General features: G+C 44.9%; 51 protein-coding genes (1 of these 51 only partly in view). 33 read left to right on the forward strand and 18 right to left on the reverse strand.

Annotation, left to right across the window (positions count from 1 at the left end; genetic code table 11):
* The first annotated feature begins 96 nt into the window (after nt 1-96).
* Nucleotides 97-1,371: an ABC transporter substrate-binding protein gene (locus MKX46_RS24835; RefSeq protein ID WP_341071962.1), complete on the forward strand. Its 1,275-nt coding sequence runs from the start codon at nt 97-99 to the stop codon at nt 1,369-1,371.
* A 33-nt stretch (nt 1,372-1,404) separates the two neighbouring features.
* Entirely contained in the window at nt 1,405-3,108 is a 1,704-nt protein-coding gene (locus MKX46_RS24840) for a methyl-accepting chemotaxis protein (RefSeq protein WP_341071963.1), read from the forward strand.
* Nucleotides 3,109-3,202: 94 nt separating this feature from the next.
* On the opposite strand, the gene MKX46_RS24845 is transcribed toward MKX46_RS24840, so the two are convergent.
* Nucleotides 3,203-4,477, reverse strand: a complete 1,275-nt coding sequence (locus tag MKX46_RS24845) for an oligosaccharide MFS transporter (protein WP_341071964.1) — start codon at nt 4,475-4,477, stop codon at nt 3,203-3,205.
* A gap of 517 nt (nt 4,478-4,994) precedes the next feature.
* Here MKX46_RS24845 and brnQ point away from each other — a divergent pair.
* Complete coding sequence (brnQ, locus tag MKX46_RS24850) at nt 4,995-6,353, forward strand: branched-chain amino acid transport system II carrier protein (RefSeq protein WP_069011368.1); 1,359 nt, start codon at nt 4,995-4,997, stop codon at nt 6,351-6,353.
* Between the two features lie 15 nt (nt 6,354-6,368).
* Here the strand turns inward: brnQ and MKX46_RS24855 are convergent, their stop codons facing one another.
* Nucleotides 6,369-7,289: an AraC family transcriptional regulator gene (locus MKX46_RS24855; protein ID WP_340955142.1), complete on the reverse strand. Its 921-nt coding sequence runs from the start codon at nt 7,287-7,289 to the stop codon at nt 6,369-6,371.
* Between the two features lie 180 nt (nt 7,290-7,469).
* On the opposite strand from MKX46_RS24855, the gene yicI reads away from it, so the two are divergent.
* Nucleotides 7,470-9,794 carry an alpha-xylosidase gene (gene yicI, locus MKX46_RS24860; protein WP_341071965.1) on the forward strand — a complete coding sequence of 775 codons (2,325 nt, stop codon included), beginning with the start codon at nt 7,470-7,472 and terminating at the stop codon, nt 9,792-9,794.
* 144 nt (nt 9,795-9,938) lie between these two features.
* On the opposite strand, the gene MKX46_RS24865 is transcribed toward yicI, so the two are convergent.
* Nucleotides 9,939-10,892, reverse strand: a complete 954-nt coding sequence (locus MKX46_RS24865) for a serine hydrolase domain-containing protein (RefSeq protein WP_340885053.1) — start codon at nt 10,890-10,892, stop codon at nt 9,939-9,941.
* A 272-nt stretch (nt 10,893-11,164) separates the two neighbouring features.
* Between MKX46_RS24865 and MKX46_RS24870 the strand changes: the two genes are divergently transcribed.
* Complete coding sequence (locus MKX46_RS24870; RefSeq protein ID WP_029516784.1) at nt 11,165-12,883, forward strand: methyl-accepting chemotaxis protein; 1,719 nt, start codon at nt 11,165-11,167, stop codon at nt 12,881-12,883.
* A 90-nt stretch (nt 12,884-12,973) separates the two neighbouring features.
* Nucleotides 12,974-14,284, forward strand: a complete 1,311-nt coding sequence (locus MKX46_RS24875; RefSeq protein ID WP_029516785.1) for an MFS transporter — start codon at nt 12,974-12,976, stop codon at nt 14,282-14,284.
* A gap of 92 nt (nt 14,285-14,376) precedes the next feature.
* Here the strand turns inward: MKX46_RS24875 and MKX46_RS24880 are convergent, their stop codons facing one another.
* The 3 genes from MKX46_RS24880 to fsa form a co-directional block, all read right to left on the reverse strand.
* Nucleotides 14,377-15,576 carry an MFS transporter gene (locus tag MKX46_RS24880; protein WP_029516786.1) on the reverse strand — a complete coding sequence of 400 codons (1,200 nt, stop codon included), beginning with the start codon at nt 15,574-15,576 and terminating at the stop codon, nt 14,377-14,379.
* A 1-nt stretch (nt 15,577) separates the two neighbouring features.
* Nucleotides 15,578-16,033: a MarR family winged helix-turn-helix transcriptional regulator gene (locus MKX46_RS24885; protein ID WP_029516787.1), complete on the reverse strand. Its 456-nt coding sequence runs from the start codon at nt 16,031-16,033 to the stop codon at nt 15,578-15,580.
* A 197-nt stretch (nt 16,034-16,230) separates the two neighbouring features.
* Complete coding sequence (gene fsa, locus MKX46_RS24890; RefSeq protein ID WP_013309811.1) at nt 16,231-16,878, reverse strand: fructose-6-phosphate aldolase; 648 nt, start codon at nt 16,876-16,878, stop codon at nt 16,231-16,233.
* 177 nt (nt 16,879-17,055) lie between these two features.
* Here fsa and MKX46_RS24895 point away from each other — a divergent pair, with 177 nt between their 5' ends.
* Both MKX46_RS24895 and MKX46_RS24900 read left to right on the forward strand, forming a co-directional pair.
* The gene (locus MKX46_RS24895) at nt 17,056-17,775 is read left to right on the forward strand and encodes a CBS domain-containing protein (protein WP_238437778.1); all 720 of its coding nucleotides are present in this window, start codon (nt 17,056-17,058) and stop codon (nt 17,773-17,775) included.
* Nucleotides 17,776-17,797: 22 nt separating this feature from the next.
* Nucleotides 17,798-18,418: a TraX family protein gene (locus tag MKX46_RS24900; protein ID WP_029514773.1), complete on the forward strand. Its 621-nt coding sequence runs from the start codon at nt 17,798-17,800 to the stop codon at nt 18,416-18,418.
* 91 nt (nt 18,419-18,509) lie between these two features.
* On the opposite strand, the gene MKX46_RS24905 is transcribed toward MKX46_RS24900, so the two are convergent.
* From MKX46_RS24905 to MKX46_RS24915, 3 genes are all read right to left on the reverse strand, one after another.
* Nucleotides 18,510-19,508 (reverse strand): polysaccharide deacetylase family protein, encoded by a 999-nt coding sequence (locus MKX46_RS24905; protein WP_165147683.1) that lies wholly within the window; start codon nt 19,506-19,508, stop codon nt 18,510-18,512.
* A 119-nt stretch (nt 19,509-19,627) separates the two neighbouring features.
* A complete protein-coding gene (locus MKX46_RS24910) occupies nt 19,628-23,323 on the reverse strand; it encodes a non-ribosomal peptide synthetase family protein (protein WP_341071966.1) in 3,696 nt (1,231 codons plus the stop codon).
* A 147-nt stretch (nt 23,324-23,470) separates the two neighbouring features.
* Nucleotides 23,471-25,240 carry a methyl-accepting chemotaxis protein gene (locus tag MKX46_RS24915; RefSeq protein WP_029514770.1) on the reverse strand — a complete coding sequence of 590 codons (1,770 nt, stop codon included), beginning with the start codon at nt 25,238-25,240 and terminating at the stop codon, nt 23,471-23,473.
* A gap of 466 nt (nt 25,241-25,706) precedes the next feature.
* Between MKX46_RS24915 and MKX46_RS24920 the strand changes: the two genes are divergently transcribed.
* From MKX46_RS24920 to MKX46_RS24965, 10 genes are all read left to right on the forward strand, one after another.
* On the forward strand, nt 25,707-26,177 hold the full coding sequence (locus tag MKX46_RS24920; protein ID WP_029514769.1) for a GNAT family N-acetyltransferase: 471 nt from the start codon (nt 25,707-25,709) through the stop codon (nt 26,175-26,177).
* 60 nt (nt 26,178-26,237) lie between these two features.
* Nucleotides 26,238-26,906 carry a ribose-5-phosphate isomerase RpiA gene (gene rpiA, locus MKX46_RS24925; RefSeq protein ID WP_209948004.1) on the forward strand — a complete coding sequence of 223 codons (669 nt, stop codon included), beginning with the start codon at nt 26,238-26,240 and terminating at the stop codon, nt 26,904-26,906.
* On the forward strand, nt 26,906-27,355 hold the full coding sequence (locus tag MKX46_RS24930; protein WP_341071967.1) for a VanZ family protein: 450 nt from the start codon (nt 26,906-26,908) through the stop codon (nt 27,353-27,355). Before rpiA ends, MKX46_RS24930 begins: the two co-directional genes overlap by 1 nt.
* 199 nt (nt 27,356-27,554) lie before the next feature.
* On the forward strand, nt 27,555-28,016 hold the full coding sequence (locus MKX46_RS24935; protein ID WP_029514766.1) for a MarR family winged helix-turn-helix transcriptional regulator: 462 nt from the start codon (nt 27,555-27,557) through the stop codon (nt 28,014-28,016).
* A gap of 192 nt (nt 28,017-28,208) precedes the next feature.
* Nucleotides 28,209-29,273 carry a cobalamin B12-binding domain-containing protein gene (locus MKX46_RS24940; RefSeq protein ID WP_341071968.1) on the forward strand — a complete coding sequence of 355 codons (1,065 nt, stop codon included), beginning with the start codon at nt 28,209-28,211 and terminating at the stop codon, nt 29,271-29,273.
* Nucleotides 29,274-29,322: 49 nt separating this feature from the next.
* Nucleotides 29,323-31,038: an ATP-binding protein gene (locus MKX46_RS24945; RefSeq protein WP_341071969.1), complete on the forward strand. Its 1,716-nt coding sequence runs from the start codon at nt 29,323-29,325 to the stop codon at nt 31,036-31,038.
* A gap of 56 nt (nt 31,039-31,094) precedes the next feature.
* Nucleotides 31,095-32,348 (forward strand): MDR family MFS transporter, encoded by a 1,254-nt coding sequence (locus MKX46_RS24950; RefSeq protein ID WP_029514763.1) that lies wholly within the window; start codon nt 31,095-31,097, stop codon nt 32,346-32,348.
* Nucleotides 32,349-32,367: 19 nt separating this feature from the next.
* Entirely contained in the window at nt 32,368-32,922 is a 555-nt protein-coding gene (locus MKX46_RS24955) for a nucleotidyltransferase family protein (RefSeq protein WP_341071970.1), read from the forward strand.
* Nucleotides 32,923-32,965: 43 nt separating this feature from the next.
* Nucleotides 32,966-33,388 (forward strand): GNAT family N-acetyltransferase, encoded by a 423-nt coding sequence (locus tag MKX46_RS24960; protein WP_029514761.1) that lies wholly within the window; start codon nt 32,966-32,968, stop codon nt 33,386-33,388.
* Between the two features lie 71 nt (nt 33,389-33,459).
* Nucleotides 33,460-34,104: a GDSL-type esterase/lipase family protein gene (locus tag MKX46_RS24965; RefSeq protein ID WP_039274815.1), complete on the forward strand. Its 645-nt coding sequence runs from the start codon at nt 33,460-33,462 to the stop codon at nt 34,102-34,104.
* 102 nt (nt 34,105-34,206) lie between these two features.
* Here MKX46_RS24965 and MKX46_RS24970 read toward each other — a convergent pair whose 3' ends face one another.
* The 4 genes from MKX46_RS24970 to MKX46_RS24985 form a co-directional block, all read right to left on the reverse strand.
* A complete protein-coding gene (locus tag MKX46_RS24970; RefSeq protein ID WP_029514758.1) occupies nt 34,207-34,884 on the reverse strand; it encodes a tetratricopeptide repeat protein in 678 nt (225 codons plus the stop codon).
* Between the two features lie 172 nt (nt 34,885-35,056).
* Nucleotides 35,057-35,428, reverse strand: coding sequence for an iron chaperone (locus tag MKX46_RS24975; RefSeq protein ID WP_029514757.1), 372 nt, complete (start codon nt 35,426-35,428; stop codon nt 35,057-35,059).
* Nucleotides 35,429-35,631: 203 nt separating this feature from the next.
* Entirely contained in the window at nt 35,632-36,162 is a 531-nt protein-coding gene (locus tag MKX46_RS24980; protein ID WP_318626689.1) for a GNAT family N-acetyltransferase, read from the reverse strand.
* A gap of 270 nt (nt 36,163-36,432) precedes the next feature.
* Nucleotides 36,433-37,467 carry a C40 family peptidase gene (locus tag MKX46_RS24985; protein WP_318626687.1) on the reverse strand — a complete coding sequence of 345 codons (1,035 nt, stop codon included), beginning with the start codon at nt 37,465-37,467 and terminating at the stop codon, nt 36,433-36,435.
* 254 nt (nt 37,468-37,721) lie between these two features.
* Here MKX46_RS24985 and MKX46_RS24990 point away from each other — a divergent pair, with 254 nt between their 5' ends.
* Nucleotides 37,722-38,873 carry an iron-containing alcohol dehydrogenase gene (locus MKX46_RS24990; RefSeq protein WP_069011380.1) on the forward strand — a complete coding sequence of 384 codons (1,152 nt, stop codon included), beginning with the start codon at nt 37,722-37,724 and terminating at the stop codon, nt 38,871-38,873.
* Between the two features lie 95 nt (nt 38,874-38,968).
* Here MKX46_RS24990 and MKX46_RS24995 read toward each other — a convergent pair whose 3' ends face one another.
* Nucleotides 38,969-39,565, reverse strand: coding sequence for a TetR/AcrR family transcriptional regulator C-terminal domain-containing protein (locus tag MKX46_RS24995; protein ID WP_029514753.1), 597 nt, complete (start codon nt 39,563-39,565; stop codon nt 38,969-38,971).
* Nucleotides 39,566-39,810: 245 nt separating this feature from the next.
* Between MKX46_RS24995 and MKX46_RS25000 the strand changes: the two genes are divergently transcribed.
* The 5 genes from MKX46_RS25000 (at nt 39,811) to MKX46_RS25020 (ending at nt 43,921) form a co-directional block, all read left to right on the forward strand.
* Entirely contained in the window at nt 39,811-40,932 is a 1,122-nt protein-coding gene (locus MKX46_RS25000) for an NADH:flavin oxidoreductase (RefSeq protein ID WP_029514752.1), read from the forward strand.
* Nucleotides 40,933-41,144: 212 nt separating this feature from the next.
* Nucleotides 41,145-41,567: a MarR family winged helix-turn-helix transcriptional regulator gene (locus MKX46_RS25005; RefSeq protein ID WP_029514751.1), complete on the forward strand. Its 423-nt coding sequence runs from the start codon at nt 41,145-41,147 to the stop codon at nt 41,565-41,567.
* Nucleotides 41,568-41,639: 72 nt separating this feature from the next.
* Entirely contained in the window at nt 41,640-42,221 is a 582-nt protein-coding gene (locus MKX46_RS25010; protein ID WP_013309835.1) for an NAD(P)H-dependent oxidoreductase, read from the forward strand.
* 410 nt (nt 42,222-42,631) lie between these two features.
* Complete coding sequence (locus tag MKX46_RS25015; protein WP_029514750.1) at nt 42,632-43,069, forward strand: MarR family winged helix-turn-helix transcriptional regulator; 438 nt, start codon at nt 42,632-42,634, stop codon at nt 43,067-43,069.
* 21 nt (nt 43,070-43,090) lie between these two features.
* Nucleotides 43,091-43,921, forward strand: a complete 831-nt coding sequence (locus MKX46_RS25020) for a DegV family protein (protein ID WP_029514749.1) — start codon at nt 43,091-43,093, stop codon at nt 43,919-43,921.
* 74 nt (nt 43,922-43,995) lie between these two features.
* On the opposite strand, the gene MKX46_RS25025 is transcribed toward MKX46_RS25020, so the two are convergent.
* The 3 genes from MKX46_RS25025 to MKX46_RS25035 form a co-directional block, all read right to left on the reverse strand.
* Nucleotides 43,996-44,631, reverse strand: a complete 636-nt coding sequence (locus MKX46_RS25025) for a hypothetical protein (protein WP_029514748.1) — start codon at nt 44,629-44,631, stop codon at nt 43,996-43,998.
* Nucleotides 44,632-44,842: 211 nt separating this feature from the next.
* On the reverse strand, nt 44,843-46,069 hold the full coding sequence (locus tag MKX46_RS25030; RefSeq protein ID WP_029514747.1) for an MFS transporter: 1,227 nt from the start codon (nt 46,067-46,069) through the stop codon (nt 44,843-44,845).
* A gap of 69 nt (nt 46,070-46,138) precedes the next feature.
* Complete coding sequence (locus MKX46_RS25035) at nt 46,139-48,166, reverse strand: beta-galactosidase (RefSeq protein ID WP_029514746.1); 2,028 nt, start codon at nt 48,164-48,166, stop codon at nt 46,139-46,141.
* A 138-nt stretch (nt 48,167-48,304) separates the two neighbouring features.
* On the opposite strand from MKX46_RS25035, the gene MKX46_RS25040 reads away from it, so the two are divergent.
* From MKX46_RS25040 to coaD, 8 genes are all read left to right on the forward strand, one after another.
* Nucleotides 48,305-49,141: an AraC family transcriptional regulator gene (locus tag MKX46_RS25040; RefSeq protein ID WP_029514745.1), complete on the forward strand. Its 837-nt coding sequence runs from the start codon at nt 48,305-48,307 to the stop codon at nt 49,139-49,141.
* Nucleotides 49,142-49,334: 193 nt separating this feature from the next.
* Entirely contained in the window at nt 49,335-51,152 is a 1,818-nt protein-coding gene (locus MKX46_RS25045; protein WP_029514744.1) for an APC family permease, read from the forward strand.
* 138 nt (nt 51,153-51,290) lie between these two features.
* Nucleotides 51,291-52,409, forward strand: coding sequence for an acyltransferase family protein (locus tag MKX46_RS25050; RefSeq protein WP_209948013.1), 1,119 nt, complete (start codon nt 51,291-51,293; stop codon nt 52,407-52,409).
* 171 nt (nt 52,410-52,580) lie between these two features.
* Entirely contained in the window at nt 52,581-53,213 is a 633-nt protein-coding gene (locus MKX46_RS25055) for a hypothetical protein (protein ID WP_029514742.1), read from the forward strand.
* Nucleotides 53,206-53,721: an accessory gene regulator ArgB-like protein gene (locus MKX46_RS25060; protein WP_029514741.1), complete on the forward strand. Its 516-nt coding sequence runs from the start codon at nt 53,206-53,208 to the stop codon at nt 53,719-53,721. The genes MKX46_RS25055 and MKX46_RS25060 overlap by 8 nt, the downstream gene beginning before the upstream one ends.
* 5 nt (nt 53,722-53,726) lie before the next feature.
* A complete protein-coding gene (locus MKX46_RS25065) occupies nt 53,727-53,849 on the forward strand; it encodes a cyclic lactone autoinducer peptide (protein ID WP_023988155.1) in 123 nt (40 codons plus the stop codon).
* Between the two features lie 313 nt (nt 53,850-54,162).
* Nucleotides 54,163-54,804 (forward strand): 16S rRNA (guanine(966)-N(2))-methyltransferase RsmD, encoded by a 642-nt coding sequence (rsmD, locus tag MKX46_RS25070; RefSeq protein ID WP_029514740.1) that lies wholly within the window; start codon nt 54,163-54,165, stop codon nt 54,802-54,804.
* Complete coding sequence (gene coaD, locus MKX46_RS25075) at nt 54,797-55,318, forward strand: pantetheine-phosphate adenylyltransferase (RefSeq protein ID WP_029514739.1); 522 nt, start codon at nt 54,797-54,799, stop codon at nt 55,316-55,318. Before rsmD ends, coaD begins: the two co-directional genes overlap by 8 nt.
* On the opposite strand, the gene MKX46_RS25080 is transcribed toward coaD, so the two are convergent.
* On the reverse strand, nt 55,281-56,564 hold the full coding sequence (locus MKX46_RS25080; protein ID WP_341071971.1) for a nucleoside recognition domain-containing protein: 1,284 nt from the start codon (nt 56,562-56,564) through the stop codon (nt 55,281-55,283). The genes coaD and MKX46_RS25080 overlap by 38 nt on opposite strands.
* 197 nt (nt 56,565-56,761) lie before the next feature.
* Here MKX46_RS25080 and MKX46_RS25085 point away from each other — a divergent pair, with 197 nt between their 5' ends.
* On the forward strand, nt 56,762-57,671 hold the 5' portion of the coding sequence (locus tag MKX46_RS25085) for a YlbL family protein (protein WP_165147634.1). It continues 122 nt past the right edge of the window; 910 of the gene's 1,032 nt are visible here — the first part of the coding sequence; the start codon lies at nt 56,762-56,764; its stop codon lies beyond the right edge, outside the window.

Consider the following 57,671-nt stretch of genomic DNA (forward strand, 5'->3'; position numbering starts at 1 on the left):
CAACGAAAAACTTCTAACCTTCGCGAAGGATTATGTCGATAACATTGAATATTGTTCATAAATTTTATGAAAGCAAATCCTTAGGGGGGGAAGTTAATGAGAAAACAGCTAAAAGTTGCGATTTCTCTAGCATGTTTAATTATGTTTATAGGTTGTTCAGCTTCACCATTATCACAGCAGACGACCAAGATTACACTTTTGAATTCTAAATCTGAAATAAAAACCCAGTTAGAGGAAGTAGCAAAACAATACAATCAAGAGCACCCTGAAGTATCTTTAGAGATTATAACCGCTCCTGAGGGGACGTCTGCATATCAAAAGCTGATGTCGATGTATGGCTCAGGGAGTCCAGCTACCATGTCGATGCTTGATCCAGGCGACACGCAGACATTCTTGGATAAAGCTATTGATTTAAGTAAAGAGAAGTGGGTAGCCGATACGATAGAAAATGGACTTGACACCGTCAAGAAAAATGATGCTGTGCTGGGGTTTCCATTTGCAGTAGAAGGCTACGGATTAATTTACAATAAGAAAGTACTGGACAAAGCAACAGGGGGGGCTTTTGATGTTTCCTCGGTAAAAAGTAGAAGTAGCCTGAATTCATTAATGGCTAAAATTCAGAAGTCGGGAGTAGCACCGGACATGCTTTCACCAATGGACTGGTCTCTCGGCTCTCATCTTTTAGCTCTGTCTTATTCTGTTCAACCTGGGGGCTTTCCGGAGTTTGTTAAAGGTATGCAGAATAACTCCATTGATATGTCCCAGAACAATGTAATGTCTGGATGGGTACAAACTTTAGATCTGCTCAAGGATAACAACATTAATAAGCACTTGCCTTTGGACAGTACGTATGAAGATGGAGCCAAAGCTTTGGGAGAGGGCAAGGTAGGGCTTTGGTTTATGGGCAACTGGGCTTGGAATGGAATAAAGAGCAATGATACGGCAAATGAGGAATACGGTTTCTTGCCTCTTCCGCTAAACGATAATACGGATGATCCTAACAATACTAAGATCACTGTCGGTGTGACAAAGTATATATTCATCGACTCCACAACTACCACACCTCAGCAGCAAGAGGAAGCAAAGAAGTTTTTGAACTGGCTGGTATATGAAAAATCCGGACAAGAACTTTTGGTTAACAAGGCCAATGTTATACCGGCGTTCAAGAATATTGACATGGTGCCTTCAGATCCTTTGAGTAAATCGATCAAGTCATATATGTCGAGCGGAAAGACGCTGCCGTTCATGGCAACCCTTCCACCTGATCATGGGGGCATCACAGGAGCATCTATCCAAAGCTACATCAGTGGAAAGATAGATAAGGCAGAGCTGTTGCGCCAAATACGTATATATTGGAAAGCTCAGCAGTGATGATACGAGACCAGTCACGGGAGGAAGATAAGGGTGTTTAAATTAACGTTAAAGAAAAAGATAATTAGTGCAGCGCTCATACTGGTGATCGTGCTGTCCCTTTCAAGTGTTATAGGCGTTATTAAGATGTCGGAAATGGGGGAGGCTTCTGATAAGGTAAATAACAGGTCTTTACCTGCAGTCATTCTTCTTCAAGGTATGGATAAGCAGATTACAGAAATCGATAGGCTCACCGTTCGAATGATACTCGAAGAGGATGCAGCCGTCCGCAGCACTTATCAAGAAGAACTAACCAAAGCTACAGCGTCAATGGATAAGAGTGTAAATAAATATCAGAGTTTAGCCTCCACGGCAGAGGAAAAAGAACTATTCACCGACTTTTATGGTCAGTGGGCAATGTATCTCCGCCATCTAAAGGTGGTTTCCGCGGCCATGGAAGAAAACGACAAGGTGATGGCCTACATGATCATCCATGGGAATTCTTCTATTTATAAGGCAGCCTTAGACGATGTGAATAAACTGAAGCTGCTTAATGAGCAGTACGCTACTGATGCCGCTAATCAATCGAGTCAATCTTACCATTCAGGTAGACTTTTGATGATTTCTCTGACTATCATATGTACGATCCTTGGCATTATCGGTTCTTTTTTACTGGCTCAATCGTTCACTAAGCCCATATTAAAGATAGCGGAACAGATAAAGCTGGTAACGAGAGGGGACCTGCGAGTGGAACCCCTTAGTATCCGATCCAAAGATGAGGTCGGGGAGCTGGCATCCGATTTTAATGAAATGTGCGATTCACTTCGCAATCTTTTAAAGGAAGTTGTGGATAATTCCTTACTGGTTGCCTCTACGGCTGAACAGTTAACGGCCAGTGCGGAACAGACAAGCATTGCTACCGAGCAGATAGCTATAAGTGCCACTCAGGTTGCGGAGGGATCTCAGACACAGCTTGTAGACATAGCTGATACGCTGAATTACACGGTAGACGTTTCTAAAAGTGTAGAGAACATAACCAATCGCTTTGTGAATGTGGCAAATCTCACAACCCAAGCACAAGAAAAAGCTAACAACGGAAAAACCCAAATGTCTTCGACTGTTTCTCAAATAAGAGATGTGCATACTAAGGTAACTCAATCCGCTGAAGTAGTAAATATTCTAGGAGAAAAGTCTGCGGAGATCAGACAGATCACAGCTATGATCCGTGATATAGCAGCTCGAACCAATTTGCTTTCACTAAATGCGAGTATAGAAGCTGCGAGGGCGGGAGAGCAGGGAAAAGGGTTTGCGGTTGTTGCTTTTGAAGTACGCAATCTGTCGGCACAAGCAAGTGAAGCAACAGGCAAGATCTCTTCTCTGGTTAACGAAATTGCCTTAAGAACAGATGAAGTTGTGATTTCAATGAATGAAGGTGTTCAATCTCTGAATGAAGGCATGATGCTTGTCGAAGGCGTAGGTAACGTTTTTTCTGAGATTGTAGGTGCCGTTGAAGAAGTGAGCGGTGAGGTGGACACTGCGGCTGTAGAAGCAAGATCCGTAAATGAAGGGACCGTTTCTATGGTGGAATCGATGAAGAAAATTGCTGAAATCTCCGAACGTGCAGCAGATTCTACTCAAACAGTCGCAAGCGTAGTCGAGGAAACTACTGCATCCATGCAGGAAGTGTCTGCGGGTGCTAACATGCTTGCCAAGAGGGCGGAAGAGATGAATCAGACGGTGTCGGTATTCAAGATTTAAAATAAGCTTCAAATCAACTGGAGTTAAGAGCGGCAGCCTTGGACGAGAAAAAAGTCCTAGACTGCCGCTGTTTTGTTAAGCTTAAACCATTAGATTACGAATGAACTGCTTCAGCTTTTTTGGTTGCTCTTTTCAGATCCTGTTTACGGCGTTCTTCCAGATACCGCTCTACATTCTTCTTGTCTGCTGTCAGTGTAAAACAGGATAGGATGGTGAATAGACCTGCAATGGAACCCAGAATTACATAAGTAATCGGGAAATTTAATACTTCATACATATGCCCGACAATGGGTGAGAAAATGGAAACCACCAGGGAGCCCATAAACAAATACAGCAGGTACATGGTGGAGGACAAGCGCTGGTCAAAGTTAACGGTAATGTACTTGAAGATGGCTACCAGAATAAGTGGTTTCTCCAGGGAGTGAATCATCTTCATCGCAGCCACCCATATAGAACCGAATGGCAGCGAAGAGCCGATAATACGCAAAGACATAATCGACCCGGCAATAATTAATGCCCATTTGGCGGTCGTTTTGTTCACAAACCAAGGGGTAACGAAAAGGAACACAAATTCCAGAAAAACCTGCACAGCGCTCAAATCGCCAAGGAATTGATTTCCTTCCGCTTTGGAACTGAACTGCGATACGAAGTATGTGGCAAACTGTTGGTCATATACCTCATAAATTTGGGTCACGCCAACCATGAATAGCATAAGAAACCAGAACTTTGTGGTACGTACGAGATGCAGCACATCAATGAGCTTCAACGATTCTGTTTTCTGCTGCTCCTGTCCAGAAATTTCGACTTTGGTCAGGAAGATGCAGATCATGGCAACAATGGCAGATACGGAGGCAATCCAGAAGGTCAGATTTACATTGATATTGATGACCCGTCCCGCAACAAAAGTAGCCGCCGCCCACCCGAGTGAACCCCACATACGAACCCGTCCGTATTCAAAGCCATATTTACGCGAAACTTTGTCCATATACGAATCGACGACACCGTTACCTGCATTAAATACCAGGCCGATAAATAGCGCACCAACAATGGCACCAATGACGAACTGCGTTTGAAGCAATGGACCGTATACATAGATAAAAAAGGGCCCGACGAGCAAAAGGATTGTAAAGAGTATGTACAGCAGGTGTTTTCTCAAGCCCAGCTTGTCAGATAAGTAACCGAACAAAGGCTGCATGATCAAGGCGACGATTGAATTAGCCGCGTATAAAAATCCCGTGTAGGTTTCTGAAATTTCCAGGCTTTGTCCCAGCCAAATGACAAAAAAAGACATGGCGGCAGACCATGTAAATAGATAAGCGAAGTTAAAAATACTCAGAGACCAATAGTTGCGTTTTGCCAAATTCGTCATGTTTAAGCACCCCTTCAATTGTAGCCGCTCAAATTGTATTCAACGTTAATATGCATTGTTGTACTATTAATTGTAAGGATTATTCGCTTGCTTCCATAGGGCATTTTCCCAAGATTTCCTGTGCTTATTACAATCAGTTGATGATTCGATTAAACCGCAGATTATGTAGTAATTTAAAACTTTTACGAGACCTACCGGGTGTGTGTAACTACATCTATGTCTTGTAAGAAATAAGTCCTACGTGTAAAATTCTCTTATAGTTCATTAAGCTCACTAAGTAGGAGGAGAAATATAGGGTAGCCTCATAAGTGCAAAAGCAAGGGGATGAAATGATTCATTTTTGCAAGTACAAAGTTACTTGAAACGATGATCGTATATAGAGTAACATACTCTAGGCAATCAGATGCCGTTCTTTGAATGCAACAATTGGCTACGTTCCTATTAACATACAGTATACAAAATTAAAAGAAAACGAATAAAAACAAAATGTTGTGAGTTCGTGGTTGGAGGATTTATTATGTCTAAAAGTGTTTCTACGTCCTTTATTATCATTATAGGATCAATGCTATTTGCCTTATTTTTTGGTGCAGGGAATCTAATCTTTCCACCTATGCTTGGGCAAATGGCCGGAAAGAATGTATGGATAGCCAATGCGGGTTTCTTGGTTACCGGTGTCGGCTTACCATTACTAGCCGTCACAGCCTTTGTTTTTTCGGGCAAAAGCAATTTGCAAACTTTAGCGAGTCGTGTACATCCTGTATTCGGTCTTGTCTTTACAACAATCCTTTATCTAGCCATCGGGCCTTTGTATGCAATTCCTAGAACCGGTAGTGTGTCATTTGAAATTGGAGTAAAGCCTTTTTTTTCAGACAATGCAGATCATCCTGTCGCACTTTTTGTATTTACTATCCTTTTTTTTGCAGTTGCATGTTTGTTGTCACTTAATCCTACAAAAATTATTGATGTCATCGGAAAGTTCCTAACACCCATTAAATTGACATTCATTGGATTACTTGTGATTGTAGCTATTATTCACCCAATAGGAAAATTCCAAGAACCTGCGGAGGGTTATACATCCAATGTCTTTTTTAAAGGCTTTCAAGAGGGTTATTTAACATTGGACGCTCTTGTAGCCTTTATTTTTGGAATTATCATTGTGAATGCGATTAAGGATAGAGGGGTTAATACAAAAAAAGAGCTGATGATCATTTGTGGCAAAGCGATAGCAATTGCGGTTATACTCTTAGCTTTTATCTATACGTCTCTTTCATACATGGGAGCTTCTAGTGTTGAAAAACTGGGCATTTTAGGAAATGGTGCTGAGGTGTTAGCTAAGGTTTCCTCCTATTATTTTGGATCTTATGGATCTATTCTATTAGGCTTAATGATTACAGTAGCGTGTTTAACGACAAGTGTGGGGCTTATCACTTCCTGCTCTTCCTTTTTTCATGGATTATTTCCAAAAGTCTCTTACAAAAGAGTCGCTCTCATGTTATCTATATTTAGTATCCTTGTAGCCAACATAGGTTTAACACAGCTCATTAAGGTTTCAACGCCAGTATTAATGGCAATATATCCTATTGCTATTTCTCTAATATTTTTAACTTTTTTACATCCCGTATTTAAAGGAAAGTCAGAAGTATATCAAGGCAGTTTGATATTAACCTTTATCATTAGTTTATTTGATGGCTTGAATGCTGCTGGAATAAAAATTAATGTAATTAATGATTTTTTCACCCATTTTCTCCCATTATATAATGTAGGGTTAGGGTGGTTAATTCCATCTGTTTTAGGAGGTGTAGCTGGCTATATATTTACTAAATTAAGAGGAAGAAAAATAATTTTAGTACTTATGAAGCCCAAAAAAAACAAATAATTTATCCTATGCATATCAGTCTGTTATATAAGGGACAGCAAGCGCCTGATCTGCTTCGTGCTGCTTACGGTACTGCGAAGGGGTCAGGCCTTTCCATTTTTTAAAGGTCGCAATAAAGTAGCTTAGATTGTCAAATCCAACATCCAGCGCAATATCAACCACTTTTCGATCACTTTGCTCCAACAACCTGCAAGCCTTTTGAATCCGATGATAGTTGATATATTCTACCGGGCTTTTCTGAACCATCTGCTTAAAAAAACGGCAAAAATGTCCCTCGCTCATTCCAATCTCATCTGCGATTTCCCGTAAACGTATAGGCTCATGAGCATGACTGTTGATATACGCCAACGCTTTTTTGATCCGTTCAACTTTGTTGCGTTGACCCGCCATAATCACATCCTCTCCGTTAGCGGGGGTCATGTGTGGGTACAGGCAGGCGATCATGCTATAGAGCTGTGCCTTGGTCGCCAGTTCACGGGCAGGCGCATTCTGTTCATGGCTGGTGATAATGTATCGCAATGCAGCCAGCACCTCTTGCTCCCAGAGCTGCACGCCGCGAATGTGGGGGGGAGGGACAAGCTTTTTACTGATAAATGGGTCAATAAACTGCGTCTGCACCGTATCCTGCGTGCGGCTGTGCAGTATGTCGGGGTGAAACACCACCGCAGAAAATACACAGCGAGGACTTTTTTGTAAATAACCGGCGTGAAGCTCGCCACTGTTTACAAAAAGGGCTTCACCTTCGCTAACCTCCGTATAGACCATATCCGTCTGAAATACAGCGGTCCCTTGTTCCACTACGATAAACTCCATTTCCTCATGCCAATGGGACTCCAATATACTATTTCCGTTCAATTGCTCTACGCTCGGATATACGCTGACCGGATACATGGGATTGCCGTGAATGCGGTTTTCTCGTAACATTTCCCTTTGCATTTCAATGATTCCTTTCGGCAAACTGATTTATATAGAAAACATCAAAATATTGATATAATACGTCAAAATAAAAGAAGTAAACCCTTACATAAATCAATATTATTATAGTAAGGATTTCGAAAAAATCCAACAAGCGATTTGGAATCAAGAATATAAAGATTGAGACGGAGGAAGGAATAGATGAAATTTACTGATGGCTATTGGTTGGTTCGCAAGGGCTATGAAATACAAAATCCTGCTGAAATCCGTGATATCGTGACGGACGATGCTTCCATGACGGTATATGCAGCAACCCACCGGATCGAGCATAAAGGAGATACACTGAACGGAGCGTTGCTGAAAGCGACCTACAGCTCGCCTATGCCGAATGTCATTCGGGTACGTCTAAACCACCATAAGGGACGGGTGCATCAGGGACCGGATTTTGAAATTCACACCTTGCCAACAGAGGTAGGCATTACGGTGGATGAGGACGCAGCGGTACTGAAAAGCGGCGATCTGAGTGTGCGAGTCGGTCGTGGAAAGAGCTGGGACGTAGGCTTTTATGTCGAGGATCGCAGAGTCACAGGTAGCGGACATCGGGGACCAGGCTATATTACAGACCCGCAGGATCAGCCTTTTTTTCGGGAACAGCTGGAGCTGGGCATCGGTGAGTACGTATACGGACTCGGAGAGCGTTTCACTCCGTTCGTAAAAAATGGCCAAGTGGTCGATATCTGGAATGAAGATGGCGGGACCAGCAGTGAGCAGGCATATAAAAACATTCCATTTTATCTATCTAATAAAGGGTATGGTGTGTTCGTCAACCATCCGGAAAAGGTATCCTATGAGATTGCATCGGAAAATGTATCAAAGGTTCAGTTTAGCGTCTCCGGCGAATCGTTAGAGTATTTCATTATTGGTGGAGCTAACCCTAAAGAGGTACTGGACAATTACACCAAGCTGACGGGTAAGCCTGCATTACCACCAGCCTGGACTTTTGGTTTGTGGCTGACCACTTCGTTCACAACAGATTACGATGAAGCCACAGTGAATCATTTTGTGGACGGGATGGCTGAGCGAGATCTGCCGCTCTCGGTATTCCATTTTGACTGCTTCTGGATGAAGGAATACCAATGGTGCGATTTCCAGTGGGATCAAGACATGTTCCCAGACCCGGAAGGCATGCTGCAAAGATTGAAGGCAAAGGGTCTCAAAATTTGTGCATGGATCAATCCGTACATTGCTGAAAAATCCATTTTGTTTGATGAAGGCATGGAGAATGGTTATCTGGTCAAAACCGCCGATGGTGGCGTGTGGCAATGGGATATGTGGCAGGCGGGGATGGGGCTGGTTGACTTCACGAATCCGGCTGCAGTCGCCTGGTACCAGGATAAGCTGAAGGTGTTGGTAGAACAGGGGGTAGATTGCTTCAAAACTGATTTTGGCGAGCGCATCCCTACCCATGTGGTATATCATGACGGATCTGATCCGATGAAAATGCATAACTATTATACGCATTTGTACAATAAGGCTGTATTTGATGTGCTGGAGGAAAAGCTGGGTAAAAATGAAGCCGCGTTATTTGCACGTTCCGCTACAGCCGGGGGGCAACAGTTCCCGGTTCACTGGGGAGGAGACTGCTCGTCGACGTATGAGTCGATGGCGGAATCCTTACGAGGCGGTTTGTCGCTTGGTTTGAGCGGCTTCGGCTTCTGGAGCCATGATATTAGCGGCTTTGAGTTAACGGCTGCGCCGGACGTATACAAACGGTGGGTACAATTTGGACTTCTGTCCTCCCATAGCCGTCTGCACGGAAACGAATCCTATCGCGTGCCTTGGCTATTTGACGAAGAATCAGTGGATGTGGTGCGTAGCTTTACAAAACTCAAATGCTCGCTAATGCCATACCTGTATCCTTCTGCTGTGGAATCCTCGGTAAAGGGACTGCCGATGATGCGGGCTATGGTATTGGAATTCCCGCAGGACCCAACCTGTGCAACACTGGATCTGCAATACATGCTGGGGGATTCCATTTTGGTAGCCCCAATCTTTAATAAAGAAGGCAATGTACAGTATTATGTACCAGAAGGTCAGTGGACAAATTTACTTACGAATGAGAGCGTGTCAGGTGGTCGTTGGGTCAACGAGCATCATGATTTTACAACTTTGCCTGTGCTCGTGAAGCCGAACACACTGTTGGCAATCGGTCATGAGGACAGTCGTCCGGATTATGATTATGCTGATCAAGTGGCGCTTCATTTGTTTGAGCTTGGTGAGGGGCAACAGGCTCGAACGGTTATCGTGAATACGTCAGGTGAAGAAGAGTTAACGGTTATTGCCAGCCGCAAGGATTCTGTCATTACAGTGAAGGCAGAAGGTGCTGTTAAACCATGGTCGATCGTCCTGCGCGGTATCCACGAGGTTGTTCAAGTGGAGCAAGGCAGCAGCCAGTCGGGAGAACAGGGTGTAATTATTACACCAGCTTCCAGTGGACAGCAAGAGCTTACGATTCACTTGGGCTAGGTAAGGCGCTAGAAAGTGGATGAAGTATGTCACAATGTAGCGATTATATGTAAAGAAAGGGCTTGCTTGATCCAACAGGCAAGCCCTTTTTGATGCAGATTTTTGATAGAATCAGTTGCAACTTTTAGCATTGGTTATCTACTCCTATCCATTCTGCTGGAGTAGTAGCGGTACAATATACTGCCGGAAAATATCCACAGGAGTCCGTTTCTTTTTGAATTTATCGGCGGTAACGACAACAACCATGTCATACGACGGGACGACAACAATATATTGCCCACCAAAGCCGAGAGCGTAAAAATAGTCCGTTTCACTTCCTGTATTTGTTCCATCTGAAAAGGAAGAAGTCCACCAGTGCCATCCGTAAAATGCTTTTTGTGGTTTGGCAGCAGGGAGAAACGGACGGGTTGAATATCGAACCGTCTCTGCTTGGATGATCTGCCGTCCTTCCCAGCCTCCTTCATTCAGGTAAAGCTGCCCGAATTTGAGCATGTCCATTGGCCTGAGATGCAGTCCGAAGCCTCCCGTATGAGTGCCCTGAGGATCGGTTTCCCAATGGTAGCTTTCGATACCGAGCGGTTGGAATAATTGCTGTTCGGCAAATTCAGCAACTGTTTGTCCAGAAACATGACGTAGTATGGTGGCCAAAAGTTGAGAACAGCCAGAACTGTACTCCATTCGCGTGCCTGGCACATCCGATAATGGCTGTGAAAGTACAAATTGCACCCAGTCTGACGTTTTGCTCATGGTAGGAAAAGAGTTTTGTCCGCCAAACTCCGTCCAGTTAAAGCCTGCGGACATCGTCAGCAGATGTTCAATCGTAATATCATGTTTTCGAGAATCACTATCTGTGGCCAACTGGGGAAAGAATTCGAGGATCGGCGTCTCCGGTTTCGGTCCCTGTTGCTGGTTCATAGCGATACTAACTAATGCAGAAATCACGCTTTTGGTGCAGGAATTTATTTTATAGAGTTCGTTAGCAATTTGAGGTTCACGATAGTAATTCAAGATCATGTTACCCTGCTGCTCAATAAGGCAGCTGCGGGTTTCCAACTCGTTAAGCACGTGAATAAGCGGTTTGAGCTCCAGACTGTTCATGCAGATCCTCCTTGAGGCTTATGCTATACCAATACATAGTATATCATTTAAATAGTCTGAAATTCGAAGAGTACAAACTGAAAACAGTTCATTTACCTAATTTTGAATTTTTTTGTTTTTTGATATTAAAAAAGATATATATGTTCACTGAATAGACATAAATATATTTAAAAATCTATACACTATTTTCTATTTCATTCAAAAAAACAATCGAATAAAACGATATATAGTAAGTTGGACATTTTATTCAGAAATAACTGGGGGACCGATTCATGAATTTAACGATTAAGGCCAAAATGATTCTTAGCGCGATACTGATCCCGAGTGTGATTGCAGCAATGCTGCTGACCAATTACATTTTAAGCGTACATAGTGAGAATGAGTACAAGGATATTATGAATCGTGAAGAGGCTATTGCGTATAACTCGAAGTCTCTTCAATTTTTGTTAAACGGCATATCTAATGATGAGCGGGCATATTTGCTAACTCGTGACGAACAGTATGGGAAAGAGATCGGAAACAAGCAAAGTGAAGTTGCAAAGTTGCTACAGGAGACAGAAGCTCTGCTTAGTACAGGCAATGAGGATTCTAGTAAAAAGATGACTGATCTCAAGACGGGGATTAATACCTATATGAATCAAGTTCATCGTTTACTGACTACAGCGGGGTATCAGAGTACAAGAGATGACGCTTTCCCGCCATTTTCTGATTTGCTCGATGATTTTGAAAACGAACGGGTGTTGCGCAAGCAACTTGATACCAAGGTAGTAGCCTTCGTCAAAGCTCAAGAGGATATGGTGACGGTGAAAGTACAGCAAGCGCACCAAACGATGACGAATACATCCTTGATTACGAGTATTGTAGGGCTTCTGGTTATCATTTACAGTATTTTTCAATCCATCGTTCTGATTCGTTCAATTCGTCCATTACACCATATGAATGAGCAACTGTTGGAAATGTCTGAAGGTGGGGGAGATTTGCGTAGCCGACTGGATATTACGTCCAAAGACGAAATCGGTATGATTGCAAGCTCCTACAACAAGCTTATTGAGGGATTCCGCAGTATTATAGTGGATGCTCAGGATACGGCGCGTACATTAACCGTAACCGCAGAACGGGTTAGCGTAAGTACAGAGGAAATGAATCAGGCCAATCGTCATACTTCCGGTGTAATGGAAGAATTAGCGGCTGGTATGGAGCATCAGGTCGACGATATTACACAAACTACAGATACTGTGAAAGAGCTTGCCCACGAACTGGAGCATATTGCAGCTACGAGCCAGCAGGTATATGAGTTGTCTGATACAGCCGCTAAAGATGCAGAAGCAGGGGAACAATCTATAGGTCAGGCTATGCGTCAGATGGAGAAGGTAAGCGAAAGTGTAGACAGCTCTGCACGTGCTGTACGTTCACTTAGTGAACAGGCCGAACAGATTGGCATGATTGGAGCTGTTATTACTGGAATTGCTAAACAGACAGGAATGCTGGCGCTCAACGCGTCGATTGAAGCGGCAAGAGCCGGAGAGCAGGGCAAAGGATTTGCAGTTGTAGCCTCTGAGGTAAGAAGATTGGCCGAGCAGGTATCGGTTTCAGCAGCAGAAATCACACAATTTGTGCAAAATATTCAGGAGCATGTTGGAAATGTCGCTTCCAGTATGCAGACAGGGACGGTTGAAGTGCAGTCTGGCGTAAAGGTCATGCAATCCGCAGAAACCGCATTTCGTCAGATTGGAAGTTCCATTCAACAGGTCAGCGAACAGATTCACAGTGTAAACCGGTCCGTAGAACAAATGTCCGGCGGATCAGAGCGAATGGTGGAAGCAGTAGAACGTATTCGTGAAGTAGCAGAGCAGTCGGCAGGGGGAACCCAGAGCGTCAGTGCGGCGGCAGAAGAGCAACTGGCTTCCATGGAGGAAATTGCATCATCTATTCATACACTGGCGGATATGTCGCAGCTACTAAATGCAAGGGTCGGTGGATTTAAAGTGTAGCCGTATAAATCCCCACCAATGTAAACACAATAACATCTGTAGAACAAATCTGAACAGCTGTGTTATTACTTTTGCAAAGGTGGTAACGGGATGCAACAAAATAAGGGGAATCTGCTTGCGTTAGGTTCCATCCCGCTGATGATGACGCTGGGTAATTCCATGCTGATTCCTGTGTTACCGGAAATCGGACGTAAGCTACATGTAAGCTCTTTTCGGATTAGCATGTTGATTACAGTATATGCGGTGGTGGCCATTTTACTGATACCGATTGCGGGCTATCTCTCCGACCGATTTGGCCGTAAGGCGGTGATTGTTCCCTGTCTGATTCTGACGGTGATTGGTGGGGGGATTTCTGCAGCGGGAGCATGGCTGCTTCACGATTCGGCAGCATACTGGACCATTATTGCAGGCCGTCTACTTCAGGGTGCGGGAGCGGCAGGGGCTTTTCCTATAGTCATTCCGCTTGTGGGTGATCTGTACGAGAATGAGGATGAGGCCAGTAAGAACCTGGGGGTCGTCGAGACTTACAACACATTTGGCAAAGTGCTAAGTCCGATACTCGGTGCCGCATTGGGAGCTGTTCTATGGTTTTTGCCACTGGCCGTAATTCCAGGCCTCTGTCTGATTTCGCTCATTTTGGTGCTTTGGCTGATCCATGTGCCTAAGCGTAAGAACCAACCGATTATGTTTCGGGAGTTTGTGGGAAATGTGAAGCGGGTGCTTGCCGAAAAAGGACGTTGGCTCTATGCTATTTTCGCTATGGGCGGCATTTGTATGTTTGTCATTTTTGGCGTCTTGTTCTACTTATCCGACATCTTGGAAAGTCGTTACAACCTCCATGGAGTGTGGAAAGGTTTTGTGTTAGCCATTCCGCTGATTTCCCTCTGTCTGTGTTCTTATGTAGGAGGCAAGATCATCGGCAAGCACAAAAAGCGTATGAAGTGGATCGGTTTCAGTGGTTTGGCCATATTGACGATCAGCTTTGCCATTCTCGGATTTATCCAAAATATTTATGCGGTGATCGGACTGTTTACGTTAGGGGGCGGCGGAATTGGGCTTGCGCTGCCTTGTTTGGATTCTCTCATTACAAAGGGAATTGAAAAAGAGGAACGCGGAACCATTACTGCCCTGTATAGCAGCATGCGCTTTGTCGGGGTGTCACTAGGCCCTCCGGTTGTATCCTTGCTGCTGGGCAGCAGTGGACATGGTCTGCTCTTTGGCGTGATGGCCGCAGTGGGAGGCATTGCAGCTCTGCTGATGCTGTTTGCGGTCAGACCCAAGCAGGATGAACCCACAGATGACAAATCCACGGACCGTATGAGTGTAAATGAGGAGCAAACAAGCGTGTCCCGGGAAAAGCCTCGTTCTCCCAAGCTAAGACGCAAAACTCCTGCGAAATAAATGAAAAAGCACCCATTGTCCATGAAACCATGGCAACGGGTGTTTTTGATAACTAAGCAAGTAAGAGCTAATGTTCATTTGTAAAATATAGTCTACCCTTCTAGAGGGAGATGCGTCTTAGGCTTGCGGCTCACAACGATTTGTATGACATAGATTAGTAAGAACAGTACAACAAACAGCGAGGAAAGACGGTACATCCACGCATAATCACTTGCTTTGGCGATAATGCCAAGTATAAGCGCTCCGGCTGCAACCCCGAAATCGAGGGAATTGAGAAACATACCGTTTGCCATGCCCCTCTGTTTAGGAGACACGACCTGAATCATCCAGGTTTGGAGGGTCGGCTGCATGACACCAAACCCGATACCGTAGCAAAGAGCAGACATATACATGAAGACATCACTGTGTGCGTAGGAAAGCAGGATCAGACCGCCAATTAAAAACAGGGAGCCAGGGATGAGCAGTGCTTTTGCCCCTTTTTTGTCATAAATACGGCCCGAGAAGGGACGCACGATCAGCACGGATACCGCATTAAACAGGAAAAAGTAGGCCGGATGTGCCAGATTTGCTTCATCCCCGTAAAGCGCCATAAAGCCGAGTAATCCACCATATGTGATAGACATCAGCATGTTCAACAAGGCGGGAACCCACAATTTACGGTTAAATGCCGGTTTTCGCCCTTCTTCCAAAGGAACCATAGGTGGTTCGATGTGCCCTTTGGGTAGTGTACGAATCAGCCAGTAAGCCAACGGGAATATCACAACAATTACAGCTGCTGTCGTATAGGCAAGCAGGTTGAAACTCCCGTATTGAAGCATCGAAATGCCGATGGTCGGCCCAATCGACATCGCTAGACTAGTGGACAGACTAAAGAAGCCCATTCCTTCACCGAGACGTTTGGGCGGGATGACGTCAGAGGCCATCGTTGGAAAGGCCGTGCTACTCATACCGAAGCCAATCCCAAATAACATCCGCATGAGCAGAAGCACTGTAATCGTTGGCGAAACACTGTACCCCAGCGTTCCTGCCAATGCAAACAGCAGTCCCACGAAGATCAGGGTACTGCGATGTCCCTTTTCCAGCATACGGGCTGAAAAGAGTCGTGCTGCAATCGCACTTAAAGCGAATAAGGTGGTAACGAGACTCACCTGAACGGAACTAGCGTGGAATGTATTTTTCACATAAGAAGGAATGGAAGATAGGATCATCTGTAATTCCAGAAACAAAAATAAATTGGAAACCGTAAGAACGATAAATTCCTTGGTCCAAAGAGGTTGCTTGCCTTGTTGCATATTAATCGTTCTCTCCTTGTTTTTCTGATTCGGTCATGTTGGCGTGAATTTGTAAAAGAGTCCGGCGGAATTGCTTCAGATCGGCCGAGGAAATTCCTTTTACAAAATCGTGATTGGTATCAAGTTCGACAGGAAGAGTCTTCTCCACAAGCTGTCGGCCTGTTTCAGTCAGATGAAGCAAATAGGCCCGACGATCCTGTGGGCTATTTACACGCCGTACCCAGCCCTTCTTGTCCAACAAATCAATAATTCGAGTCGTGGTAGGCTGGTCCTTCACGGCCTTAGCTGCAATTTCTTTCTGATTTAAACCCTCAGCCTGATAGATTTGGAACAGAACCGACCATTGCTCTGGGGAAATATCATAAGGTTTGAGGCGCTGCAAGAGCTGCTGACTCATTTTGCGGTGAGTAATCCCGAGCAACATCCCAATGGAACAATCGGGAGGCAAGTTATTCATAGGTACTCCTTTCTGTTTCCCGTACATAAATTACTTTGAAATTAATTAGTTGTTATAACAATTATATGAACAACAAGTTATTTTGTCAAAAAAAGTTGTTCAGCGTTTTGGGTTCTGCTATCACTACAGCAAAAAAAACAGCCCGTAAAATACGGGCTGTTTGGGTTGATATAATATCGTTTGCCATGACTGGCGAATTAAGCTTTAGGTACGGTTTCCCAGTCCTTCAGGAAGCGTTCGATACCACTGTCTGTCAGTGGGTGTTTCCACAGAGAAGGGAGCAAGGAACCTGGAATGGTGGCAATATGTGCACCAGACAGAGCAGCATCTTCTACATGCTTAATATTGCGGATGGATGCGGCGATGATTTCGGATTTCAGACCATGAATGTCCAAAATTTGTCTCAGTTCACGAATCAGCTTCATACCGTCAACAGCGATATCATCCAGACGTCCTACGAACGGGCTGATAAAAGTAGCGCCAGCTTTGGCTGCCATCAAACCTTGAGCCGCGGAGAAAATCAGTGTTACATTCGTTTTGATTCCGTTCTTGGTCAGCTCGTTACAAGCATACAAGCCATCTTCAGTCATAGGAAGCTTGATAACCACGTTCGGTGCCCACTTGGCGATATCATAAGCTTCTTTGAGCATATCTTCAGCCTTCAGACCAATAACCTCAGCACTTACGGGACCTTCAACGATACTGCAAATCTCCTGAATGACTTCCTTGAACACTCGACCTTCCTTAGCGATCAGTGAAGGGTTCGTTGTTACACCATCAACCAGACCCAAACGTTCAATACGTTTGATTTCTTCAATGTTACCAGTATCCAAGAAAAATTTCATTTGATTTCCTCCTCAGGTTTATATAATACATAATACATATCACATGCGATGTACAATAGTTCATTGATAAATGTAGCATATTGCACACGTTAAACTTATAATTAGTATGTATTACATTCTTAATTGTGACACATTTTAAATTTGAAAACAAGCGGTGTATGATTAAAATTTGATGAATTGTCGGAAGATGCTGAAATTTACCGATCTACGCTCTTTATAATGTATTCTACCCCACTCCATAAGGAGGTAATCATTATTCAACTGTCTGAAAGACAGCGGGAAATTGTTGATATTGTCCAGCGTCTGGCACCTGTTACGGGGGATAAAATTGCTGAAACACTGGGATTGACGCGTCCGACTCTCCGTTCTGACCTTGCTCTGCTCGTTATGCTCGGACTGGTGGATGCCAAGCCGAAGGTAGGCTACCTGCCAGGGCGTCATCCTAAATATGATAGTCATATCGGCAACATGCTCAAAAAGCTGACGGTGGCGGATATACTTAGTGATCCGATTTTGATTTCCGGTGACACTACCGCCTATGATGCGGTGCTGATGCTGTTTCAGCAAAATACAGGTACCCTGATGGTCACAGGAGAGGAGCAGGAGCTCATTGGAATTGTTACCCGCAAGGATTTGCTGAAGGTCATGCTGGGGCATACCGATCTTCACACCGTCCCGGTGACCATGGCAATGACGCGCCGGGCCCAAATGACGACGCTTGCTCCAGAAGACACTTTACTGGAAGCGATATCGAAACTGATTCGGCATCAGGTCAATTGTCTTCCAGTTTTGGACGAGCAATGTAGCTCCTCAACTCCAATTCGGGAGTTGGTAGGACGGGTTACGAAAACGGACATCATGAACGCCATTCTGAGCTTGACAGAAGATAAAACGTAAAACATAAATAAGGGGGCCTTGTATGTACTGGTTGGCCATGCTGACGATGCTGATTGACCATGTCGGACTTGTGTTTTTTCCGACGGATCCGGCTTGGAGAATTGCCGGCAGGCTTGCTTTTCCAATCTACGCGTACGCGCTGTATGCGGGATATACTCATACCCGAGACATGCAGAGCTATATGCTCCGTCTACTCGGACTGGCTCTGATTTCTCAGGTGCCCTATATGCTGGCGTTTGATGTGCTTAGACCGAACGTAATCTGGACGCTATTGACCTCGTTGCTTGCGTTGGCTGCTGCATCCCGCTTGAAGCATTGGACGGCTGTAACGTGCCTGTACGTCGTCTCAGCTCTGGTTATGGAGCTCAGCCAGATGGATTACGGAGCCTATGGACTGCTGTTGGTTCTGATTTATCGATACACCCGTTCATATATGATGATTGCAGCCCATTTTGTTTTGAACGTAGTGTATGACATGGTGCATCACGCGAATCTTCAGCACTTTAGTCTGCTGTCCAGTATTCTGATCGTATGTTTTGCAACTGGAGAAAGCGGATTTTATAGTCGGGTACCGCGTTGGTTGTGGCGTAGCTTTTACCCGGTACATCTGGCTGTTATCGCGGCAATTCGCATCTGGCCCTAATCTACATCTCATACATTAAAAGAACCTTTAAAACCACGACATAAAATGGTTTTAAAGGTTCTTTTTTATCCTTCAATAAGCTAGCCAACGTTTAGGATACCTTGTTGGGACCTTGAGCAAAAGGAAGTGGGCGAAGGGGAGCACCTTCCTTCATGTATTGCACCAATACTTCGGGAATATTGTGTATTCCACCTGCATTGACGCGATAGCCGTTCGTTTGCCCTGGCGAGTTAATCCCGCGTTTCACCGTAAACGTAACGTCAATACCCAAGGAACGGCAAATTTCCATCGTCTCCTTGGTATACCCACCATAAGGGAAGGCAAGTACATTCTGATCATTGTGTAGATGCTTGAACAGCTTCTTGTCAGCCATGTCCAAATCGGTAGAAACTCGCTGTTTGAACTCATTCTCGGTTTCCATTCGCCCCAGCTTTTTCGAATACACTGGAGCCATCAGAAGCGGCTTTTGTTGGGTGCGCGCTGTGTTGGAGTATCCGTAAGCATGCTGGTCATTGGTATGATTGTAGAAATCAATGCCTTCAGCATGCATCTGATGAATTTGATCCCATGTCAGCTTTGGAATACCAATATGTTTGGGATTGCTGATCGTGGACGTGATGAGAAAATTGGTTGCCGGTACCTGGTACTTTTTCAACACAGGAAAAGTGTCCGTATAAAAGGACTCGTAGCCATCGTCGAATGTCATAAGTACCGCATTATCAGGAACCTTGGCTTTATGTAAAATAAAATCCGTATACTCTTTCATCGTGATCCAGTGGAAGCCGTTAGCTTTCATTTCGTCCAACTGCCTCGTTAAATTACTAAGCTTGAGAGCACCGGGATCAGGTGGAGTCTTGGTCACCTCATGATACATCAGGACAATTACTTTGTTTTGGTAATATACTTTATCTGGTGTAGGCGTCATTGAAAATAAATGGCGTACCAGTCGATCTGCATTAGCTGTGCGTGTACGATGAGCCCCTTTAACTGTAGGTGTGTGGTATATGCTACGTGCTTCATACACCAAAATTCCTAAAATAGCCAACAAACTTATGATTAGCAACGTTCTTTTAAAAAAAGTGTGTTTCATTGAATGACATCCCCCGCATGCAAAAAAATTCTGAAAGTATAGAGGTTTATACTAGATATGAAACTAGCAAAATCTAGTCTATCATACCGAAAACACGCGGGGGAAATATCACAACTTTGTTACCTCTGTGTAGCTTTTACAGATACCGGTGAAGAGGTCGGGAAGTAACCGATCTCGACGGCATGCTGGATCATGTTCCGAATAAAATTCAGGTCGGTTGCCGGGCATTGAACGCCAGCTTGTTCCAGCAGAGCTGTGGTTACAGAGCATCCGTAACGGTAAGCTGAATCCTTGGCTCCGTCACCTTCTAGTTGTCCCATAGCAAGGTGAAGTGCATCCTCCTGAATGCCGGAAGACGGATTTAGCAACCAGGCGCTGTAATCGTCAAAAGGCAGGGTTTCTACTGCGTAACCGAGTTGGTTTACCATAGCGATCAGTTCATCATATGGCAGTGGGTTCGGATTGCAGATATGGAAAATACGGTTTGCGCTTTTTTGATGAACAGACAGCTCTACGATAGCACGGCTGGCGTAATCAATCGGTGTGAAGTCCGTATGCCAATCGGCTTGTGGCGCTTTGCCCAGCAGCAGCATCGCCTTCATCATACGATAATAAGCATTGCTATCAATATTTCGCTGGAAGCGTCCGTTGGCCGAATGGGCTGTCAAATTACCCGCGCGATAGATCGAGACAGGCGTACCCGCTTGAGCTGCTTGGAACAACAGCTTCTCCGCAGCCAGTTTACTATTCGTGTACAGGTTGTCCACATTCAGTTCGTCTGGGAAGGCAGAAAGCTCCAATGCCGACTCCCATTTTCCTTCGTTAGCAAGATCCTCCGGTATTCCCATAGTGGAGACATGATGGAAGGATACTCCTGGCTTGGCTTGAGCGATTTTCAACAGTTCCAGTGTTCCGGTCACATTCGTGCGATCGAAGGCTGCCGAATCACCAAAATGACGTACGTCAGCGGCGCTGTGAATAATGCCGTCGATTTGGTGCTCCAGCATATGGCGGTCGACAGAAGAGAGACCCAGATCAGCTTGCTCCAGATCCCCATAGACAGCCTTCACTCGTCCTTCGATCAAGCTGGAGATATCATGTCCAAAATATCCCGTCAATACGGACTGAATACGCTCGATACCAGATGGACCGTCCTGAGAAGGGCGTACCATCGCGTATATTTTGGCTTCTGTCCGTTGAAGCAGGTCATACAAAATGTGCGAGCCCAGATAGCCTGTAGCTCCAGTCAACAAAATCACGCGCAAGTCGCGGACTTCAGCTAAGTCAGAAGCATCAGACAGCTCAATAGGATGCTCATTCAAATCCATTTTTTCTTGAGGAATCGCGAGTGGCTTGCGTTGCTGCGTTTGTTCCGTACCTAATTGTTCCACGTATTCAGCAAGCTCACGAACGGTTTTGTAGCGGAAAAAATCTCCGATGCGCAGCGCGCCATAACGTGGCTTCAGAATAGCCAGCACATGAATGACACGAAGCGAGTCGCCCCCGATCAGGAAGAAATCATCGGTAGCGCCAATGTTATTTTTACCAAGCACTTGAGTCCATGCTTCGGCAATGAGTGTTTCGGTTCCTTCGCGAAGAGGTTCCCCGCCAAATGAAAGATCAGACGCTTCCGGCAGTGGCCGCAGGGCCAGCTTTTTGCGATCGATCTTGCCAGTTGGTGAAATTGGCATAGCTTCCAAATGAACGACATGGCTCGGTACAAAATAAGAAGGTAGCTTGCCCCCAATATAAGACTGAATAACGTCCTGTGGAATGGATTGTCCATCCGAAGTGGTGAAATAGCCAACTAGCATGTTCTGATCTGTGTGATCTTTGACGGCTACCACAGCAACGTCCTGAACACCTGGATGTTTGGAAAAATGATCTTCAATTTCTCCGATTTCAATCCGATTTCCACGAATTTTGAGCTGCGAATCCTTGCGGCTTACGTATTCAATCGTACCGTCTGGCAGCAGCTTGGCGATATCACCCGAGCGGTACATTTTTTCACCCGGAACAAAAGGATTGTCCACGAACGATTGCGCTGTACGTTCTGGCTGATGGAGATAACCATGGGCCAATGCAGGAGTAGCAATACATACTTCACCCGGAATATTGACTGGGCAGAGCTTGTTATCATCGTTAACGATATACACTTTGTAATTGTAAATCGGCTTGCCGATCGGGATATTGACGACATGCTCAGGCACGGCACCACGGACCCGATGGGTCGTTGTCGCTACGGTGCATTCGGTCGGTCCGTATACGTTTACGATGTCGGTATCTGTACCGAACTTGCTTTGGAACGCTCGAACTTGGGAGCCGTACAGCGCTTCGCCTGCTACAGTAACAATCCGTACCTTAGCGAGTTTGCGATAGCCTTCGTCTGACAAGTACGTAGATAGCTGATTAAAGAATACAGTTGGCAAAATGGTAATAATCGTCGTGCCTGTACGTGCAATGGCTTCAGCGAATTCTTCAACAGATACACGCTCTTCAGAAGACAGCAAGTACAATTTTGCACCGTAAAACAAGGCTCCAATGGTATCCCAAACGGATGCATCAAAGCTGTAGGTTGCAAATTGGGTCAATACATCCTGAGGTGTAATGTCGCAATCGCGTTGCACGACAGCTCCTAGGTTAACAACACCGCGGTGAGCGATCAGGGCACCTTTCGGTTTGCCTGTAGAGCCGGATGTATAGATGACATAAGCTAGATCATCCGGACTTACACGAACGTTCGGATTGCTTGCAGCATAGCCTGCCAGCGGCCCGTTAATAGCTAAAATTTCTTTTACCGTTTCAATAGAACCGCACAGTTCAGTCGCTTGTTCCATAAGTGCGGAAGTTGTTAATACAAAAGGAGAACGCGTGTCTTCGACAATGTAGCTACTCCGGTCAGCGGGGTGGGCGGGATCAACAGGTACATATACGCCTCCGGCTTTTAGGATACCAAGCAGTGAAATAACGGTCTCTAAGCTCCGTTCCATGAAGATGGTCACGAATTCACCTTTGGTAAGACCTTTGGATAACAAGACACGTGCGACTTGGTTAGCGCGTTCGTTCAACTCACGGTACGTGTACTCTCCAGTGTGGGAAGCAATAGCCGGACGATCAGGGTATTGTGAAGCCGCCTCCTCAAACATTCCATGAATAGTTTGATGCTCAGGATATTTCACGACTGTATTATTTAAAGCTTCGTGAGCAGCTCGATCTGCATCCGATAATATATCAATTGAATTCACAGGTGCATGGCTGTTGGTTAGCGCGCCACGCAAAAGGGTTTCAAAGTATTCTGCGTATCGGACAACCGTTGTTTCCAGCAAGAGTGATTGATCATATCGTATCTGTATTTGATAAGCGCCATTGTGTTCACTGACAGCCCAATCCATAATACGGGATTCTACACCGCTGTCCGTAGGCAGATTTGCCGAAAATGAAGTATCGGCTTGTGGTTCCGCAAGGTATGCACTTGGCTCACGGAGCATCTCCTGAAATAAGTCTGCTAGTTCATGAAAAGTCGTTTCTTTTTCGACTGTCAGCGAAGCTGTAAGCAGACCGGTTTGTGGCACAAAAGTAGAAAAAGAAACTTCTTCTTCTGCGGAAAGGCGATATACCCATGCAGTATATGCTGATAAGAGCAACGCTTGTTTGTCTTCCGCAGTTTTTTGCTGATTTAATTGTTCCGAGATGGACGCTTCTAACTCTACTTGATAAGTAGAGGATGTATGCTTGCGTTGTATACGTGCATAATCCAAGGGAACTAGGAATGGGGAAGGGGTTGTCTGTGTACTGTTTTGTAGTAATGAAGCCATTACGCTAACCTCCTGAATGTATGATGTCTTAATTTAAATGGTAAACTCAGTAAATGCCTCCGATCCCTTCAAATGCATGAACAGGAGGGAGGCATTACCGAATGAATGATTTACTTATGAAATTAACTTTAAGTCGATAAATGGTTATTATGATTTGCTACGGTTGGTGTCTGCAATTTTGAAATAAGATGTAATTTCTTGAAGCTCTTCAGACATGGATGTTAATTTATGGGATGAATCAATAATCGAATCCAAAGAAGCTTTTTGTTCCTCCACCGTTTGCACAATGTGAACACTGTTATTGGCTGTTTTGGTTACAGTGGAAGAAAGATCGTCTGCTGTCGCTGTCATTTCCTGTGTACCCGCAGATATTTGCTCAGTAGCGCTGGATACTTCTTGGATTTGCCATGCTACATTTTTAGTTGCTTGAAGAATATCATTGAACAGCACGCCTGCTTGTCCAGCAACGACGATTCCGTTTTGAACTTCAACGTTTCCTTGCTCCATCGACTTCACAGCTTGTCCGATTTCATTTTGAATTTCTTCAATCAGTGATGTAATCTGTTTGGTTGCCTCCGCAGATTGTTCTGCCAGCTTACGTACTTCACTGGCAACGACGGCAAAGCCTTTACCTTCTTCACCAACGCGCGCAGCTTCAATAGAAGCGTTCAGAGCGAGCAGGTTGGTTTGACTGGAGATGCCTGAAATGGTACTGATGATATTGCCAATTTCCTGCGAACGACTGTCCAGCAACTTGATGATACGGGAAGTATTGGTTACTGTATCGGTAATCAAGTGCATTTGGGATGATACCTTACTTACAATCTCGTTGCCTTCGTTAGAGCGTTTCTCTACCGAATTGGCTTCTTCCGCAACATTGGAAGAACTCGTGGCAATATTTTGAATGACCGAAGCCATTTCAGCCATGGCACGTGCACTATCGCCTGTTGCTTTTTCCTGCGAACGGATATTCTCCGTGATTTCACTGATGTTTTGATTGATGATGTTGGAATTGATTCCGTTTTGTTCGCAGATTGCGAGCAATTCTTTGGCAGATTCATTGACTTCATCAGTTGTCTGCTTCACCTTGGTCATAATGCTGTTAATATGACTTACCATATCGTTGAAATTCTGATTTACGAGTCCTAAATCATCATGACCTGCATGAATTTGAACATCCAGATTTCCTCTGCTTACTTCGCTGATACCGTACATCAATTGCTTAATCGGGGACAGCGTACGTTTCACAACCCAATATTGAAGCGCCAGGCAGATCAGTAGGAAAATCACTAAAATGGTAGCGCCGCTAATGAGCAGCTTGGTCAATCCTGCAGGTACGGCACCGGCATCTGCATCGACTGCAAAATATGCAAAGATTTTGCCGCTTGGATCTTTAATCGGAGTCATCAAAGTCGTCCATGTACCAAAAGTATCATCGTAGAAGCTGGTGAATGTTGGTTTGCCACTGTCCAGCATACCGGTTACGCCTACTGCCACGACATTGGGTTGCTCATACATAGAGCCAACGAGCATCTTATCTTTTTCAAATGCTTCTCTGAGATCCGTTGGCATCGCCACAATAGATGTCAGATTGCCATTTTCGAGCTCCGTCCCGAAAATATAGGCATGAGAGATATTTGGATTCGTCGCCATGATGTTATCTAGGTACGCGCGGAGTTTGGTTTGAATGGGTCCATCATAATTTTTCTCTTGAACCGCTTGGGTTACTTCATCGGAATTAATGCCCTGGGCCCACTTCAATGTGATTTTTTCCACTTGCCCATGCAATTGGTCTATCAAAATCGTACGTTGGATCAAATAGCTGGACACAATAAGAACTAGCCCAATCAATACGATGTTGAAGAAGGATAATAATAGGTTTTTGGTGAAGAATGATAAGCTACTCCACTTTTTCAAAATGTTCCACTCCCTGGTTGTATTTTTTGTATATGGTGTTGAACCGCTTATCGAATGAGATAATCAAGTCCCCCTTACAAACAAAATAATCGAGATCATAGACCCTTGAATTTTATGTAATAGGTCTTAAGTCCTTTTACAGACAAGTATGATATCCCTATATATATGTCGTACGAAAAGCCCTTGAAATGAATACCTTACACAATAAAAAATTAATTTTAATAGGTAAACGCTGTCTGTGTTTCAGTATATTCCAATTTATACTTCAACTTGAGATTTGAATTCATTACAGTCCATAAGCAACTATTCAACAGAAACCATCATACTTTATAATAGAGTCAAATGCACTTATCAATTTGGGACATTTTTCATATTTAACGTTGTAAATGCTTGATTTATCGCGGTTTTTGTGAATTGTTTGCAAATGAGTCTTTATATCCATGCAAAGAGAAGAGGGATAAGAAGAATGTCCAAGCTTACGATTTTAAAGGTTGAGAGTAATCACGAGGATCTGCATAAGTTGATTCAAAGGCTGGATGAGGACTTGCTGGAAAGGTATCCTGCCGATGAAATTTACTTGGTTGATTTTTCCAATCCGAAAGTTAAAGAAATGTTTTTCGCTGTTGTGTATGTGGACGAAAAACCGGTGGCTTGTGGAGGGCTTAGGCCTATAGATGCGGAAGAAATGGAACTTAAAAGATTTTATGTCGATTCCTCTTATCGCAGACAAGGGATTGCGGTGAGCCTATTATCTTTTTTGGAAGAGGAAGCCAGCAAACGGGGAGTTGTAAGAATTAAACTGGAGACCGGAGCGGCTCAACCTGAAGCGATTGCTCTCTATACCAAGCGGGGATACGAACCTGTTGAACGATTTGGGGAGTATGAACACGATGAAAACAGCCTTTGTTATGGTAAAAAGCTGTCTCTATTAATATAAAGCGTTCTCTTATAAAATGGATGATGATCAATACTAGCCTATATAGCGGGAGAGATGATAATGAATTTAAAGCAAAAAGCGGCCGAAAAAGCAGTTGAGGCGATTCAGGACGGTATGAAAGTAGGACTTGGTACAGGCTCGACAGCCTTTTGGGCTATTCAAAAAATCGGTGAGCGTGTAGCGCAAGGATTACATATACAGGCTGTAGCTACATCCCAAGCGTCGGAAGATCAGGCCAGGGAGCTGGGAATTCCCATCATTCCGTTTGATCAGATTGGAAGGCTTGACGTTACCATCGACGGTGCAGATGAGGTGAATGAGCAGCTGGTGCTGGTGAAAGGTGGAGGCGGAGCCTTACTGAGAGAGAAAATTGTGGAAAGCAATAGCGACCGATTAATTATTATTGTCGATGAGTCCAAGGATGTGAAGGTGCTGGGTGCATTTCCTTTACCTGTTGAGGTCGTACCCTTTGCCAGTGAATGGACGTTGGAGGCCTTGCGGCAGACGGGCTGTAAAGCGGAGTGGCGTATGAAAGACGCCGAGCGCTACCTTACGGATAACGGTAATTATATTGCCGATTGTCGCTATGGTACGATTGAGAATCCGCAGGAGTTGGAAATCCGCTTGAACCAAATTCCGGGAGTAGTCGATAACGGACTGTTCATTAATATGGCGGACCAGGTGATTATCGCACGGGCCAATGGACAGATCGACGTCCGTAACAAGTAATGTCTAGGACCCGTCTGCTTCATCATGTGGCATTGGTGTTATTGATTTTATATACAGGGCTTCTATTATATTGGATGTTTCTCGGTTTTGGTCGTACATTACGACCGGGACCTCCGTATTCGTATAATATGGTTCCATTTGATACAATCAGGCAATACTGGCGGGCAATGGAGTCGTTTCCTTTTCGGGTATGGGGTGTTAATTTGCTCGGTAATATTGGCGTATTCATTCCCTTCGGTATCCTTGTGCCTATCATTTGGGTGTCCATGCGAAGTATAGGCAGTCTGTTGTTAACGATAGTGATCGCACTAGTCATTCTTGAGGTGTCCCAAATGCTGCTGGGCGCAGGTAAAATGGATGTGGATGACATCATACTGAATGTTCTGGGAGTATTATGCGGCCGTATTGCCTACGTATTTTTACGTAAGAAGTTAGGGATTGCAATATAATCGTCCTGCTCTCTGAATCAGTGTGTTAAGACTGGCTGAGAGCGGACTTTTTTTACATAATGAACTGTAATCTTCACATAATAGACGACAATTCCTCCATTTTTAGGCCGTAGGAGTAGGGGGAGGAACGCTTAAACTTGACAAAAGCGCACAATTAAGATATCTTTGAATAAAGATATGAGTAACGGAGGCTGTTAATATGTCTGTAAAACCAGATGATCAGGACCTAGCACTTAATTTGTTCGTTGTTCTGGCTCGTGCTTATAATTCGGTCACGTCTCGTACGAATCGGGACATTCATAGTCATGGATTAAATACAACAGAATTTGGTGTGCTTGATCTGCTGTATTATCGGGGACCCCAGCCTTTGCAGAAAATTGGAGAAAAGGTACTAATCTCTAGTGGGAATATTACGTACGTGGTAGATAAACTTCAGAAAAAAAACTTGCTTACCCGTCGTGCTTCGCAAGATGATCGGCGTGTGATTTATGCAGAATTGACTGATGAGGGACGTCATTTCTTTGAGCAAATATTCCCGCAGCATCATCGTGTTATTATGGAGACCGTGGATGGCTTATCCGTGGAAGAGAAGGAGCAGGCTATTCATCTGTTAAAAAAGCTTGGACTAACGGCTGAGGGGCAGAAGAGTAACGGATCATAAATTGTGCATGTGCAGGTTAAATCTGCTTTAGATAAAATACCGACTTTTCGGTATTTTATTTTTTTGTCGTATTATGGGGGAGTAGGGTTAATGTAGAGACGCAAATCAGGTATAATTGTCTAATAGTCACGTCCGGAACAAATTCCCAGTACCTGTTTCGAATACAAAACCTTGTCGGGGAAGGAGCTGTACATGAGTATACAGCAATACACCGCAGGTGAATCGCTATTGATGCAAGCAGGAGCTTTGGCTGAATTAGTTACCCATAAGCAATACGAATTACAGCCCGATCTTTTGCAGCGTTTTGGGGATAACGGTAAAATAAAGACAAAACAAGATTCCATATATAGTTTGAACTATTTGGCTGAAAGTGTAATCATGAACAGCCCTATTTTATTTACACAGTATGTTTCCTGGTTAAAAAAGCTTCTGGAGGGTTTCGGCATAACCCAAGAAGATTTGAGCATTAATTTCAGATTAATTCAGGAGACGTTGGTAGAGCACTTCGACCATACGGATAAAACCATGGTGCTGGAGCATCTGGATTTGGGGATACAGCAAATTGGAAAGAAAGAGGAGTATGCCTCTTTTATTACAGGTGATAATCCCTATGCTACTGACGTGGCTCAGTATTTGGAGTATTTACTCTCAGGTAATCGCAGACAGGCTTTGGATTGGATCGTTCGCTTGCTGGATGAGGGTATCTCTATTCAACATACGTATAAATATATTTTTCAAATTTCGCAATATGAAATAGGCCGTCTATGGCATGAAGGCAAAATCACCGTCGGTCAAGAGCATTTTTGCACTGCCGTGACTCAATTTATTATTTCCAGCCTGTACCCTAGATGGATGGGGAGTGGAAGTGAGGAACGCTGCCTAGTGGCGGCGTGTGTAGGCAGCGAGCAGCATGAAATTGGATTGCGTATGCTGGCTGATATATTTGAAATGGATGGTTGGGATACGTATTATTTAGGCGCCAATGTACCTAACCGGAGTCTGCTTCAGGCCATTGTGAGTTACAAGGCGGATGTAGTGGCTATCTCAGCTACCATGGCTTACCATGTCCATCTAGTGAAAGAGTTAATTGCTCTCATTCGGCAAGACCCAACGACTAGCCATGTGAAAATTATGGTCGGAGGCTTGCCTTTTAATCTCGATTCCCTCTTGTGGCAAGAAGTAGGGGCGGACGGATACGCGCCAGGTGCGGAAGAAGCGCTGGAGGTTGCGGGTGACTTACTTTCGCTCAGGAAATAAGGTTAGTTTTGTGAACCTGTAAGTCATTTTGTAAAGGGGGCCTTTTAATATGAAGGAACCGACAGCAGAAATGGCTGTCCTGCAGAAAACGGTCGAACAATTAACGGATGAGATTGTGAAAGGCAAGGCTGAGGAAGAAAAGCTGCTGAATGAATTTTCATCAATGAACAACGAGCTGGTTAATCTGCAGCGTCAGCTTGCCAAAAGCAATGCGGAATTATCACGGACGAAGGAAGAAGCGGTACGGGCTAATGACCTAAAGAGCACTTTTCTGGCTGTGGTTAGTCATGAATTCAGAACGCCAATGAACGGAATACTTGGAATGATCGAAATGTTAGGTTCATCCAAACTTTCCCCGGATCAACGGCAGGCCATCGGTGTGATACGTGAGTCAGCCTCCCTGTTGTTGAACATGATTAATAATCTGCTTGATATATCCAAAGTGGAAGCAGGACAGATGGAACTGGAGATCGGAAACGTTAGAGTTGAGGCGATTATGGGCCATGTTGCTCAGTTGTTGGAGCCGCAAATCTATCAGATGGGTAACCGGTTGAGTATAGAGACCGATACCGGTGTGGCAGAGCATCTGGAGGGAGATTCGGCAAGGATCATGCAGATCTTGCTCAATCTGTTGAACAATGCGAATAAATTTACGAGTGAAGGATTGCTCATCATTCGAACAAAATTAGTGGAGGAAACAAAAGACTCCCAACGTGTTCGGTTTGAGGTGCAGGATTCGGGTATTGGGATTTCACCGGAGGATCAGAATAAGCTGTTTCAGCCTTATGTACAAGCCGGTGAAGGCAGCGCCTCCCAATATGGAGGAACGGGTCTAGGGCTATGGATATGCAGTTCATTTGTGGAACTCATGCAGGGAGAAATTGGGGTCGTCAGTACAGAAGGCCAAGGCTCCACGTTCTGGTTTGAAATACCCCTCATGAAAGGATTGGAGCAGGCAGGCGAAATGGAGAAGCGTGAAAATGGTGATTTAAAGGTATTTAGCGAGTTGCTGCGTGAGCATAGTCATTCTCTAACTATTTTGGTGGCTGAGGATAATCGGGTAAATCGTCAGGTGGTGCAATTACAGCTTAACCATTTGGGATTCCAGCATATTGATTTTGCTGAGGATGGACAAGCTGCTGTAAAAGCGGCCTCCGAACGATCCTACGCTTGTATTCTAATGGATCATTACATGCCTCTGCTAAATGGTCATGATGCGGCAAAAGCGATCCGCCAGCGGGAAGCAGAAAACCAGCAACCACCTGTACCGATCATTTCTTTGACCGGGAATGTGTCTGAGGAGGATCAGGCACGGGGCCGGGAGGTTGGAGTGAACGATTACTTGATAAAGCCAGTAACGATTGAAAAGCTCTCTGAAAAGCTTGTCAAATGGCTTCCAAAGCCGGAAACCGAGCCGATTTTGGATAAGGAAGTTATACGTGAAATTATGCTGCTGGACGAGGATGGCAGCACGGCACTACTGGAGTCATTGGTCGAAATGTATACAAGTGATACACCTGCCAAAATCAATAAGTTAAGAGAACTGGCTGCTGTGGGCGAAGTCACAAAAGTAGTAGAGGCTGCTCATGAGTTGAAATCAGGCAGCGTGAGTCTGGGTGTCGGGCGTTTGTCCTCGTTGCTGTCGGATATTGAACAGCTTGCACGGGAGAACCGACTCGAGAATGCGAAAGCGAAGTTGTCTGCGCTCCAATCTGTCTATCAAGCAACGTGTTTAGAACTGGAACGCTATATTCACCAGTGCTAGACCGTTTTCCCCCCCTTATTAGACTTGCACGCGGAAGGAGAACGTAAGAGGCATATATGAAAGAACAGTTGCGTTCCATTCACCCGCTGGCCTGGACGATTATTGTCGGTACTATTTTCGGGCGGATGGCGACATCCATGAGTATCCCGTTTTTGTCAATTTACCTTACCACCCGTTTAGGAGTGTCCCCCTTTCATACGGGGGTGATCGTGTCGGTAAGCTCGTTGGTCGGCATTTTTGCCAGCTTTTACGGTGGATATATTTCAGATCGAATCGGACGGCGTAAGGTGATGTTAGTGTCCATTGCGAGCTGGGCGCTTGTATTCGTTGCTTTTGCGTTGGCGGAAGCGGCCTGGGCCTTTTTTGTCATTAATGCTCTAAATGGACTGTGCAGGTCCTTGTTCGAGCCAACCTCGCGGGCGCTGTTATCAGATGTAACCCCCAAGGAGAAAAGACTGCTTATCTATAATATGAGATATGCGGCCATTAATGTTGGGGTAGTGGCAGGGCCGTTGCTTGGTTTGATGTTAGGATCTGCATCCAATGGTACGCCGTTCATGGTAGCTGCTGGTGTGTACGCACTATACGGAGTACTGTTGTTGATCCAATTTGCCCGTTATGCATCGGATCTGCATATAGGTACAACGGCGAGAGAGGCTCCACTGCGAATGGCTGAGGCATTCCGTACAGCCAGCCGTGATCCGGTGTTTATGCCGATTTTGCTGGGAACGGTATTTTGTGTGATGGGCTATGCGCATTCCAATTCCACAATGCCTCAATTCTTGTCCTTATCCTTCGCGGAAGGAACTCGATGGTTTACATATATGCTGACGGTCAACGCGGTTTGTGTATTGGCATTTCAATATCCGCTGGTGCGGCTGGCAAGCCGATTTTCCCCGGTGAATTCTCTGATTGCAGGGAATATATGTATTGCGGTCAGCCTGTTGCTGTGCGGTATGCTAAACTCAGGCTGGATGTTTATACTGGATATGGTGCTATTTACGGTTGGTGAAGTGTTATTGTTCACGATGCTGGACGTATTGATTGACCAAATTGCAGATGCTCAATATAAAGGGACCTACTTCGGTACAATCGGATTTAATAATTTGGGAAGCGTGCTGGCTCCTTTATTTGGTGGCTGGTTGCTGGATATCTATGGTCAAACGGCGCCGCTTGTTGTTTTTGTTCCGGTTGCCCTGTCGGTTGTGATTGGTATTCCGTTCCTTCTGGTCGCACGCCGCCGCCTGGTGCAGCGTACAGCACGGATCGCGGCTCAAGGAGGAGAATCGGTGCAGCAACTGTCATCATAAAAAGGGAGTTGAGTGCAGGATGAAGTCGGAAGAAGATGTGCTACGAGTCATACAATATATGAATGATCCGCAGGTACTGGAAGACTTGCGCTATGTGCGAGAGCTGAAGTTGCCGCAAGGATGTATTGCCGCAGGCTATGTACGTAACCGCGTTTGGGATAAGCTCCATGGCTATACAACGGCTACACCTTTAAACGATATAGATGTTATCTATTTTGACCCGAAAAACACGCTAGAGGAACGAGATGAGTATCTAGAGTTGTCCTTGAACCGTAAGCAGGCCGGACGTAACTGGTCTGTCAAAAATCAGGCTCGGATGCATTTTCGCAACGGGGAGGCTCCTTATTCCTCGGTAGAGGATGCGATGAGCCGCTGGCCAGAGACGGCAACGGCGGTGGCGGTTAGATTGAATGACAAGGATCAAATAGAGGTTATTTGTCCGCATGGATTGGAAGATCTGCTGGATATGCGGGTACGGCAAAGCCCTTTGTTTCGTCACACAACGGCTTTTCGGCAGCGTGTATTTGAGAAGCAATGGCTTGATAACTGGCCGTTGCTTATTATGGAGAATTAGAGTGAAATCCTAATTTTAGGATATTAAGGAGAGACGACAAACAATGTTTAAAAATATAAAAATAGATTCAGATCGTGAGGAAGTTCTGGAGCTGTTAACCTACGCCGTGCTGGATCATCCTGAACGCGGAGAAACAGCTTTACGTACCTATCAAGGCTCGGATGACTGGAAGCTGTTCGGTGTAGAAGATGAAGGACTTATTGTAGGTATTGTCGGCTTTGAGGACCAGGAGGATGGAACAACTGTAATTCGCCATCTGGCCGTGTTGCCTGAAAACCGTCATAGAGGATATGCCAGAGGTATGCTACTTACGCTCATTCAGGAGCGTAATCCAAAACGGCTTACTGTGGACACGGATGCGGAGGGGGCAGATTTTTTCCGCAAAGTGGGCTTTGCCGTGTATGGATCAGAGGATTTGCCGGATGGTGGGCAATTCCATTGTGTATATGAAATAGACGAAGAATAAGCGAATCTCCGGGTCCCGCGTCCCTCTTTCTACATAAGATATGTTATGCAGAAAGAGGGAGGTGGGTTTCATTGGCGTACCACTACACAGCGATTGGAGATTCTTTAACAACAGGTGCAGGGACGTTGCTGAGCGGCGGATTTGTACCTATCTATCGGCGAATGGCAGAAAGACATCTGCGTACGCCAGTCAGTTACGAGAATCTGGGAATTAACGGGCTGACATCGCAGGAGTTGCTGTCCATGGTCCGCAACAATCCACTTTTTCGGTCGGCGATCAGCCGGGCTGAACTTATAACGGTAACGATCGGCGGGAATGATCTGCGCCCATACATCAGCGCCCTTGCTGGAGGGTCCGGCTTGTCGGGTTCTTCCATTCCACAAGCGTTGAATCACACAAAAGAACATGTACGCCAAATTGTACATGCCCTGTATCAGATAAAGTCCGGTCAGCGTGAGCCATTTATCATTCGAATGGTGGGATTATATAATCCTTTTCCAGAAGTAAGGGAGGCGGGAGTATATGTGCGTCAGTACAACTCGTTTCTCTATACATTAGGCGGACCGAATTACCGGGTGGCGAATATTTATCCCGCATTTGAGGGCTATGAACGGGCACTACTTTCGTTAGACCGGGTGCATCCGAACAGTCGTGGTTATCGCGTGATTGCGGAAGAGTTGAATCGGCTTGGTTATGCGCCATTAAGGCGAGCGTGAGAGGATGCTTTGGATCAGACAAAGTATATTAAAGAAAGAGGTTCATGATGACAGTAGAAACTGACCATTATGAACCTCTTTGTTTGCGTTAGTAGGCGCTGTTTAGCCGATTGATTTACGAAATAAGCTACGCGCAGCCCACTTGCGCTCACTTCGTTTGCGGTATTTGGGTAGAGAGCGATAGACGGCAATGGACTGGTTAAAGGCTATAGTGGCTTCATCCTTGCGTCCCAGCATACGGTACATCAAGCCTGTCAGATAATAACCCTCGCTGGAAGAAGACTGAATCTCCTGAAATTGCTGCAGATAATGAAGCGACTTATTGACGTCACGTTCCTTGAAAGCAGCGGCTAAATGCAAATAAGGCTCACCGTACTGTACCCGCGGGTTAATATCCAGTGCTTTTAGTAAATGTTGTTCTCCATCCTCCAGATGGTTTGTATGTACTTCAGCCGTTCCCCGTGCGTTCCAATAGTCTGCTGAGTCTTCATAACGGGATTGAATTTCCAATAAGAGCTCCAAAGCCTGCGGATATTTCTTGCTTTCGATCCAGATACGAGCCAAATCGAACCTAGCAGCCACATCGTTGGTGTTTAGCGCAATCTGTTGGCGCAATCGAGCGGCATTGCGTCTTCTTTTCCATGGTTTGCTGATGCTGGGCAATACACCGACAAAGCTACGATCCAATATATAGATCACGATTAAGAGTACGAGCAGTGCCAGAAACGGGTTGCCGAGCAAACTCCATAGTAGAGAGAAAATTAAAAATTTCCCAATCATTTTTCTCCAATCCTCCTGTGCATGTAACAATCCATACTTTCCACATTATAGCATAAAGCCGCTTTAAGGGGCATTAGCCTGATGAGATTTCGAAGGATGGTAGAGGGGGTGAGAAGAAAAACACTTATTTGTGATGCTCGGTGTATAGTTTTACGAGAAAAGGAACCTTTTTTTATTCCCGCCAAAAGGTTGAACAGTCTGCCTTATCCAAAATATTAAACTCGATCATTTTCTCAAGTAATGAGAAATCAACTGGACTATCCCACTGGATACGTACCAACTGCTTGGTGTGATCATAGCCAGCCTGCACAATTAACTCAGAAAAATGATTAATCCCTGCCTTTTCAGGGGCAACGGCCAAATGATGTTTGGCTACGCTAAAGCCAATAATAAATGTGCTGTGATCCGTAAACATAGGCTGATTCCACGCAATTTTTGGCATTAAATTTGGAAATTTCTTGGTTACCCAAGCCAATACTTCTTGCGTTCGAGCCCGATGTTGGGGGTTATCAATATGCGCTAAATATTCTGCAAAAGCTTCCATGTTGTTCCCTCCTTAATTAAAAATTGTATCGTTCAGAGAAGTTCCTCGAACCTATTTGTCGTTAAAACTCCTCACAGAATGGCTCAGACACGTTCTTAACAACACCTATTTCCAACGATATATATTTTCAAACTAGATAGTCAAAATGGTTTAACTATCAATTTATCGCAGCAACATGCTTCCCAAGATGTAAACAATACCTTTTATGTCCTGTTATATTCTTCAGAAAGAATAGAGTACAAATATGAATCGTGAAATTCGCCTTTGTAGTACCAGTGTTCTCGCATTATACCTTCACGTTGCATTCCGATCTGTTGCATAATCTTCTCAGAAGCCTTATTTTCTGGACGACATGTTGCATAAATACGATGGACATCAAGTGTGCTAAATCCAAAGTCTAGCAGGGCTCGTGCCGCTTCTGTTGCATAACCCTTTCCTTGATAATCTGGGTTTAGAATATAGCCCATTTCTGCATTAGTATCTTTGACGTGAATACCAACACCGCCGATCAGGATTCCAGTGTTTTTCAGACATATGGCTAGTTCGTAGTCTTGTCGTGGCTTTTCCTGCTGTGAGGCTAGAACTTGTTCTATATATGCCTTTGTATCTTCTTCTGTATTGGGTCCCCATGCTGTGTGCCTAGTAACTTCAGGCAATGACGTGTAGGTATGTATACTTCCCCAATCGGATGTACAAATATCACGAATGATGAGCCGTTTTGTCTCAAATTGCATAACGATTCCTCCTGTCTATAATTAGCATACATATTCGTGTTTTCTGCACATTCTATTAATCCTATTTAAGCAGATCTGATGGGGAAGATCCAAGATTTTGAGAGAAAGTGCTAGAGAAGAGGATCGAATTACGTGTTGAACAATGGGAACGAATCAATACCTTTTGCCACCTGAACGCAAACCGCAAGGGAGGCGTCCGGCAAAAATGCAAACAGAAAATATTGAATGTGGTACTGGAATAGCCCGCTATTATTAGCCATCCAGTTTGTCTTAAAACAGCCTGCGGGCTGTTACGAAACGATTCTGCCATTTACCATCAAGCGTGTCAAAATGAACGCCACGTTCTTTGGAGAATGTATGCAACAATTTGTTGTTCCCTGCATAGATCGCCACATGGCCGATCTCCAGGTCGCGTGCGCTGAAGAACAGCAGGTCGCCTTTACGTAGCTCGTTTAGCCCGACCTTCTGGCCTTCTTTAGCCTGATCGTAAGAGACACGGGGGAGGTCGATGGAGAGCGTATGTCGGAACACTTCCCCCACAAAAGAAGAACAATCAAAGGTCGATGTCTGGCCGCTTGCTGCGCCGAATTCATAAGGAGTACCAAGGAATTTCTCTCCGTAGGCGATGAGTTCATCTCCCTGCCGTTCCACCAGGGATGAGCTGGTATAATCGCTGTATTTGGGTTTAGCCGATATGTATCCGGTCAGGTTGTCTTTAGTGCGCACTTCCAACCAGAGGGCATTGATCTCACGGATGACATGAACCTTTTCGTTGGCTGGAATAAGCCGCAGGGAAGGGGAAGCTCCCGACGAATCCGGTTTGCTGCGCAGGTTGACTCCCGAAAGAACCGTTGTAAAAAAATCGTTACTGGAGACAATCCGAATCGCTCGGGTCAGGGCATCCCACTTCACTGTGCTCCCAAGTGCCTCGCTCACAAAACGTAGTGGAATCATTGTGTTGCCCTCAACAATTTGTCCAGGAACATTCAGGGACAGCGTTTTGCCGTTTAAGGTGGCAGCAAGTTCCCCCATACGGTAGGTCAGCACCGCTTCATTTTTGGTAGCTGTTACGGTTTTGCTGGATGCGTTCCAGGAAAGCTCGGCTCCTTGTGCCTCAAACAACTGGCGCATCGGGACGAGCGCTGTTCCTTCTAGCAGCAGCGGCTGGGCAGCAAGCTGAAGTGGGCGGTCATCTACATAAACGGTCGTCACCGGAGTCAGCGGTACCGACTTCGCATACGACGGGTTTGCTTGGAGCAGTGATACTGCTAGCAGAGCTAGCAATGCTTTCTTGTTGATTGTCATGCTGTCATCACCTCATTGTGAATATGTTCATCTAAGTTGTACGAGGCTTCCTCCGATTAGTTGTGTACCAAATATTGGACTGATTCGAAAAACGTAAACAAACAAAAATAAAACCAATAAATATCTGTGTTTAATTGTTGACACCAAAATAAAATAAAGATAACATTATACATGTGAAATATTTCACTTTTTGAGAAATACCCTTATATTTAGCGAGGCAACAAGAAGTGAATCCTTTAGGAGGCCGATTTTATATGAGCGCACATGTATTTTTTGTACCATCTATCAATCTTATGGGAACAGGCTGTTTGCAAGAAGTTGGGCCGTATATAAAAGAACTGAATTTAAACAAAGCTCTAGTCGTGACGGATAAATTTTTGATGAAGAGTGGTATTGCAGGCAAGGTTACATCTTTGCTGGATGATATTGGATTGAACTATGCGGTATACGATGAAGTAAAACCAAATCCGACCTGTAAAAATGTACATGATGGTGTTCAGTTTCTGCAAGAAAATGAATGTGACTTTTTAATTTCGATTGGCGGAGGATCACCACAGGATACGGCTAAGGGAATCGGCATTATTGCCACCAATAGGGGACATATAACCGAGTATGAGGGCGTTCATAAATCCAAGCATAAATCGCTTCCTATTGTCGCCATTAATACCACAGCAGGAACATCTGCTGAAATCACGATCAATTATGTCATTACGGACGAAGAGCGCAAGGTCAAGATGGTTATGGTTGATAAGAATAGTGTAGCTACGATTTCAGTAAATGATCCTGAACTGATGGTAGATAAACCCGCCGCATTAACGGCAGCTACAGGGCTAGATGCTTTGACCCATGCCATTGAAGCTTTGGTTACGCCAGGTGCTTATCCTGTAACGGATGCAACTGCCTTGGCAGCAGTAGAAATTATTTTTAAACATTTAGCTCGTACAGTGAGAAACGGTCATGATATAGAAGCGCGTGAGCAAATGGTATACGCTATTTTCTTGGGAGGACTTGCATTTAATAATGCCGGATTGGGTTACGTTCATGCGATGGCGCATCAGCTTGGCGGCGTTTACGATTTGCCTCATGGTGTTTGTAATGCCATGCTGCTGCCAATCGTGGAGGAGGAGAATGCCAAGCATGTACCGGAGAAGTTTCGTGCCATCGCTAAAGCCATCGGTTTTGAAGATAAGGGGAAAACGGATAAGGAATGCGCAGACTATGTAATCCAAAGAATCAAAGACCTGTCGAAGGAAGTAGGGATTCCTTCCAAACTTTCTGAACTAGGTGTAAATGAAGTGGATTTGGATCTGCTTGCCGAGAACTCAATGAAGGATGCTTGCGCTCCGGGCAATCCGTTTATACCTAGCAAAGAACAAGTTATCGAGATGTTTAAGAAAATTCTTTAAATAAAAGAGGCAATTATTTTACTAAATACTATAAGGGCTGTCCCAGGAACTGATCGAAGTATACTGGGAACGGCCCTTTTTATTCGCATTTTCTACTAAGAGATTTGTGAGACTAGAGATAAGACAACCCCATTGAAGATTAAAGGCACAGCTCTCTCGGCTAAATCTGTAGGAGACTCTTTTTTTCCTTCCACATTCCAGCGAAAGGTTACACCATAAATGGACCAGCTTAAAATGGTCGCGGCAAGTTCTAACGTTCTTTGGTCTGTATTATTGGCTTCTCTTGTTATGAGTTGAAGTATGAATTGCTGTAATTGATTCTTAATATGTTCTTCCAGGATCGGTGCCACTGAATTATATTTATGAACGCATTGGTTACTTGAGTCGTGATAGTCACATAACGAAAGAATAAGTTTCTGAATGATCTCCTCCGACAAACGTGCCTCAGCATCAATCCTCTTGATAACATACTCCAAAAATGCATCTGACAAAAGGGTTTCAAGCAGTGCATATTTATCTTGAAAATGTGCATAGAACGTGGCGCGGTTAATGGTGGCTTTTTGGGTAATGTCATTGATCGTAATCGTGTAGAAGTCTTTCTTATTTAATTGGTCAACGAATGCGTCGAGAATTAATCTACGTGTTCGAATGACGCGAGGATCGTTTGGGTTGGGTGAAGTTACACCAGGCATCCTAAAGACACTCCTTTCAGGAAATCAAATGATTCCCCCATTATAAACATGTGTTGTTTTGTCAACAAGTGAATTTAGATATACAACAATTTCATAACCCTTTTGGTTAAGCAACAGAATGAACATTTTGTCGGTTGAATGATAAATTAAACATTGCTAACATTTCACTTGCACCCCGTTTGATGATGCACGAGCCTTATATATAATTCTTTAAAAGAATAAAAGAAAATGAGGAGGTACAATCCTTGAGTAATCAACCGCAAAATGTTCATTCAACAGAAGCTTTATTTCAACCTTATACCATTCATAATCTAACCCTACAGACTCGTATTGTAATGCCGTCAATGGGCCGCGCTTTTTCACCAAATGGTGTGCCAGGACCGGATGTAGCCGCTTATTATCGCCGTCGCGCAGAGAATGATGTAGGTCTTATTATTACTGAAGGCGCAGTGATTGACCATCCGGCTGGAACAAGTGAGCCGAGGATACCTAATTTTTATGGGGAAGCGGCTTTAAACGGTTGGGCTGAAGTGGTCAGACAGGTTCATGAAGCTGGTAGTAAAATTTTCCCACAGCTTTGGCATATGGGGATGGCTCGTCCTTTGGGATCTCAGCCGAATCCCGAAGCGCTATCGATTGGTCCATCGGGGCTGGATCTGGAAGGCAATAAAGTGACCGAGCCGATGACAGAAGAAGAAATTGTCAAGGTCATTCGCGCCTATGTCGATGCAGCTGCGAATGCAAAACGACTGGGTTTTGACGGCGTTGAAATTCACGGAGCACACGGCTATCTGGTTGATCAATTCTTTTGGGAGAGGACGAACCAACGTACGGATCGCTATGGTGGCGATATCATAAAACGTGCTCAATTCGCCATTGAGCTTGTGGAAGCTATTCGTGCTGAGGTTGGCCCTGACTACCCTATTGCCATGCGCCTATCCCAATGGAAAATGAATGATTACAACGCAAAGCCGTTCGATACACCGGATAAACTGGAGCAATTCCTGAATGTATTAGTAGAAGCGGGCGTGGACATCTTCCATTGCTCGACACGTCGCTTTTGGGTACCTGAATTTGAAGGCTCCGATTTGAGCTTTGCCGGATGGGTGAAGAAGCTGACTGGAAAAACTACGATTACGGTTGGCTCTGTAGGTCTGGATGAGGATTTTGTAAGTTATATCGAAGGGAAAGGGGCAGGACACCAAGATATTAATGAACTTCTGGAACGGCTCGACAACAATGAATTTGATCTGGTAGCTGTTGGGCGTGCGCTTCTGGGCGATCCTGCATGGGCTACGAAAATACGTGAAGGCCGAATTCATGATCTTCAAACCTTTACACCTGAGATACTTCAAACGCTCAACTAAAACATATCATACTTTGAACATCTCTTCATTTCATAAATAAATACTGTAAGCCAAAATACTCAAAGTCAGGTAAGGAACTTGGGTATTTTGGCTTTTTTATGCGTCTGCGATAGTAATCCACCATGAACCATTATAGATTAAGTCATATTTGCTTTTAGTTCAGACTGACACCAACACTTGATATATATAGATGTCTATGTAATAATGCTTGTATGTTAAAAAATAATGCAGCTGCACTGATAGGAACCATTAGAGACTCGATCAATAAATTGATTGTGTCTGAGCTCGAATCGAATGGAATTGAAGGGATTGTTCCTACTCATGGCGGAATCCTAATGTTCCTTTATCAAAACGACGGGCTTTCTATTAAGGAATTGACGCAAAAAATTTCTCGTCAGCAACCCACGGTCACTGTTTTGATCGACAAGCTAGTGAAGTTGGGATATGTCGAAAGAAAAAAAGAAAGGGAGGATAGCCGAGTTACCCTGATATTTCTGACCGATAAGGGAAGAGAGATAGAGCCTGTATTTGAGGTGATCTCCAATAGATTACAAGAAACCATCTATGGTGGTCTCAAAGATGAAGAAAAAGAACAACTGGAATATTTGCTGGAGCATGTCAAAAACAGATTATAAATTTTTTTAAGTAAATGTATAGATATCTATATTAATATCAAAATAACAATAAAACATCTGGAGGTTATTAAAATGAAACATCTTATTATCTATGCTCACTCAAACGCAGAAAGCTTCAATCACGCGATACTCGAAACGGTTGTAAATACCTTGAAAGAAAAAGGTGATGAAGTCGTTGTACGCGATCTTTATGCCCTTAATTTTCAACCTGTATTAAAACCTGAGGATACTGCCGCTATGAGAGCAGGGCAAACTCCGGCTGATATCAAAGTGGAGCAGGAATACATCTCACAATCGGATACGATTACTTTTATTTCTCCCATTTGGTGGACAGGTCTTCCGGCTATCCTGAAAGGTTACGTTGATCGTGTATTTGCATACGGCTTTGCATATACGGCTGGTGCGGAAGGGATTAATAAGCTGCTTACAGGTAAAAAAGGTTTTATCGTGAATACACATGGTACTCCCAACGCGATCTACGATGAAATCGGTATGACTGCAGGATTGAAGCTCACATCCGATACGGGAATTTTTGATTTCGTTGGAATTGAATCCGTCGGTCACTTGCTGCTTGGAAGTATTGGTTATCTTGATGAAGATGGCTATAAAGGGTTGTTGAAGCAAGTACAAGACACGGTTAAAACGGTGCTGTAAATTCAGTTCATATTCTTTTAGAAACGTAAGACATTCTTTAAATAATGAGGTCAACCCGTATTTAGTGGTTGGCCTTTTCTTGTAAATGTTAATACTTCTCTAATATAGTCCAAACAACAATCTCATTTGGAGCTGCTCAAATCCCCCTTTTCCTTGAAATTCTATGATATAACACGTTTCCAGAACCTCATAAAATAAAACCCTCCTTGTTGTCTCACGTTATGGGGTCAGTCCCTCTCCTCTGGGTGTCTCACAGTCCAAGGTATAAAACCTCCTGTTATTGGACATTCAAGGGGGGGATAAAGTATAAAAATTCACAAATATTTCATTGTTATTATCGTGGGCAATTCATTATAGTACATAGTATTAATAGTTAACTGTATGTATTACGTGTGTTGCGGAGGTTCACTATGAAAGATTATGAACTAAGGGACGAATTGAGAGAATCCGTTAACCGGATTTATGACATGGAATTATTCAGTAGCCTGACGGAGCTTGTTCAGGGGGAAAACCATGTGCTTCAATATTTAGTTCAGCACCGGGATGATGAAATTAATCCTTCCTTGCTCAGCGATGATCTGCATGTATCCAGATCAAGAATTACGGCAGCGCTTACGGGATTAAGGAAAAAAGGCTATGTGACTATGGAAATGTCTGAGCATGACAGACGACGAATGTGTGTAAGGCTCACAGTAAATGGTGAATCCTTGATCAGACAGAAGCAAGAGAGAATTGAAGGTTATTTTGAAGCGCTTGTAGTAGGTTTGGGTGAGAAGAATGTGAAGGAATTTATACGGTTAATTGAGCTTTCTTTGAGTATTATGAACGCGCGTTCTATTGAAAAATAACATAATGTGAGGGTGTACCGGGTGAGATATAAAATAATAGCAGATAGCTGCTGTGATTTAACGAGAGAGCTTAGAGAAGAGATGCAGATTACTACGATCCCGTTAAATATGACGCTGGGAGATAAATGCTTCGTAGATGATGACACATTGGACTTACCTCAGTTTATGGAAGAAATGAGAGCCTGTACAACCAAAATTGGATCCGCATCACCGTCACCTATGCTATATAAGGAAGCCTTTCAAGGTGCGCATACTTCTTTTGCCATTACATTATCCAGCAACCTGTCCAGTTCGTATTCCAGTGCATTGGTAGGAAAAGATATGGCGGAAGAAGAGGGGGCGGATGTTCATGTATTTGATTCGAAAAGCGCTTCGGCTGGACAGCTCTTGTTAGCTCTAAAACTGCGCAAGTTGATTGACGAGGGATATCATAAAAGCGAAATTATTTCATCCTTGGAGAGCTTTATCAGCAAGATGAAAACCTACTTTGTTTTAGAAAATCTAGATAATTTGGTTAAGAACGGGCGGATGAATAAAATCACTGGAAAGATACTTTCACTCTTGCATATCAGGCCTATTTTAGGCTCGGATGGTGACGGTAATATCGCATTTTTTACTCAAGCACGCGGTCAGAATCAAATTATCGAAAAGCTCGCAGATACTATTGAAAAAAGTGGCCGGGCTACCGAAGGAGAAAGCATTGTCATTACTCACTGCAATAATCCTGGGCTGGCGGAAAAATTAATGAATGCGCTGAGGAAACGCTATCAATTTAAAGATATTCATATTGTGTCCACCAGAGGGATTAGTTCAATGTATGCCAATGACAAAGGGATCATTATGGCCTTTTAAAAATATTCAGGGTTTATCCTCGCTGTATGGATAAACCCTTTTTTAGTACACTGAGGCTTTGCGGGAGTTCAAGCCTATCCCAATTTTCTAATGAGGACAGAAGCGTTTATGCTGGCTTGAGTTCCTCCGGCTTGTGTTTGCAGGGTAACAGCAGTAGTAGAGCTATGGTTTCGCAGAGTAAGGACGTCACCGCATGCCAGAGCAAGGATGGCTTGCCCTGTGTTCTGTTGTGTCCCGGCTCCTGAGCCGTATACAGTTCCCACAGCCAGTGCTCCATTAATAAAGATGGCGAATTGGTTAGGTTCCACACCGGACACCGAAAAGTGAACTTCATATTTTCCAGTATCGGATACAGCAATCTGTGTAGTTCCTGGAACATGAGCAATTCCAGGAGTAAGTATACCGTTCGTATCCCAAATGACATCCCCTTCAATCGGAACAACTTGGGGCTTCACATTGTAAATATAACCAAACTGCGCTAAATCACCTATGGTTCCAGAATCCCCTTCAGGCCCTAAAGCACCATGATTAATATTCACACTTACAAGTTGCTTTTTGACGATAATATCTTTCCCAAACCCTTTCCGTTTTGAGCGGCTCTTTCTCTTTGGGGGCTTCTCCTCAAACTTTTTTTCTAACTTATCAAACCAGGCACGGACAAAAACATTTTTTTTACGGCCTTTTTTTCGTTTTAATTCAGGATGACCCAATACAAACACCTCCATATGGTTTGTTGTATACTACTCCATTCATCTAGAGGAGGCATGGATATCTGTCCTGTGATTCATAGGAAACGATCTATTTTGACTAAAAACAGGCTACTGTACAAGGTACATTCGTCTAGTATGTAAAAAAAGCACCTTTGAATGTGCACTTGGATGACAACCAAGGAACAGACAAAGGCACCAGTAGAGGTGTATATCATGATGAGGCGGTTTGAAGCCGCTTTTTGCGCACATATAGGGCGTACAAGATGCCCCCAAGCAGGCACAGGATACATGTGAAGCCTGCCAGCAACCACGCCGATGAGACTGCTCCACCACGATCCATGCTATTTCCGAGCCATAAAGGCAGCAGAGCTCCCCCAACTCCACCTGCGCCTATAAGCAGGCTGGTGGTAGATTCTTCGGTGCCTGGCATCATTTTGCTGGCAAAAACAAGTGCGATGGAAAAAATGCCCGACATGCCCAGCCCCAGCAGTGTGATAAGGACAAAGGCAACGGTAGTTCCCTTGATCAGTGGGAACACGCATAGCAGCACGGTCGCCGCCAGCGAGCTTAGGGCTACAAAGACACCATAGCCGTACCGATCAGCAATACTTCCTGCGAACAACCGTCCGGTAGCCATTGCTAGCCAGAAGCAGGTAACACTGAGTGCTGCCTCGGCTTGAGTGAGGCCCAGCCGTTCGATGAACATGGAGGGCAGGAAATTAGCTAGGCTCATCTCTGTTCCTACATAGATAAAGAAAAAGATGATAAATAGTGTAAGTAGCTTCCGATTGCCAATAGGGTTACCTTCAGAAGCCTTCTCCGTGGGTGACTTCAGTGAATTAGTCGAACGCTTAAGGCTGTTATCTCGGTGTTCCTGTGGGTCCAATACAGCGTCCAGCGGGCCGAAGGACCCGCGCAACCAAGCTATAATGGTCACGGCTGCAAACATGGAAATGATGGGAAAGGCCAATCGCCACCAACCGAGAGCGATAAGTTGGCTGGCGATAGCGGGCATAGCCAAAGCGCCAATCCCAAAAAAGACTTCCAGACGGCTCATCGCCGCGCCCGTTCCTTGAGTAATACCGCTGATAATAATCGTGCCAATGAGTGTTTCTACCATGCCGAAGCCAAACCCCGCTGCTGCACCGACGACATATAGCCAATCCCAAGGCGGCAGCAATGAGTATAGCACTTCAGCCGCGCACAGCAAAAGCAGGGCGAATACCAGACTTCGGCGTTTGCCGAAACTTCGGGCAAGCCACGGTGACAGCAGGACTCCAACCAGAAAACCGGAAAATTGAGCGAAGATTAGACTACCGCCATCCGTATAGTTTCTACCGTAATGCTCTAACAACACAGGCAGTAGGGAGCCTACAACCACGTGTGCCAGGCCGATTAAAAAATAAGACAAGCTGCCGATCCATAGCAGTCGTTTCATGATGAACTCCTTTGATACCTAGATTATACTCATGCAGCAAAGTGAACTGTATGTGTCAAATCTGAGTGATTATGATAGCTCCAGTACTTGAAAGCCGTAGCCTTCAATAGAAATATCTCCTTCCAGGTATTTACCGCTGATTAGCTCATTCCCTTTCTGATCATCCAGATGATATTGCTGCGTCTGGGCGTTATGATTCAGAATGAACAGATATGATTTTCCATCTTTGGTCCGTACAGTGGTTTCTACACCCGCAGGAGCGCGCAGCAGGGATGGAATCCCTTTTTGCTCACAAATGTAGCCCAGCAGGCCATCAAGGAAAGTCTCTTCAGGATCTGAAGCAACGTACCATGCCTCGCCTTGACCGAAACGATTGCGTGTCAGCACTGGCATGCCCTGATAGAAATCATCGCCGTATTCCGCCAGCACCTCGGCACCTTCGCTATGCAACAGGTCGCAGAGCAGACCACATTGATATTCACCTTGTAATACGCCCACCTTTTCTTTTAATACAATGCGATTGTATGATTCCGGCAGAAGCGCGTCAATTTCCTCCACCCAGATCCCGAGCAAGTTACGCAGTTTACCAGGATATCCTCCGGTTGTGACCAAATCGTTTTCATTTACAATGCCACTGAAAAAGGTCGTTACGAAGGTGCCTCCATGCTCTGTGAATTGTTCCAGCTTCTCGGCGGTACCTGGCTTGACCATGTAGAGTACAGGCGCGATAATGAGATCATATTTCTGGAAATTTGCATCAACGGAAATCAGGTCTATCTGTACGTTGCGCCGGAAGAGGGTCGCATAATACTTATGCACCTGATCCACATATTTCAAGGCGACAGAAGGACCGCTTGATTTTTCCAATGCCCACCAATTATCCCAATCAAACAAAATGGCTACTTTGGCATTGACGGTCGCGTCAAGTAGCGTGTTGCCTAATGCGCCAAGCTCACTGCCAAGCTGTGCCACCTCGCGAAATACACGTGTGTTCTCATGCCCGGCATGCTCAATAACAGCCCCGTGGAATTTCTCACATGCGCCGATTGAGCGGCGAAGCTGGAAGAACATGACCGTGTCCGCGCCATGCGCGACTGCCTGATAACTCCATAACCGCATAACGCCGGGCCGTTTAAGCGAATTATACGCCTGCCAGTTCTGCTGGCTCGGTGTTTGCTCCATCAGCATAAAGGGTTGCCCATCCTTCAAGCCGCGCATCAGATCGTGTGCCATCGCGGTATAGCTTGGCGGGGTATTAGCCGCAGGATAACTATCCCAAGATACAATATCCATGTGCTTAGCCCATTTAAAATAGTCCAGTTGTTTGAAAAATCCCATCAGATTGGTCGTTATCACGGCATGGGGAATATGTTTTTTAATCGCGTTGTATTCCAGCAGATAGCAATCCAGCATACTGTCTGAATTAAAACGTGCATAATCGAGGGATATGCCCTGAAAGGAGGAGTGATTTTCTCCCCAATGCTCGCTCAAATTATTTGGTGGCACGATTTCATCCCAATCATAGAAGGTATGACCCCAGAAGGAAGTATTCCACACCCGGTTTAGCTCTTCCAGTGATCCGTATTTTTGCTTGAGCCACACCCGGAATGCGGCCGCACAGTTATCACAATAGCAATCCCCACCGTACTCATTGGACACGTGCCACACGAGGATCGCGGGATGGTTTTTGTATCGTTCTGCAAGTTGGCCAGCCATCTGCTCCGCAAATTTTCGATACGTAGGACTGTTCGGACAAGAATTGTGGCGACCACCGAACTTCCGCTTCCGTCCGTCAGCGTCCACCCGGAGAACGTCGGGGTAGCGAGTAGCCATCCAAGCAGGATGCGCTGCCGTGCTAGTAGCTAGACAAACGAAGATATCGCTTTCATAAAGACTGTCAATCAATTGATCCAGCCATTCAAAATGATATGTGATTTCGTCGGATTGAATTTTGGCCCATGAGAATACGTTGACCGTGGCGATATCAATCCCTGCCTGCCTGAACATCCGTAAATCTTCCTGATGCGTGGCCTCATCCCATTGTTCAGGATTATAATCTCCACCGTAAAATACTTTAGGTAGTTTACTGCTTATCATGCCAATCACCTCTGTATATAAGAATAATTCTATCTTATAATACAAATAACTGCTTTTAAATATAATAAAATGAACGTGTATATAACAATATGGATCTACATGAGAAATACATACCCGCATACGCCGGAGGTGCTTTTTATGATTTTAACTCCCCATCATTTGCGATTTTTCCTGACTACGCGTGAGCACTCTTTACCCCTTTTTATTGAAAGTATCGGATTTAACAGCAGGCAGGAAGATGTGTCCCGTCCAGAGGGCTATCCGTGCTTTCACTGGATTCAGACGGTGTCTGGTGAAGGGATGTTTACATTTAAAGGGGGGACCTTTCGTCTGGGGGAGCAGTCTGGAGTTCTGCTGCTACCTGGGGAATCCCATGCATACAGACGGGCGACCAAGGTATGGCGAACGTTATACATTACATTTGACGGCCCCATCGCCGCTGCTGTACTGACTGCACTGGGGTTGAAGCATACGCGTGGGTATCATTGGGACCCGGATAGCGAGCTGCACAGTTTTGGGGAAACGATGCTTCATTCCATGGTTAGTGAACGTGATTTGTCTGGATTAGATGCTTCGGCCAATATGTATCGTTTTCTGACTCTGCTGCGTAAACATGGACAACATAGCTCGATGCCTTCCCTATCCCATAATGTGGAACGATTAACCCCTGTACTGGCCTTTATGGAGCAAAATTATGCCAGTCCAGATGTGGGTCTAGGTGATATGGCAGTTATGATGAATGTCAGCTCCCGTCATTTAAATACATTATTTAAGCAAGCGTTTGGTGTGACTTCGTATGCTTATCTGATTGTGATTCGGCTGCGGAAGGCCAAGGAAATGATGGCGGAATATCCGCAATTAACAGTAAAGGAGATTTCGGAGCGAGTGGGCTTCCGAGATACCAGTCATTTTGTGGCAACTTTTCGCCGAGCTGAAGGAATTACCCCGGAAAGGTTCAAATTACTGTATACATAAAGGTATTTTATCGAAATGCTCTTTCTTACTCGGGAATGCTCTTTTTAGGGAGCATTCCTTATTGTTTTTTTCAGGAAGAGGGAGTATAAAATAATAGTTCATTTGTTTCATCAATCTGATGTGCAGGTGACATAATAAACATAAGATCCATAATTCTTTTGCAAAACCCTCATCCAAAGAAGGAGTCAACGAAATGCTGAGCAAAGTCAAAAGATTATTAATCGGTCGTCCGCGAAAGTCGACGGCCCTTGAAGATGAGAAGCTGAATAAGCTCAAGGCACTGGCCATTCTGTCCTCAGATGCCTTATCCTCTGTAGCTTATGGAACGGAGCAAATTCTGCTGGTTTTAATTACAGCCGGCTTTGCTGCCCTATGGTATTCCATTCCTATATCCATTGCGGTATTGGGTTTGCTGATCATTCTGATCCTGTCTTATAGACAGACCATTTTTTCCTATCCTGGTGGCGGAGGAGCGTACATTGTTGCACAGGACAATTTGGGAAAGAGTCCGAGTCTGATTGCAGGCGGTTCTTTGCTGGTCGATTATATTCTGACGGTAGCAGTTAGCTCATCAGCAGGTACAGATGCCATTACATCGGCGTTCCCATCGTTACATGATCATCGGATCGCCATTGCTCTAATTATGATCATCTTTTTGACGATTATGAACTTGCGCGGAGTAACAGAATCTGCCTCAGTGCTGGCTGTACCGATTTACTTATTTGTTGTTGCCATATTTGTTTTGATTATTAGCGGTATCATTCATTACGTGGCAGGGGGAGCTCATGCTGCAGCACCGCAATTTGGAGCTACGGTATCCAACGTCAGCCTGTTCCTGTTACTGAAGGCGTTCAGCTCGGGTTGCTCGGCGTTAACTGGGGTAGAAGCTGTCTCGAATGCCATTCCGAACTTCCGCAAGCCAGCTGCCAAAAATGCAGCAACTACACTAATGATGATGGGTTTGATTCTCGGGTGTATGTTTATCGGAATCAGTTTGCTGGCTTATTGGTACGGTGTTCGTCCTAATCCGCATGAAACGGTCATTTCGCAAATTGCGAACGCCACTTTCGGGCGCGGTGTGATGTATTACATCATTCAGGGTGTAACGGCGCTCATCTTGTTTTTGGCGGCGAATACAGCCTATTCGGCCTTTCCATTGCTTGCTTTTATGCTCGCGAAGGACAAATACATGCCGCACATGTTCATGGTTCGTGGAGATCGGCTCGGATACTCTAATGGTATTTTGTTTCTGAGTATCTTCTCGGCATTGCTGGTCATCGTATTTGGCGGTAACACAGAAAATCTGATCCCGCTTTATGCAGTAGGGGTATTTATCCCGTTTACCCTTTCACAGCTTGGTATGATGATTCGCTGGATCAAGCTCAAACCGCCAGGCTGGATTGTCAAACTTGCTATTAATACGGTTGGGATGCTGACCACGCTGTCGATTACGCTCATCTTTATCTTCACCAAGTTTAGCCAGGTGTGGGTAGTCTTTATCTTCCTGCCTTTGGTTCTGTATTTCTTTATGAAGATCAACAGGCATTACAAAAATACGGCTGAACAACTGCGCATTGATATTACCAAGGATAAACCTATGGTGAAAGGCAATACGATTATTATTCCGGTGGCAGGCATTACGCGAGTCGTCATGAATACGATCAGCTATGCCAAAACCTTGTCGGACAATGTGGTTGCCGTATATGTGGGTGTGGATGATGATGCAATTCGCAAAATGGAACAGAAATGGGAAGAGTGGGATGTCGGTATACGTTTGGTCGTACTGAAATCCCGTTATCGCAGCATTATTAATCCGCTTCGCAAGTTCATCGATACAGTAGAGTGGAAAAAAGCAGACGAGGACCATATCACTGTTCTCATTCCACAATTCATCACCAAGCACTGGTGGGAAAATATTCTACACAATCAGACCAGCTTACTGATGAGAGCTTATTTAATTAATTATAAAGACGTGATCGTAACGACCGTACCTTTTCATTTAAACAAATGACCAAATGAACATCTTTTGGCCGCATTTCTTTGCGGTCGGAAGGTGTTTTTTTGCATAACGAGGATATTTACTTTAGTGATACATTTTGTGTATTATAGATACAAAATGTATCATTTGAGGCTGTTATGGAGGGATACGATGCCCGAAGCTAAGGGGAAAATGGAAGATGACAAGCTGCAATTTGTAGATACGCTAAGGGCGCTGGCTATTATTGGAGTTTTACTTGTGCATGTCAGCCAGCATGTGGACGGATTAAACGGTTGGTTGCAAAAAGGCTTGAGTATAGGAGCCAAAGGTGTCGCTTTATTTTATATGGCCAGCGCTTTTACGCTATTTTTGTCCTTAAGCAGACGTTCGGGTAACAAGAGTGAAAGAATTTCAGCTTACCTGATGCGTCGTTTTTTTCGGATTGCTCCTTTGTATTACGTGATGTTAGGAATCTATTTAGTTGTGAACGGGACAGGTCCACGATTTTGGCTTGGGGATCAGGAGGGAGTCACTGCCGCCAATATCGCAGCTCATGTCCTGTTTCTGAATGGTCTGAATCCGTACTGGATCAACAGCATTATCGGTGTGGAATGGTCCATTGCGGTGGAATGTATGTTTTATCTGTTTATCCCTCTATTATTTAAGCTAATCCGATCCGTCCGCCATGCGACGTGGTTTGTCGTGATGGCGCTTGTGGTAAGCTTGGGGCTAAATACGGTAAGTGTTCAATATCCATGGATTAGTGATCACTCTTTATGGGGGCACTATCTGTATTTATGGTTTCCGAATCAATTGCCTGTCTTTGGGCTAGGTATATTGTTGTTTTTCATTTGGAAAGACGAGCGGCATTGGAAAAGTATAGACCGAGTCAGTGGAGTTTTGCTGCTTGTTTCTGTGCTATTTTCATTTTTAGAAGGCATGACCGATGTTCTCATAGGTGTCGGGTTGCTGCTGGGAGCGTATGCTTTGTATCACTGGCAGCCGATATGGCTGCTTAATCGGGTATGGTCATGGATCGGCCGCCTTAGCTACAGCATGTATTTGACGCATATGCTGGCTCTGGGACTAGTCGTACAGGTTAAAATACCTTTTGCTCCCCTAGTCAGCCTCACACTTATGTTTATCATGACGTTGCTAGTCACCATCGGACTATCTTGGTTTACCTACTCGTGGATTGAACAGCCCGGCATCCGTTGGGGGAAAAAGCTTATATCACGTATGAAGCCTGTGCGCAAGCAGGGAGATTCGGTCAAAGAAAGTGTTGCCTAAGCTACAGCTTGAAGTGGCATCCGATAACATCTGGTTGAAGTGCTTGAATAAATTTATGAAATAATTGAAAAGACCTCTTGAAAAGTAGCTCCCAGCCCTTTATATTCGATGTACATCCAAGTTTTTGAATACACCGATGAGGTTTGTTGGAATTGTAAAGGAGATGCACGCATGCTTTTGAAGCCAATCGGCTTTTTGCTTTTCTCCACACTTGAGGGAGTCGCTGTTTTTGCGCTTATTTTGAGTATTTTTAAAGTTAAAATGACCCCTTATCTATGGCAGGCCATTTTTGTTAACCTGATTATGAATATGCAAAGTTATATGCTTAGAGAGGAGTTTTCCCTTTCGTATTTGGTGCCTGTCGTAAATATGCTGCTTTTTATTTTTTTACTCGCTACGGTCGTGAAGATTCCGATTGTGTGGTCCGGTATTATGACGGTTACAGGTTATTTTGCATATGCCGTTGTTCAGTCGGTACTCTTAAAAGTCATGTTCGGCAATCTTCCGGTTTCTGAGCTGCAGGATGGGTCCTTGAAGGGCTATCTGCTACAAGTGGTAAGCGCAGCAGTAGGACTGCTTATTTCATTGATGTTGTATCGAAAAGGGATCGGCTTTTCCCCTAATTTCAAGAAGCTTAAGTTCAAAGAGGAATATGGCATTGTCATCACGCTGATTATCCTGTCTCTCATTTCAACTTCTATTGTGCTCTACTATAACGAGGTATGGTTAAGTATGATATTTTTTGCACTGGTTTCGGGATTTTTCATCTATTATGCAATCGGAAAGGAATACCGGGATGATTGAAGCGATGGCTTTCAAACTTGCTAACCAGATCAAACGTACTGTGCCTGATCATCCGGCCTCTGTCGCGGTACTTAAATACGCACTTGCTCTCATTCTGAATGCGTCCCTGATCATTGTGTTGACACTATTCGCCTCATTCTTCACGGGGCGTATGGTAGAGGCTGTTACGATTCTCGTCGCTTTCGCCCTACTGCGCCAAATGTCAGGAGGCATTCATTTGAAAACGGGCATGACATGTGTGTTGGTGACCTCAGCAGCTTTTACTTACATATCCTGCATTGCCTTAAATAGTGGGTGGACAAACCTGTTTACCGGAATAGCTCTCATTTTCGTTTTATGTTTTGCCCCGTCCAGAATTGAAAAGCAGTCGCGCATTCCAGTACGGTTTTATCCCTTCTTGCGGCTGTTATCCTCCTTGCTTGTATGTACTAATTTTGTAATCGGTTCCTCTGTAGTGGCTGTTGCTTTTTTGGTCCAAAGCCTAACATTGATCCGGGGAAGGAGGTGAGTGGAATGATGAGAAAAATGGTATATGGGTTAGCCACATCGTTGTCTATGTTTGCTACATTTGCTGTATCAGTGGCGAGTTACGTGTATGTTTATCAAGGGGATACACCCGAGGAACTACTGAAATAAACAAAATGCCGAGATAGAAAAATGATACATAGAGCTGCTATTAAGCAGCTTCTTTTTATGCAAAAAAAATCAGGCGCTCCATTTAAAGAGCGCCCGAATGGGAGAGGAGAAACCGGACGAAGAGCTTATGGGGAAACGTAAGTCTTCTCCGCGGTTGTCTACGACATTGGTTGAATGCCGATATCCTAAGGATGCCCAGGGAATGGTTTTTTATACCTGCCTCATCCTAAGTTTTTCAAACGGCGGTGCATGTGGTACGATAGCGTCATAATCTATGGTTATGAACACATATAGAAAATAGGTGAGTTTCAGCGTGAGAGTGGTATCAGGTAGTGCCAAAGGAAGGCCGTTAAAGGCAGTTCCCGGCACAGGGACGCGGCCAACCACGGATAAGGTCAAGGAAGCGCTATTTAGCATGATAGGTCCTTATTTTGATGGGGGAGTCGCACTTGATCTGTTTGCTGGCAGTGGCGGCCTGGGTATAGAGGCGCTTAGCCGGGGGATGGACAAGGCTGTTTTTATTGATATGGAATCCAAAAGCATTGATGTCATTAAAGAAAATTTGCGAAAAACTGGATTGGAAGGACAGGCCGAAGTGTTCCGCAATGATGCCGGACGAGCGCTCAAGGCGCTGGCAAAACGTGGAGCTCTTTTTGATGCTGTTTTTCTGGATCCGCCCTATCGTCTCAAACACGGAGATGAATTGATGAGCCGTATGGTTGAATTGAACTTGCTTCGTTCAGATGCAATCATCGTGCTGGAGTATGAATCGGGACATGAATATCCGGAAAGCTTCGGGCCGTTCGAACAGGTTAGAAAAGCAGTCTATGGGGAAACGGCGTTATCCATTTATCATTTTGCAGCCGATGCTTTATCGGATGTCGAAGAACATACAGAAGCCGGAGTGGTCAAGTTCGGCATCATCGAATCAGACGGGGAGGACCATCATGATTGAGCACAAACCACGTATTGCCGTATATCCGGGAACCTTTGATCCTGTGACAATGGGGCACCAGGATATTATTCAAAGAGCAGCCAGACAGTTTGATCTATTGATTGTCGCGGTTCTTAACAATATTAGTAAAAATCCGCTGTTTTCACTTGAGGAACGAATGGAGCTGCTGCGAACGGTAACTCGCAATATCCCGAACGTTGAGGTGGACAGCTTCCGTGATTTGACAGCTAATTATGTACGTCAAAAAGGGGCCCAAGTTATTGTCAGAGGAATCCGGTCGGTGACTGATTTTGAATATGAGCTGCAATTAGCCTCTACAAATCATAAGCTGAACCCGGATGCGGAAACGATCTTTATGATGACCAATCCGGCTTATTCATATCTGAGTTCCAGTATGGTGAAGGAAATTGCGCATTTTGATGGCAAGGTTGTAGATCTGGTGGCACCGGAGGTGGAAGACGCGCTGCGTGCAAAGGTCAACGCAAATCGCGGCGGCTCCACCATGAAGTCATAAAGGAAAAGGCCAGCAGGGTAACTATAATTGTACCCAGCAGCGCAATGGACAGTACGGTTAGTTGCCAGGGGTACATAGATGTTCCTTCTATTTGTGTTAGTAAGCTGCTGGCTTCGGCCATGACAGGATGCGTGCCGGATTCATTTACGCTTTCCGCAAAAGAAGACACAGAACTGCGACTGACGTAAGCGGGAATTGTATTGCTGACGATGCGGTTAAGCGGGACCCATGTCGCCAAGGTAAGTCCAAAAGCAATGATCCCATGGAGCACTCGTGACAAGGTGAAGGTGATACCCTTGTCGGAAGGTCTGGTGACGGCGGTAATTTGAAGCCAGCCGCACAGGCCGCCCCAGCCCAACACAGCACTGATCAGCGCTGCTTGTGTACGGAGATCGTAGGGCAGACGGCTGGTTTCATAGGAACCCAGATGGATTTCCATCCAAGCAGGCCATATGAAAGAAAGCGATCCTTGGCCTGTGTATATGGACAGCAGTCGAATCAGTACGGAAAAGAAAATAATGAATCCACCTGTCACCATCAGCGTCTGTACAGCATGGGATACGGTTTCGCCCAACAGTTTTCCGAAGCTGCGGCCGTCCCGTTCTCTGGCAGAACGGGTAGCTTCCCATGCGGATCGGATCAGGGAGGGAGAAGTACGGGAAACTGAGGTGCGCCGAAGGGCAGCTGGCGTTTCCCGTTTTTGCAATTCTTTGGACGATACAGGTAGTCTGGCGGTGATCCAGCCTGCCAGCAGCCCGGAAATCCAGTGAACGGCAAGTAACATCACGCCTACGGCAGCATTGTGCAGTAGCCCTGTCCCGATGACGAGCAGGATGGTAATCGGATTGCAGAAATGAGCGATGGCGGTTAGACGTCGAAGCTGAAGCGCGGTCATATCTTCCTGTTGTGACCATTGGCGTACTGCTTCCGCAGCAGCCGGGAATCCCGCGGTCAGGCCGAGGGCCAACACCCAGCCGCTTCGTCCGGGTAGACGGAACCAGAATCGCATAAACGGTTCCAGCAGGACACCTAGTCCATGTACTAGACCAAAGGCGATGAGCATTTCGGACAGCATCAAAAAAGGTAGCATAGCTGGGAAAATAATATTCCACCATAGCTTAAGGCCTTGAGTAGAGGCTTGAAATACTTTTTCTGGTGAGGCGACAACAGCCAGTACAAGCAAAATGGCTCCGAGGCCAAGCAGTACGGTTGTCCAATAAGGAGCGGAATGGGCTTCCTTTTGCATCAAAAAATTCACCTCTCATAAATATGCTAAGGAGAGTCGGATGCTATCTCCAGCGTTTATTCACGTTCGCTGTCTTGGGATAGGTTGTTCGTATACGTTGTCGTAAATAATGTATGCTTTTTTGAAAGGCTTGAGAACAGGTGCACAGAGGCACTTGGATAAGATGGGAGAAGTTAGGCTGGAAGGGGGGAGAAGCAATGAAACGAATAAACCGGAAAAGAGCTTTTTTTACAACCGGTTATGTCTTAATGCTGGCTGCAATGGTCTATGTGCTGGTCTATATGCCAACCCCTTATCTGATCTACGGACCAGGTGGGGCAAATGAGATTAAACCGATGGTTAGAGTTCGGGAGGGTGACAGCATCGAACGGGGGGCCTTTATGATGACGACGGTATCGGCGCGTTATGCCAATGTTATCATGTTGGGCCTGTCCAAGTTGGACCGCAATTCGGAGATTCAGCGCAAAGAGGATCGTCTGCATGGAAGAAGTGAAGACGAATATGCGGCAGAACAGGTATGGTATATGGGGGATTCCCAGTCTTCCGCGATGGAGGCTGCCTACACCCGTGCCCATGTCCCCTATCGCATTGTGCCGGATTACGTGTATGTATTTAAGGTCCCGGGATCGAGCAGCGTGTTTGACCCCGGGGATGAAATATTGGAGCTGAACGGCGTGAGGGTGACCGATAATCGTTCCATTCGGAAGGCTTTGGAGGACGAAAAACCGGGAATAATGGCTAAAGTGAAGCTAAAGCGCGATGGAAAGTTGCTGTCCGTGCAAGCTCCTTTAACGACCATTACGGACAGTGAGACGGGCAAGCAACGTTCCGGATTTGGCGTCAGTATTGCCACGGTACAGAAGGTAGAGCCGAAGGATGGACGTAAAACGATTCATTTTACATCTACGGATGTTGGCGGTCCTTCGGCAGGTTTGATGTTTACCATGGAAATCTATAACCAACTGACACCAGGTGATTTGAGTAAGGGATATCGTGTAGCCGGTACGGGTACCATTGATAAGGACGGTCAGGTTGGAGCGATTGGTGGTGCAAAGTATAAAATAGTTGCTGCTGACCGTCAGGGTGCGGATTTGTTTTTCGTCCCTG

The organism is Paenibacillus sp. FSL P4-0113 (assembly GCF_038009305.1).
GTDB classification, from domain to species: Bacteria; Bacillota; Bacilli; order Paenibacillales; family Paenibacillaceae; genus Paenibacillus; species Paenibacillus polymyxa_D.

Bases quoted from the DNA above. Each gene is read 5' to 3' on its own strand.
- brnQ (WP_069011368.1), top strand. From the start codon at position 4,995: ATGTCTAAAAGTGTTTCTACGTCCTTTATTATCATTATAGGATCAATG.
- MKX46_RS24855 (WP_340955142.1), bottom strand. From the start codon at position 7,289: ATGCAAAGGGAAATGTTACGAGAAAACCGCATTCACGGCAATCCCATG.
- MKX46_RS24865 (WP_340885053.1), bottom strand. From the start codon at position 10,892: ATGAACAGTCTGGAGCTCAAACCGCTTATTCACGTGCTTAACGAGTTG.
- MKX46_RS24835 (WP_341071962.1), top strand. From the start codon at position 97: ATGAGAAAACAGCTAAAAGTTGCGATTTCTCTAGCATGTTTAATTATG.
- MKX46_RS24940 (WP_341071968.1), top strand. From the start codon at position 28,209: ATGAGTATACAGCAATACACCGCAGGTGAATCGCTATTGATGCAAGCA.
- MKX46_RS25050 (WP_209948013.1), top strand. From the start codon at position 51,291: ATGCCCGAAGCTAAGGGGAAAATGGAAGATGACAAGCTGCAATTTGTA.
- MKX46_RS24930 (WP_341071967.1), top strand. From the start codon at position 26,906: ATGTCTAGGACCCGTCTGCTTCATCATGTGGCATTGGTGTTATTGATT.
- MKX46_RS25065 (WP_023988155.1), top strand. From the start codon at position 53,727: ATGATGAGAAAAATGGTATATGGGTTAGCCACATCGTTGTCTATGTTT.
- MKX46_RS24900 (WP_029514773.1), top strand. From the start codon at position 17,798: ATGTACTGGTTGGCCATGCTGACGATGCTGATTGACCATGTCGGACTT.
- MKX46_RS25045 (WP_029514744.1), top strand. From the start codon at position 49,335: ATGCTGAGCAAAGTCAAAAGATTATTAATCGGTCGTCCGCGAAAGTCG.
- fsa (WP_013309811.1), bottom strand. From the start codon at position 16,878: ATGAAATTTTTCTTGGATACTGGTAACATTGAAGAAATCAAACGTATT.
- MKX46_RS25015 (WP_029514750.1), top strand. From the start codon at position 42,632: ATGAAAGATTATGAACTAAGGGACGAATTGAGAGAATCCGTTAACCGG.
- MKX46_RS25005 (WP_029514751.1), top strand. From the start codon at position 41,145: ATGTTAAAAAATAATGCAGCTGCACTGATAGGAACCATTAGAGACTCG.
- MKX46_RS25080 (WP_341071971.1), bottom strand. From the start codon at position 56,564: ATGCAAAAGGAAGCCCATTCCGCTCCTTATTGGACAACCGTACTGCTT.
- MKX46_RS25040 (WP_029514745.1), top strand. From the start codon at position 48,305: ATGATTTTAACTCCCCATCATTTGCGATTTTTCCTGACTACGCGTGAG.
- MKX46_RS24980 (WP_318626689.1), bottom strand. From the start codon at position 36,162: ATGCAATTTGAGACAAAACGGCTCATCATTCGTGATATTTGTACATCC.
- MKX46_RS24905 (WP_165147683.1), bottom strand. From the start codon at position 19,508: ATGAAACACACTTTTTTTAAAAGAACGTTGCTAATCATAAGTTTGTTG.
- MKX46_RS24960 (WP_029514761.1), top strand. From the start codon at position 32,966: ATGTTTAAAAATATAAAAATAGATTCAGATCGTGAGGAAGTTCTGGAG.
- MKX46_RS25035 (WP_029514746.1), bottom strand. From the start codon at position 48,166: ATGATAAGCAGTAAACTACCTAAAGTATTTTACGGTGGAGATTATAAT.
- MKX46_RS24975 (WP_029514757.1), bottom strand. From the start codon at position 35,428: ATGGAAGCTTTTGCAGAATATTTAGCGCATATTGATAACCCCCAACAT.
- MKX46_RS24990 (WP_069011380.1), top strand. From the start codon at position 37,722: ATGAGCGCACATGTATTTTTTGTACCATCTATCAATCTTATGGGAACA.
- MKX46_RS24955 (WP_341071970.1), top strand. From the start codon at position 32,368: ATGAAGTCGGAAGAAGATGTGCTACGAGTCATACAATATATGAATGAT.
- MKX46_RS24995 (WP_029514753.1), bottom strand. From the start codon at position 39,565: ATGCCTGGTGTAACTTCACCCAACCCAAACGATCCTCGCGTCATTCGA.
- MKX46_RS24970 (WP_029514758.1), bottom strand. From the start codon at position 34,884: ATGATTGGGAAATTTTTAATTTTCTCTCTACTATGGAGTTTGCTCGGC.
- MKX46_RS25010 (WP_013309835.1), top strand. From the start codon at position 41,640: ATGAAACATCTTATTATCTATGCTCACTCAAACGCAGAAAGCTTCAAT.
- MKX46_RS24950 (WP_029514763.1), top strand. From the start codon at position 31,095: ATGAAAGAACAGTTGCGTTCCATTCACCCGCTGGCCTGGACGATTATT.
- yicI (WP_341071965.1), top strand. From the start codon at position 7,470: ATGAAATTTACTGATGGCTATTGGTTGGTTCGCAAGGGCTATGAAATA.
- MKX46_RS24885 (WP_029516787.1), bottom strand. From the start codon at position 16,033: ATGAATAACTTGCCTCCCGATTGTTCCATTGGGATGTTGCTCGGGATT.
- MKX46_RS24920 (WP_029514769.1), top strand. From the start codon at position 25,707: ATGTCCAAGCTTACGATTTTAAAGGTTGAGAGTAATCACGAGGATCTG.
- rpiA (WP_209948004.1), top strand. From the start codon at position 26,238: ATGAATTTAAAGCAAAAAGCGGCCGAAAAAGCAGTTGAGGCGATTCAG.
- MKX46_RS24985 (WP_318626687.1), bottom strand. From the start codon at position 37,467: ATGACAATCAACAAGAAAGCATTGCTAGCTCTGCTAGCAGTATCACTG.
- MKX46_RS24910 (WP_341071966.1), bottom strand. From the start codon at position 23,323: ATGGCTTCATTACTACAAAACAGTACACAGACAACCCCTTCCCCATTC.
- MKX46_RS25060 (WP_029514741.1), top strand. From the start codon at position 53,206: ATGATTGAAGCGATGGCTTTCAAACTTGCTAACCAGATCAAACGTACT.
- MKX46_RS24845 (WP_341071964.1), bottom strand. From the start codon at position 4,477: ATGACGAATTTGGCAAAACGCAACTATTGGTCTCTGAGTATTTTTAAC.
- MKX46_RS24880 (WP_029516786.1), bottom strand. From the start codon at position 15,576: ATGCAACAAGGCAAGCAACCTCTTTGGACCAAGGAATTTATCGTTCTT.
- MKX46_RS24870 (WP_029516784.1), top strand. From the start codon at position 11,165: ATGAATTTAACGATTAAGGCCAAAATGATTCTTAGCGCGATACTGATC.
- MKX46_RS25030 (WP_029514747.1), bottom strand. From the start codon at position 46,069: ATGAAACGACTGCTATGGATCGGCAGCTTGTCTTATTTTTTAATCGGC.
- MKX46_RS24945 (WP_341071969.1), top strand. From the start codon at position 29,323: ATGAAGGAACCGACAGCAGAAATGGCTGTCCTGCAGAAAACGGTCGAA.
- coaD (WP_029514739.1), top strand. From the start codon at position 54,797: ATGATTGAGCACAAACCACGTATTGCCGTATATCCGGGAACCTTTGAT.
- MKX46_RS24935 (WP_029514766.1), top strand. From the start codon at position 27,555: ATGTCTGTAAAACCAGATGATCAGGACCTAGCACTTAATTTGTTCGTT.
- MKX46_RS25055 (WP_029514742.1), top strand. From the start codon at position 52,581: ATGCTTTTGAAGCCAATCGGCTTTTTGCTTTTCTCCACACTTGAGGGA.
- MKX46_RS24875 (WP_029516785.1), top strand. From the start codon at position 12,974: ATGCAACAAAATAAGGGGAATCTGCTTGCGTTAGGTTCCATCCCGCTG.